Source organism: Paraburkholderia sp. GAS33, assembly GCF_050436645.1.
Taxonomy (GTDB): Bacteria; Pseudomonadota; Gammaproteobacteria; order Burkholderiales; family Burkholderiaceae; genus Paraburkholderia; species Paraburkholderia phenazinium_B.
Genome location: NZ_JBNDMP010000004.1, coordinates 1 through 57,671, shown reverse-complemented (window position 1 = coordinate 57,671; position 57,671 = coordinate 1). Strand labels below are relative to the sequence as shown.

General features: G+C 62.5%; 48 protein-coding genes and 1 other RNA gene (1 of these 49 running past the window's edge). 34 read left to right on the top strand and 15 right to left on the bottom strand.

What is annotated here, in order from left to right:
* The 4 genes from P3T24_RS13935 to trxA all read right to left on the bottom strand — a co-directional run.
* A protein-coding gene (locus P3T24_RS13935; protein ID WP_429435404.1) for an MFS transporter crosses the window boundary here: on the bottom strand, positions 1-390 show its start. Its footprint begins 1,167 nt before the window's first position; the window shows 390 of its 1,557 coding nt (coding positions 1-390); it begins with the start codon at positions 388-390; its stop codon lies off the left edge, out of view.
* Positions 387-899, bottom strand: a complete 513-nt coding sequence (locus P3T24_RS13930; protein ID WP_429435401.1) for a MerR family transcriptional regulator — start codon at positions 897-899, stop codon at positions 387-389. Before P3T24_RS13930 ends, P3T24_RS13935 begins: the two co-directional genes overlap by 4 nt.
* Before the next feature lie 243 nt (positions 900-1,142).
* Positions 1,143-2,411, bottom strand: coding sequence for a transcription termination factor Rho (gene rho, locus P3T24_RS13925; protein ID WP_429435398.1), 1,269 nt, complete (start codon positions 2,409-2,411; stop codon positions 1,143-1,145).
* 207 nt (positions 2,412-2,618) lie between these two features.
* Complete coding sequence (trxA, locus tag P3T24_RS13920; protein ID WP_074264820.1) at positions 2,619-2,945, bottom strand: thioredoxin TrxA; 327 nt, start codon at positions 2,943-2,945, stop codon at positions 2,619-2,621.
* A 369-nt stretch (positions 2,946-3,314) separates the two neighbouring features.
* On the opposite strand from trxA, the gene ffs reads away from it, so the two are divergent.
* From ffs to P3T24_RS13895, 5 genes are all read left to right on the top strand, one after another.
* Positions 3,315-3,413: signal recognition particle sRNA small type (gene ffs, locus P3T24_RS13915), an RNA gene on the top strand.
* A gap of 302 nt (positions 3,414-3,715) precedes the next feature.
* The gene (locus tag P3T24_RS13910) at positions 3,716-6,358 is read left to right on the top strand and encodes a DNA polymerase III subunit gamma/tau (protein ID WP_429435395.1); all 2,643 of its coding nucleotides are present in this window, start codon (positions 3,716-3,718) and stop codon (positions 6,356-6,358) included.
* A 60-nt stretch (positions 6,359-6,418) separates the two neighbouring features.
* Positions 6,419-6,745 carry a YbaB/EbfC family nucleoid-associated protein gene (locus tag P3T24_RS13905; RefSeq protein WP_074264818.1) on the top strand — a complete coding sequence of 109 codons (327 nt, stop codon included), beginning with the start codon at positions 6,419-6,421 and terminating at the stop codon, positions 6,743-6,745.
* Between the two features lie 33 nt (positions 6,746-6,778).
* Complete coding sequence (recR, locus tag P3T24_RS13900; RefSeq protein ID WP_429407272.1) at positions 6,779-7,375, top strand: recombination mediator RecR; 597 nt, start codon at positions 6,779-6,781, stop codon at positions 7,373-7,375.
* A gap of 32 nt (positions 7,376-7,407) precedes the next feature.
* Complete coding sequence (locus P3T24_RS13895) at positions 7,408-8,631, top strand: CaiB/BaiF CoA transferase family protein (protein ID WP_074264816.1); 1,224 nt, start codon at positions 7,408-7,410, stop codon at positions 8,629-8,631.
* A gap of 96 nt (positions 8,632-8,727) precedes the next feature.
* Here P3T24_RS13895 and P3T24_RS13890 read toward each other — a convergent pair whose 3' ends face one another.
* Entirely contained in the window at positions 8,728-9,702 is a 975-nt protein-coding gene (locus P3T24_RS13890; RefSeq protein WP_429435392.1) for an NADPH:quinone oxidoreductase family protein, read from the bottom strand.
* A 149-nt stretch (positions 9,703-9,851) separates the two neighbouring features.
* On the opposite strand from P3T24_RS13890, the gene surE reads away from it, so the two are divergent.
* The 6 genes from surE to rlmD all read left to right on the top strand — a co-directional run bounded on the left by surE (position 9,852) and on the right by rlmD (position 16,183).
* Complete coding sequence (gene surE / locus P3T24_RS13885; RefSeq protein ID WP_074266093.1) at positions 9,852-10,610, top strand: 5'/3'-nucleotidase SurE; 759 nt, start codon at positions 9,852-9,854, stop codon at positions 10,608-10,610.
* Positions 10,607-11,767, top strand: a complete 1,161-nt coding sequence (locus P3T24_RS13880; RefSeq protein WP_429435389.1) for a protein-L-isoaspartate(D-aspartate) O-methyltransferase — start codon at positions 10,607-10,609, stop codon at positions 11,765-11,767. Before surE ends, P3T24_RS13880 begins: the two co-directional genes overlap by 4 nt.
* A gap of 5 nt (positions 11,768-11,772) precedes the next feature.
* Positions 11,773-12,729, top strand: a complete 957-nt coding sequence (locus P3T24_RS13875) for a peptidoglycan DD-metalloendopeptidase family protein (protein WP_429407268.1) — start codon at positions 11,773-11,775, stop codon at positions 12,727-12,729.
* A gap of 11 nt (positions 12,730-12,740) precedes the next feature.
* On the top strand, positions 12,741-13,835 hold the full coding sequence (rpoS, locus tag P3T24_RS13870) for an RNA polymerase sigma factor RpoS (RefSeq protein ID WP_074264812.1): 1,095 nt from the start codon (positions 12,741-12,743) through the stop codon (positions 13,833-13,835).
* 4 nt (positions 13,836-13,839) lie between these two features.
* Positions 13,840-14,616, top strand: coding sequence for a 3'-5' exonuclease (locus P3T24_RS13865; protein WP_429407266.1), 777 nt, complete (start codon positions 13,840-13,842; stop codon positions 14,614-14,616).
* Positions 14,617-14,827: 211 nt separating this feature from the next.
* Positions 14,828-16,183, top strand: a complete 1,356-nt coding sequence (gene rlmD / locus P3T24_RS13860) for a 23S rRNA (uracil(1939)-C(5))-methyltransferase RlmD (RefSeq protein WP_429288508.1) — start codon at positions 14,828-14,830, stop codon at positions 16,181-16,183.
* 179 nt (positions 16,184-16,362) lie between these two features.
* Here rlmD and P3T24_RS13855 read toward each other — a convergent pair whose 3' ends face one another.
* Positions 16,363-17,259, bottom strand: coding sequence for an outer membrane protein assembly factor BamD (locus tag P3T24_RS13855; RefSeq protein ID WP_074264809.1), 897 nt, complete (start codon positions 17,257-17,259; stop codon positions 16,363-16,365).
* Positions 17,260-17,297: 38 nt separating this feature from the next.
* Here P3T24_RS13855 and P3T24_RS13850 point away from each other — a divergent pair, with 38 nt between their 5' ends.
* The 12 genes from P3T24_RS13850 to P3T24_RS13795 all read left to right on the top strand — a co-directional run bounded on the left by P3T24_RS13850 (position 17,298) and on the right by P3T24_RS13795 (position 31,703).
* Complete coding sequence (locus P3T24_RS13850; RefSeq protein WP_429435386.1) at positions 17,298-18,587, top strand: RluA family pseudouridine synthase; 1,290 nt, start codon at positions 17,298-17,300, stop codon at positions 18,585-18,587.
* The gene (gene pgeF / locus P3T24_RS13845) at positions 18,584-19,450 is read left to right on the top strand and encodes a peptidoglycan editing factor PgeF (RefSeq protein WP_429435383.1); all 867 of its coding nucleotides are present in this window, start codon (positions 18,584-18,586) and stop codon (positions 19,448-19,450) included. Before P3T24_RS13850 ends, pgeF begins: the two co-directional genes overlap by 4 nt.
* Before the next feature lie 536 nt (positions 19,451-19,986).
* Entirely contained in the window at positions 19,987-21,732 is a 1,746-nt protein-coding gene (gene phaC / locus P3T24_RS13840) for a class I poly(R)-hydroxyalkanoic acid synthase (protein ID WP_429436152.1), read from the top strand.
* A gap of 116 nt (positions 21,733-21,848) precedes the next feature.
* Positions 21,849-23,030 carry an acetyl-CoA C-acetyltransferase gene (locus tag P3T24_RS13835; protein ID WP_429435380.1) on the top strand — a complete coding sequence of 394 codons (1,182 nt, stop codon included), beginning with the start codon at positions 21,849-21,851 and terminating at the stop codon, positions 23,028-23,030.
* 181 nt (positions 23,031-23,211) lie between these two features.
* On the top strand, positions 23,212-23,952 hold the full coding sequence (locus P3T24_RS13830) for a 3-ketoacyl-ACP reductase (RefSeq protein ID WP_074264804.1): 741 nt from the start codon (positions 23,212-23,214) through the stop codon (positions 23,950-23,952).
* Between the two features lie 137 nt (positions 23,953-24,089).
* Positions 24,090-24,668 (top strand): polyhydroxyalkanoate synthesis repressor PhaR, encoded by a 579-nt coding sequence (gene phaR / locus P3T24_RS13825; RefSeq protein ID WP_074264803.1) that lies wholly within the window; start codon positions 24,090-24,092, stop codon positions 24,666-24,668.
* Between the two features lie 349 nt (positions 24,669-25,017).
* Positions 25,018-25,962, top strand: coding sequence for a DUF3800 domain-containing protein (locus tag P3T24_RS13820; RefSeq protein ID WP_429407258.1), 945 nt, complete (start codon positions 25,018-25,020; stop codon positions 25,960-25,962).
* Between the two features lie 213 nt (positions 25,963-26,175).
* Positions 26,176-27,513, top strand: a complete 1,338-nt coding sequence (gene rimO / locus P3T24_RS13815; RefSeq protein WP_217272822.1) for a 30S ribosomal protein S12 methylthiotransferase RimO — start codon at positions 26,176-26,178, stop codon at positions 27,511-27,513.
* A gap of 3 nt (positions 27,514-27,516) precedes the next feature.
* Entirely contained in the window at positions 27,517-28,452 is a 936-nt protein-coding gene (locus P3T24_RS13810; RefSeq protein ID WP_429435377.1) for a sugar kinase, read from the top strand.
* A gap of 142 nt (positions 28,453-28,594) precedes the next feature.
* Positions 28,595-29,779 carry a beta-ketothiolase BktB gene (gene bktB, locus P3T24_RS13805; RefSeq protein WP_429435374.1) on the top strand — a complete coding sequence of 395 codons (1,185 nt, stop codon included), beginning with the start codon at positions 28,595-28,597 and terminating at the stop codon, positions 29,777-29,779.
* Between the two features lie 42 nt (positions 29,780-29,821).
* Positions 29,822-30,463: a hypothetical protein gene (locus tag P3T24_RS13800; protein ID WP_429435372.1), complete on the top strand. Its 642-nt coding sequence runs from the start codon at positions 29,822-29,824 to the stop codon at positions 30,461-30,463.
* A 55-nt stretch (positions 30,464-30,518) separates the two neighbouring features.
* Positions 30,519-31,703, top strand: coding sequence for a cystathionine beta-lyase (locus P3T24_RS13795; RefSeq protein ID WP_429435370.1), 1,185 nt, complete (start codon positions 30,519-30,521; stop codon positions 31,701-31,703).
* Between the two features lie 73 nt (positions 31,704-31,776).
* Here P3T24_RS13795 and serB read toward each other — a convergent pair whose 3' ends face one another.
* Positions 31,777-32,616, bottom strand: a complete 840-nt coding sequence (serB, locus tag P3T24_RS13790) for a phosphoserine phosphatase SerB (protein ID WP_429435367.1) — start codon at positions 32,614-32,616, stop codon at positions 31,777-31,779.
* A gap of 234 nt (positions 32,617-32,850) precedes the next feature.
* Here serB and P3T24_RS13785 point away from each other — a divergent pair, with 234 nt between their 5' ends.
* From P3T24_RS13785 to P3T24_RS13775, 3 genes are read left to right on the top strand one after another with little or no spacing between them, the layout of a single operon-like run.
* A complete protein-coding gene (locus P3T24_RS13785) occupies positions 32,851-33,813 on the top strand; it encodes a Ku protein (protein WP_429435364.1) in 963 nt (320 codons plus the stop codon).
* A gap of 21 nt (positions 33,814-33,834) precedes the next feature.
* Entirely contained in the window at positions 33,835-36,834 is a 3,000-nt protein-coding gene (gene ligD, locus P3T24_RS13780; RefSeq protein ID WP_429435362.1) for a DNA ligase D, read from the top strand.
* A gap of 56 nt (positions 36,835-36,890) precedes the next feature.
* Positions 36,891-37,214, top strand: a complete 324-nt coding sequence (locus tag P3T24_RS13775; RefSeq protein WP_429288466.1) for a hypothetical protein — start codon at positions 36,891-36,893, stop codon at positions 37,212-37,214.
* Positions 37,215-37,321: 107 nt separating this feature from the next.
* Here the strand turns inward: P3T24_RS13775 and P3T24_RS13770 are convergent, their stop codons facing one another.
* Positions 37,322-38,290, bottom strand: a complete 969-nt coding sequence (locus P3T24_RS13770) for a LysR family transcriptional regulator (protein WP_429407244.1) — start codon at positions 38,288-38,290, stop codon at positions 37,322-37,324.
* Between the two features lie 161 nt (positions 38,291-38,451).
* Between P3T24_RS13770 and P3T24_RS13765 the strand changes: the two genes are divergently transcribed.
* Together P3T24_RS13765 and P3T24_RS13760 are read left to right on the top strand one after the other, a co-directional pair.
* Complete coding sequence (locus P3T24_RS13765) at positions 38,452-39,468, top strand: zinc-binding alcohol dehydrogenase family protein (protein WP_429435359.1); 1,017 nt, start codon at positions 38,452-38,454, stop codon at positions 39,466-39,468.
* 161 nt (positions 39,469-39,629) lie between these two features.
* On the top strand, positions 39,630-40,178 hold the full coding sequence (locus tag P3T24_RS13760) for a DUF6013 family protein (RefSeq protein WP_074264791.1): 549 nt from the start codon (positions 39,630-39,632) through the stop codon (positions 40,176-40,178).
* A gap of 102 nt (positions 40,179-40,280) precedes the next feature.
* Here the strand turns inward: P3T24_RS13760 and P3T24_RS13755 are convergent, their stop codons facing one another.
* Both P3T24_RS13755 and P3T24_RS13750 read right to left on the bottom strand, forming a co-directional pair.
* The gene (locus P3T24_RS13755) at positions 40,281-41,090 is read right to left on the bottom strand and encodes an ABC transporter permease (protein WP_429435356.1); all 810 of its coding nucleotides are present in this window, start codon (positions 41,088-41,090) and stop codon (positions 40,281-40,283) included.
* Entirely contained in the window at positions 41,087-41,800 is a 714-nt protein-coding gene (locus P3T24_RS13750) for an ABC transporter ATP-binding protein (protein ID WP_429435353.1), read from the bottom strand. The genes P3T24_RS13755 and P3T24_RS13750 overlap by 4 nt, the downstream gene beginning before the upstream one ends.
* Positions 41,801-41,908: 108 nt before the next feature.
* On the opposite strand from P3T24_RS13750, the gene P3T24_RS13745 reads away from it, so the two are divergent.
* Positions 41,909-44,380, top strand: a complete 2,472-nt coding sequence (locus tag P3T24_RS13745; protein WP_074264788.1) for an AsmA family protein — start codon at positions 41,909-41,911, stop codon at positions 44,378-44,380.
* A gap of 110 nt (positions 44,381-44,490) precedes the next feature.
* Here P3T24_RS13745 and P3T24_RS13740 read toward each other — a convergent pair whose 3' ends face one another.
* Positions 44,491-44,991, bottom strand: a complete 501-nt coding sequence (locus P3T24_RS13740) for a hypothetical protein (protein WP_074264787.1) — start codon at positions 44,989-44,991, stop codon at positions 44,491-44,493.
* Between the two features lie 390 nt (positions 44,992-45,381).
* On the opposite strand from P3T24_RS13740, the gene P3T24_RS13735 reads away from it, so the two are divergent.
* The 3 genes from P3T24_RS13735 to P3T24_RS13725 all read left to right on the top strand — a co-directional run bounded on the left by P3T24_RS13735 (position 45,382) and on the right by P3T24_RS13725 (position 49,671).
* The gene (locus P3T24_RS13735) at positions 45,382-46,992 is read left to right on the top strand and encodes a sensor histidine kinase (protein WP_429288462.1); all 1,611 of its coding nucleotides are present in this window, start codon (positions 45,382-45,384) and stop codon (positions 46,990-46,992) included.
* Between the two features lie 144 nt (positions 46,993-47,136).
* A complete protein-coding gene (locus tag P3T24_RS13730; RefSeq protein ID WP_074264785.1) occupies positions 47,137-47,616 on the top strand; it encodes a response regulator in 480 nt (159 codons plus the stop codon).
* A 66-nt stretch (positions 47,617-47,682) separates the two neighbouring features.
* Positions 47,683-49,671 (top strand): hybrid sensor histidine kinase/response regulator, encoded by a 1,989-nt coding sequence (locus tag P3T24_RS13725; protein WP_074264784.1) that lies wholly within the window; start codon positions 47,683-47,685, stop codon positions 49,669-49,671.
* A gap of 28 nt (positions 49,672-49,699) precedes the next feature.
* Here the strand turns inward: P3T24_RS13725 and mscL are convergent, their stop codons facing one another.
* The 4 genes from mscL to mfd form a co-directional block, all read right to left on the bottom strand.
* A complete protein-coding gene (gene mscL / locus P3T24_RS13720) occupies positions 49,700-50,158 on the bottom strand; it encodes a large conductance mechanosensitive channel protein MscL (RefSeq protein ID WP_074264783.1) in 459 nt (152 codons plus the stop codon).
* A gap of 91 nt (positions 50,159-50,249) precedes the next feature.
* On the bottom strand, positions 50,250-51,272 hold the full coding sequence (locus P3T24_RS13715; protein WP_074264782.1) for a threonine/serine dehydratase: 1,023 nt from the start codon (positions 51,270-51,272) through the stop codon (positions 50,250-50,252).
* A gap of 56 nt (positions 51,273-51,328) precedes the next feature.
* On the bottom strand, positions 51,329-52,576 hold the full coding sequence (argE, locus tag P3T24_RS13710; protein ID WP_429288460.1) for an acetylornithine deacetylase: 1,248 nt from the start codon (positions 52,574-52,576) through the stop codon (positions 51,329-51,331).
* Positions 52,577-52,714: 138 nt separating this feature from the next.
* Positions 52,715-56,194 carry a transcription-repair coupling factor gene (gene mfd / locus P3T24_RS13705; protein WP_429435349.1) on the bottom strand — a complete coding sequence of 1,160 codons (3,480 nt, stop codon included), beginning with the start codon at positions 56,192-56,194 and terminating at the stop codon, positions 52,715-52,717.
* A gap of 120 nt (positions 56,195-56,314) precedes the next feature.
* On the opposite strand from mfd, the gene ispD reads away from it, so the two are divergent.
* Positions 56,315-57,025, top strand: a complete 711-nt coding sequence (gene ispD, locus P3T24_RS13700) for a 2-C-methyl-D-erythritol 4-phosphate cytidylyltransferase (protein WP_074266091.1) — start codon at positions 56,315-56,317, stop codon at positions 57,023-57,025.
* A gap of 33 nt (positions 57,026-57,058) precedes the next feature.
* The gene (gene ispF, locus P3T24_RS13695) at positions 57,059-57,538 is read left to right on the top strand and encodes a 2-C-methyl-D-erythritol 2,4-cyclodiphosphate synthase (RefSeq protein WP_429435345.1); all 480 of its coding nucleotides are present in this window, start codon (positions 57,059-57,061) and stop codon (positions 57,536-57,538) included.
* Positions 57,539-57,671: the final 133 nt, after the last annotated feature.

Sequence of the window (57,671 nt, the reverse complement as noted above, 5' to 3'; positions counted from 1 at the left end):
GCGGCAGGTGCCCATCATCGGGCCGATGAAGTAGCCCTGGAAGCCGCGCGCGAAGGCAAGTTCGAAGGAGGTTTCGCACAGCGCCGCGGCGACGGCGCCCGCCGAATACAGCAGCATGCAGCCGGCTACGTAGCGACGGTAGCCGAAGCGCTCAACCCACCATTGCTGTTGCAGGATGCCGAGCACGGCGGCCACGGCATAGGCGCTCGAGGACCACACGAGTTCGTCGGGCGACGCATTGACGCCGCCGGCGATGTAGCTCGTGAAGAACGAGAAGATGGCGTTGTCGAAATAGTCGAGCCCGGTGACGACGGCCAGCACCCAGGGGAAGAAGTCGCCGCGCAGTTTTTCGACGCTGAACAGCGGCACGCGGGTCGACACGGTACTCATGCCGGTTCGTCCGGCGTTTTGGGTTTCTTCAGCGAACGCTTTGCGTGTGCTTCCCGGCGCTGTTTGAGCAGTGCATCGGCGTTTTCACCGGCGAGGCGCCGCTCGACGTAGTCGAGGTCATGGCCGAGTTCGCCCTTCAGCGTTTGCGCTTCTTTCAATTCACGGCGCATGGCTTCAACGCGTGCGTCGAGCGCATTGATCTGTTGCGCGAGTGCGTCCCGAATCTCTTGCAGCGAGTCGGTGGAAAAGCGGTTGCTGCCGCTTTCATCCGGTTCGAGCGGGCGCTTGAGCATCTCGGTGATGCCGTGCAGGGAAAAACCTAGCGAACGCAGTCGCAGGATGCGGGCGAAACGCTCGAGGTCATCTTCGTCGTAGAGGCGGTAGCGCCCCTCGCTGCGCGTGGGCGAAACGAGCCCGCGTTCCTCGTAGTACTTGAGCGTACGCGGCGTGACGTTCAGTCGCTCGGCGGCGTCGCGCACGGTGAGCAGGATGGGGCGGTCCTCTGACATGAGGGAGGGCGGTTCGGAGGCAGTGTGCTTATTATAGTGTAACGTGCACGTTCACGTACAGGTTGAGGAGGCACTCTGCCGTGCCCGGCAGTGCATCCCACGCCAGGCAATCTGAGTCCGAAGTGGGAAATTCGACGAGGGTGAGGGCGAGGGCGAAAAAAAACCGCCTGCGAAAAGACAGGCGGTTTTTGGGGGCGCGACGCGTTACGTACTACAACGTGCCGGCGACGTGCAGGCCGGCTATCAGCTGCCGCCGCCTCGACGCATCATGTCGAAGAACTCGGAATTGCTCTTCGTCTGACGGATCTTGTCGAGCAGGAATTCCATCGACTCGATTTCGTCCATGTCGTGAATGAACTTGCGCAGCACCCAGATCTTTTGCAGAACTTCCGGCTTGATCAGCAGCTCTTCGCGACGCGTACCGGACTTGTTCAGGTTGATCGAAGGGTACACGCGCTTTTCAGCCAGACGGCGCTCGAGGTGCACTTCCATGTTGCCGGTGCCCTTGAATTCTTCGTAGATCACGTCGTCCATGCGGCTACCCGTCTCGATCAGCGCCGTACCGATGATGGTGAGCGAGCCACCTTCCTCGATGTTACGGGCCGCGCCGAAGAAGCGCTTCGGACGTTGCAGCGCGTTGGCGTCCACACCACCCGTGAGCACCTTGCCCGAAGCCGGCACCACGGTGTTGTAGGCACGAGCGAGACGCGTGATCGAGTCCAGCAGAATCACCACGTCGTTTTTCATTTCGACGAGGCGCTTGGCCTTTTCGATCACCATTTCGGCGACCTGGACGTGACGCGCAGCCGGTTCGTCGAATGTGGAGGCGATCACTTCGCCGGCCACCGAACGCTGCATTTCGGTCACTTCTTCCGGGCGCTCGTCGATCAGCAGCACGAACAGGATGACATCCGGATGGTTCTGCTTGATCGCGTGTGCGATGTGCTGAAGCATCACGGTTTTACCGGACTTCGGCGATGCCACCAGCAGACCGCGCTGGCCCTTGCCGATCGGCGCGATCATGTCGATGATGCGGCCGGTTACGTTTTCTTCGCCGCGCATCTCACGCTCGAGCAGCAGGACCTTGTTCGGGTGCAGCGGCGTCAAGTTCTCGAACATGATCTTGTGCTTCGAGGCTTCCGGCGGCTGGCCGTTGACCTTGTCGACCTTCACCAGCGCGAAATAACGCTCGCCGTCTTTCGGCGTGCGGACTTCACCTTCGATCGTGTCGCCGGTATGCAGGTTGAAGCGGCGGATTTGCGACGGGCTGATATAAATATCGTCCGTACTCGCCAGATAGGAGGTTTCCGGCGAGCGCAGGAAGCCGAAGCCGTCAGGCAGCACCTCGAGCGTGCCGTCGCCGAAAATCGTTTCGCCAGTTTTGGCGCGCTTTTTAAGAATGGCGAACATCAATTCCTGCTTGCGCAGGCGGTTCGCACTTTCGATCTCGAGGCCATTGGCCATCTCGATCAATTCGGACACGTGCAGAGTCTTAAGCTCGGATAAATGCATACGGAGAACCCGCAGGAGAAGGTGCGACCTGAAATGAAATCTGGGAGGAGAGTGAGCGGAACCGCTCAGGGACTTAAGCGTCTTTTCGACGTTTTGCGGATTCTAGCATAGCACACGCCAATTTCAGCCGGCGCGGCACAAACGTATCTTCTCACGGTTCGTGTTGTCGTGCGACAACACGAACCGCGGTGTTTCAATTAAAACAGATTACAGGTTGCCGTCGAGGAACGCGGTGAGTTGCGACTTCGACAGGGCGCCGACCTTCTGGGCCGCGACGGCGCCGTTCTTGAAGAGGATCAGCGTGGGGATGCCGCGCACGCCGAACTTCACCGGCGTCGACTGGTGTTCGTCCACATTGATCTTGGCGATCTGCAGGCGGTCGCCGTAGTCCTTGGCGACTTCGTCGAGGATCGGCGCAATCATCTTGCACGGACCGCACCATTCAGCCCAGAAATCGAGCAGCACGGGTTTGTCGGATTTAACGACGTCCTGTTCGAACGATGCGTCGCTGATATGCTTGATTTGTTCGCTCATGTATACCTCTCTCGGATCGAGGCCCGCCTGGATTGCTCGCCACGATACATCAAACTAAGAAAACTTCTGTTCGCGTTGCCGCAAAGGGAGCCGTGCTGAACATTCGCGGGCGATTCTCTCGAAGTGCTCCGGAATGGGCAGAATGCTCGGCTTTACGGGACATTCGTACGTCAGTTTAGCCTAAATTGCTATGCGTTGCCGGTGGTGATAGTACTCATGCGGCCAGTAGGGCTAAGGCCTGCCGGTAGCGTGGCCACCTCTGTAACACACACTATCTGGTGGTGGCGCAGGCGAACACAAGTGGCCTCGCAGCTAACTTTGTTGGGATTTGCTTCGCCTCGCGGGCCGACCGATGGTAGAATCTTTCGTGACGGGCCTCCTCGCATGGAGGGGCGGTCAACCTGGTCAGGTCGGGAACGAAGCAGCCACAGCCGTTTTCCACCAGTGCCGAGGGTCGGGCTCGTCACCTTCCTTTTTCTTTCTGTAGTTTGCCCCGCTATTGGCCTGAAATTCCTGTTTCGGGTCTGCGCGTATCTGATCCCTGCGGTGTCCGGTTTTCTTCAGCGATTCTCGCGTTGTATTCGCGGTGCCTCTGGGCGGTTCTTCGCGTGCAGGCTACTCGTGGTGTGTTCGTCGTTCGACGGTTCGCTACTCTCGCTTCCCACTATTTTTTTCTATCGGTCCGGTTGCTCTTTTCAATGAGGCGATGACGCGTGCCCGTACGCGGTCGAATCGCCTTTGCGCGCTATCGTTACTGATACAATTTCCCGATGACCTATCAAGTTCTCGCACGCAAATGGCGACCGAAGGATTTCGCTTCGCTCGTCGGACAGGAGCACGTGGTGCGCGCGCTCACGCATGCGCTCGACGGCGGGCGTCTGCACCATGCCTATCTGTTCACCGGAACCCGCGGCGTCGGCAAGACGACGCTCTCGCGCATCTTCGCGAAGGCGCTCAATTGCGAAACCGGCGTGACCTCGACGCCGTGCGGCGTCTGTCGCGCCTGCCGGGAGATCGACGAAGGGCGCTTTGTCGATTATGTGGAGATGGATGCCGCGAGTAACCGCGGCGTCGACGAAATGGCCGCACTGCTCGAGCGAGCGGTTTATGCGCCGGTCGATGCGCGCTTCAAGGTCTATATGATCGACGAAGTGCACATGCTCACGAATCACGCCTTCAACGCCATGTTGAAGACGCTGGAAGAACCGCCGCCGCACGTCAAGTTCATTCTTGCGACCACCGATCCGCAAAAGATTCCGGTCACCGTCCTGTCACGCTGTCTGCAATTCAATCTGAAGCAGATGCCGGCTGGGCACATCGTGTCGCATCTGGAGCATATCCTCGGCGAGGAACACGTGCCGTTCGAGGTGCAGGCGTTGCGCCTGCTGGCGCGCGCAGCGGACGGCTCGATGCGCGATGCGCTTTCGCTGACCGACCAGGCCATCGCCTATTCGGCCAATCAGGTGACCGACGAAGCGGTGCGCGGGATGCTCGGCGCGCTGGACCAGAGTTATCTGATTCGTCTGCTCGACGCGCTCGCTGATGGCGACGGTCCGGCTGTGTTGGCCGTGGCCGATGAAATGTCGCTGCGCAGCCTGTCGTTTTCGACCGCGTTGCAGGATCTGGCCAGCTTGCTGCACCGGATTGCGTGGGCGCAGTTTGCGCCGTCGTCGGTGCTTGATGAGTGGCCCGAGGCGATGGATTTGCGCCGTTTCGCCGAGGCGTTGAGTGCGGAGCAGGTGCAGTTGTTCTATCAGATTGCCACGATCGGCCGGAGCGAACTCGGCCTCGCGCCGGACGAATACGCTGGCTTCACGATGACGCTGCTGCGGATGCTGGCCTTTGAGCCGGCTCCGACCGGCGGCGGTGGCGGCGGTCCGAGCACGACCCGTCCGGCGGGAGCGTCGGGTACGGGGGGCGCGAAGCGCAGTGGCTCGCCGGCTGTGGCTGCGTCGCAAGGGCAAGCGGCGCGTGCCGCCGCGGTAACGCCGGCGGCAGCGTCGACAACTCAGGGCGTTGCTGATCGTGCTGACGCCACCGGTCATGAAACGGTCGTGGCTCGGGGTGCAGAGTCTCAAACGGCTAACGTGCAAGAAAGCGCATTGGTGCAGCCCTCAGCCGAATCCGCGTCTCCTCGGGAATCTGGTCAGGCCGCACGGCAAGGGGTCCCTGAAGCAGCCGGTCCGGCCGAAGACAACCTGCAACCAGCCATTGAGCCAACACAAGAGGCCGCACTACGCGAGGCGAGTGCCGCCACGACTTCGGCGGTAGAGGCAGAAACTCCCGTCGCGGATGCCGAGGCGTTTGCCGAAGATCAAGAAGCGCTTCCAGTGCGGGGTGAAAGTGCATCGGAGCCAGCCGTGTTGCACAGTGAACCGGCTGTGTCCACTGCGACTTCAACCGTACCGCTGCCGGCATCTCCTGCACCCGCCGTTCGCACGGAGGCTCCGCTTGCCGACGCCGCGCCGCGCCGCGCGGGCGGCGCCAGTGCCGCGCTCGACGTTTTACGCAGCGCAGGCCTGAAAGTGTCTTCGGACCGCGGTCGCGGGAGTGCCGCAACAGCGGTCGCAGCGGCCAAAACTTCACCGGTTGTTCCAGCGAAGCCCGCTGCTCCGCGCGTGAACGTACCCGTGCCGACACCCGGTGCGCCGCGCAACACCCAGGAAGCCGCTCCCGCTCGTGGCTCGTCGGCGACGTCAACGTCGGCGGCTCCGCGTAGCAACGGCAATGGCAACGGCAACGGCAACGGCAACGGCAACGGCAACGGCAACGGCAACGGCGGCGCCCAGGGCGCACCATCCGTCGCGCCGTGGGACGACATGCCGCCCGACGACTACGTGCCGCTCTCAGCCGAGGACGACTATTTCGGCCCGCCCGACGACGGCTACGTGCCGGTATTCGACGTAGGTCCCGACGACGTGCGTGTCCCAGCGGCTGCCGTAGCCCCCGCACCAGTGCCGCTCGACACACGCCCGTTACCGCCCGCCATCCCGCTTGACCTCATCGGTTTCAACGGCGACTGGCCGGCACTTGCCGTAGGCCTCGCGCTCAAGGGCATTTCCTATCAGCTCGCCTTCAACAGCGAACTGATGGCGCTCGAAGGCAGCACGCTCAAACTGAGTGTGCCGGTCCCGCAGTATGCTGAAGCCTCCCAGGTCGCCAAGCTGAAAACAGCGCTTGCTGAGCGCCTGGGCAAAGAACTCGACGTTGTGGTGGAAGTCGGTCCGGCGCGCCGCACGGCTGCGGCATTCGACGCCGCCGCCCGCGCGCAGCGCCAGAAAGAGGCTGAACGCGAGATCGGCTCCGACCCGTTCGTACAATCGCTGATCCGCGAGTTCGGCGCGAGCATCGTGCCGGGATCCATCCGGCCTATCGCGCCGGATGCTGCGGGCAACGCCCCGTCAACGCATTGATTTGCGGCGCATCATAGCGCCATACCCCCAGATTTCACGCTATCAAGAAGGAGCACGTCCATGATGAAAGGCCAACTCGCCGGGCTGATGAAGCAGGCTCAGCAGATGCAGGAAAACATGAAGAAGATGCAGGACCAGCTCGCGCAGATCGAGGTGGAAGGGCAGTCGGGCGCAGGTCTCGTCAAGGTGACGATGACGTGCAAGAACGAGGTGCGCCGCGTCACGATCGATCCGAGCCTGCTCGCCGACGACAAGGACATGCTGGAAGACCTCGTCGCCGCAGCCTTCAACGACGCCGTGCGCAAGGCCGAAGCCACCGCCCAGGAAAAAATGGGTGGCATGACCGCTGGCTTGCCGCTGCCGCCGGGCTTCAAGCTGCCGTTCTGATATAACACCGCATTTCGACGCCGCCGGTTCCGCATGAAACAACCTTCCGCCTTGTCGGCGCTCGTCGAAGCGCTGCGCGCGCTGCCTGGTGTCGGGCCGAAATCCGCGCAGCGCATGGCTTATCACCTGATGCAGCATGACCGCGAGGGCGCGGAAAAGCTCGGCCAGTCGCTGCTGTTTGCGACCGAGCATCTGCAGCACTGCGAGAAGTGCAATACCTTCACCGAGGCGCAGATCTGCGAGGTTTGCAGTGACGAAGAGCGCGATCCGGCGCTGCTATGCGTGGTCGAGACACCGGCCGACCAGATCATGCTCGAACAGACCATGACCTACCGCGGTTTGTATTTCGTGCTGATGGGGCGCCTGAGTCCGCTCGACGGCATCGGACCGAAGGAGATCCATTTCGACCGGCTCGTTAAGCGCGCATCGGATGGCATCGTCAAGGAAGTCGTGCTCGCGACCAATTTTACCAACGAAGGCGAAGCGACCGCGCATTACCTCGGGCAGACGCTCAAGGCGCGCGGACTAGCCGTTACGCGCCTCGCGCGCGGCGTGCCGGTGGGTGGCGAGCTCGAATATGTCGACGCCGGCACGATCGCCCGCGCAATGCTCGACCGGCGCTCGCTGTAGCGCGGCCAGGCCCGGCGTTATTCAGGAGACCCATGAGCGCAACCCTTGACGCGACACGTCCCGCCGGCCCGCTGGCCGGCGTGAAAGTGCTCGAACTCGGCACACTGATCGCGGGGCCGTTCGCGGCGCGTTTTCTTGGCGAGTTCGGCGCCGACGTGATCAAGATCGAAGATCCGAAGGGCGGCGATCCGCTGCGCAAATGGCGCAAGCTTTATCCGGAAGTCGGCGGCACGTCGCTGTGGTGGGCTGTGCAGGCCCGCAACAAGAAATCCGTGACGATCAATCTGAAGGCCGAGGAGGGCAAGGAGATCGTGCGGCGGCTGGCGAAGGAAGCGGACATCGTCGTCGAGAATTTCCGCCCTGGGCTGCTCGAGAAGCTCGGGCTCGGCTATGACGTGCTGTCGGCCGAAAACCCTGGCCTCGTGATGGTGCGTCTATCCGGCTATGGACAGACCGGACCGTATCGGGACCGGCCAGGATTCGGCGCGATTGCCGAATCCATGGGCGGCCTGCGTCATATCACCGGTTATCCGGAATTGCCGCCGCCGCGCATCGGTATCTCGATCGGCGATTCGATCGCGGCGCTGCATGGCGTAATCGGCGCGCTGATGGCGCTGCATCATCGTCAGGCGAATGGCGGCAAAGGGCAGGTGGTCGACGTCGCGCTTTACGAAGCGGTCTTCAACATGATGGAGAGCGTGGTGCCCGAGTACGGCGTCTACGGCATGGTGCGCGAGCGCACCGGCGCGTCGCTGCCGGGCATCGTGCCTTCGAACACGTATCCGTGCCGCGACGGCAGCATCGTGATCGGCGGCAACAGCGATCCGATTTTCAGACGCCTGATGCTCGCCATCGAACGCGAAGATCTCGCCAACGATCCCGCGCTCGCGCACAACGACGGGCGCGTGCCACGCACTCAGGAGATCGATCAGGCGATTGCCACGTGGCTTGCCACCCGCACGATCGACGAAGCGCTCGAGGTGCTGAACGCCGCGGATGTGCCGGTGGGCCGTATCTATAGCGTCGCCGATATGTTCACCGATCCGCAATTCATGGCGCGTCAGATGATCCAGCGCTTCAAGTGGCAGGACGGCAAGGAAATCACCTTGCCCGCGGTGACGCCAAAGCTCTCCGGGACGCCCGGCGAAACACGCTGGCTGGGGCCGGAACTAGGCGAACATACGGATGAGGTTTTGCGCTCGCTCGGCTACGATGCCGAGCATATTGCGCGGCTGCACGCGCAGCAGGTCGTGTGAGCCTGGGTGAAGAAAAACGGCGTGCGATCGGTTGACCTTGAACGCCGTTTTTTCGAGCCGTCGTTGATGTTCGACGAGCAAACGCTGCACCAACACCTACGGCGTAATCACAATCTTCCCGACCACCCGGCGTTCGGCCATTTCACGCAGCGCCCGCCCGGTTTCCTCCAGCGGATAGTGCGCCGACACATACGGGCGCAGTTTGCCTTCACCGATCCAGCCAGTCATTTCCTTGAACGCCGCCGCGTTGCGCTGCGGCTCGCGCTTCGCGAAATCGCCCCAGAACACGCCGACGACGCTCGCGCCCTTCAGCAGAGTCAGGTTGAGCGGCAGCTTTGGAATTTCGCCGTTGGCAAATCCCACGACGAGATAACGGCCGCGCCAGCCGATACTGCGAAACGCCGGTTCGGCGTAGATCCCGCCGACCGGATCGTAGATCACGTCCGGCCCTTTGCCGTCGGTCAGCGCCTTGATGCGCTCGCGCAGGTCCTCGGTGCTGTAGTTGATGGTCGCATCGGCGCCGTGCTTGACGCAGATGGCGAGTTTCTCGTCGGAAGAGGCCGCCGCGATCACGCGTGCGCCGAGCGCCTTGCCGATCTCCACGGCCGCTAGCCCCACGCCGCCCGCCGCTCCTAGCACCAGCATCGTTTCGCCGGCCTTTAACGCGCCACGATCGACCACCGCGTGGTGCGACGTCCCATAGGCGAGCGTGAAAGCCGCCGCGACCGAAAAGTCGATGCCCGCGGCAAGCGGCACGCAAGCCGCTGCGGGCGCCACGGCCTGCTCAGCGAAACCGCCCTGGCCCGTGAACGCCACCACCCGCGCACCCGGCTGGAACTGGGTTACTCCGGCGCCGACCGCGCGCACGATACCGGCGACTTCCGAGCCCGGAGTGAACGGCAGCGGCGGCTTGAACTGGTATTTGTTCTCGATGATCAACACGTCGGGAAAATTGACGCTGGCCGCCTTGACGTCGATCACCACCTCGCCAGCCTGAGGCTCGAGGTCGGGCAGGTCGACTACCGCAAGGCTCTCCGGCGGCCCGTACTGAATACAGCGAATCGCGCGCATTGTGTCTCCATTTCGATCGGGGTTCACCCGGGTATTCTGAAGTGTAAATCAAGCCGAACGATCGTGCGTTTTTACCTTGTGTGACATACCTGATGCGCGATGCCTGGAGTGTCGTTCGCGCGTCTTCTTTCCTCGGTTACAATCGCCGCATGCGAATCCTACTCAGCAACGACGACGGTTATCTGGCGCCCGGCCTTGCTGCGCTTTACGAGGCGTTGAAGGCATTTGCCGATGTCACTGTAATGGCGCCGGAGCAGAACTGCAGCGGCGCGTCGAACTCGTTGACGCTGTCGCGGCCGCTGTCCGTGCTGCGCTCGTCGACGGGGTTCTACTACGTGAACGGCACGCCGACCGACTCCGTGCATATCGCGCTGACCGGCATGCTGGACCATCGGCCCGATCTGGTCGTCTCCGGTATCAACAACGGCCAGAACATGGGTGAGGACACGCTGTACTCCGGAACGGTTGCTGCGGCCACCGAAGGCATCATGTTCGGCGTACCGGCGATCGCATTTTCGCTGGTCGACAAGGATTGGGGACATCTCGACGCCGCGACCCGTGTCGCCGCGGAAATCGTCGCCCATTATCTCGAGCATCCGCTGCCCGGGAACCCGTTGCTCAACGTCAACATTCCCAATCTGCCGTACGAGCAGATCGGCGAGTGGCAGGTCACCCGTCTCGGCAAGCGGCATCCGTCGCAGCCGGTAATACCGCAGACCAACCCACGCGGCGAACCGATCTACTGGATCGGGCCGTCGGGCAGCGCGCGCGATGCCAGCGAAGGTACCGACTTCCACGCCGTCGCCAACGGCCATGTGTCGATCACGCCGCTGCAACTCGATCTGACTCATACCGCCATGTTGCCCGCGACGCGCGAGTGGCTACGCGCCGGGAGCGGCGCTTCATGACCCAGGAGCGCGCAAAGCGCTTTCCGCTTGGCCTCGAGGATCTCGTGCGCGAGCCGCGTCGGCCCGAAGGGCGCCCCGGCGAAGTGCGCGCGGCGAATCTCGCCGCCGCGACCGACCGTGCAAACGGTGCGCGGGCGAAGACGCCGGCGCGCGGTGAGGCGGCGGGCAATCGTGCTCCGGGTCAGCCGGCCAAGGCGGCGGCCGCCGTCGTCGTTAAACCTGTCGTGAAGCCGGTCGCCAAAGCGGCGCCAGCGGTGGCCAAGCCGATCGTAGCCAAGCAGGTTGTAGCCAAACCCATTGCGAAACCGGCCGTCAAAGCTGCGCCAGCGGCGCCCAAGCCGGTCGTAGCCAAACCCGTCGCCAAGGCAGCGCCATCGGCCGGCAGCAAATCTGGCGCCGTGCTCGCCGCTTCGACGCTCGCCAACCGTGCCGCGCCGCCGAAGCCCGTCACACTGCGACCTTTGGAACGAAGCGCCGGCGCACCCAATGTGGCCTTGAACGGTGCACTCGCGCTGACTTCGGAACGGGTTCGCGAACGCATGGTCGAACGCCTGCGGGCAAACGGAATTACCGATCAGCGCGTGGTGCATGCGATGTCGGTGGTGCCGCGCCATATGTTCGTAGACCCGGGCCTCGCGCCCCAGGCTTATGAGGATGCGGCTTTGCCGATCGGTCACCATCAGACCATCTCCAAGCCGTCCGTGGTCGCCCGGATGATCGAACTGGCCGCCGCCGGCCGCACGCTTAACAACGTGCTCGAGATCGGCACGGGCTGCGGTTACCAGGCGGCTGTGCTGAGCCAGGTCGCACGCGATGTTTATTCGATTGAACGCATCAAACCGCTCTACGAGCGCGCCAAGACAAATCTGCGTCCGCTGCGCATTCCGAATATCCGGCTGCACTACGGGGACGGACGTATCGGACTGCCGGCTGCCGCGCCCTTCGATGCGATCGTGATCGCAGCGGCCGGGCTCGACGTGCCGCAGGCGTTGCTCGAGCAGCTTGCTATCGGCGGGCGCCTCGTCGCGCCGGTCGGTACGCAGGATGGGCAGACGCAGCAGGTGCTTACGCTCGTCGAGCGCACCGGACCCGCGCAGTGGCGCGAGTCGAGGCTTGATCGCGTTTTCTTTGTACCCTTAAAATCCGGAGTGATCTGAAACCGATGAGTATGTTGCGCGCGATGCAAATAAAAAGCCTGAATGTCCACCTGACCGTAGCCCAGCGTAGCGTGTGCGTGGTCGCGCTCTCCCTGTTGACGGCCTGTGCGACTCGGCTCGATAACGCGCCGGTTGTCGATAAATCCGGCGACCTCGGTACCCAGTCCGCGCAGCAGCCTGCGGCGCCGGTGCCGCTGGGGCCGCCGCCTCCGGGCTATTACCGGGTGAAGCCGGGCGATACGCTTTACCGGATCGCTCTCGAGAACGGTCAGAATTATCGCGATATCGCGACGTGGAACAACCTGACCAACCCGAACCAGATCGAGGTCGATCAGTTGCTGCGGGTCGCGCCTCCGGGCGCGAACGTCGCCGCGCTGACGCCGGGCGTGGCTACCGCGCCGATCGTGGGTGGCGGCGTGCAGACCGCGCCGCTCGGCGGCTCGCCTGCGCCTGGACCGAACCCGGCTCCCGGCCAAGGCGGTCCGGCTGGTATCGCGCCGCCGCCGCCGACCTACGGCGCTGGTCCGAACGCGCCGTCGGTCCCGCCGCAGAACGGCGCGAGCGACACCGGCGACGCGAGCGCAGCGCCCGCGAGCAGTCTCGCGTTTGCCTGGCCGGTGCGCGGTCCGATCCTCGGCACGTTCGACGATTCGACCAACAAGGGCCTCAATATCGGCGGGGCTGCCGGCGATCCGGTGAAAGCGGCTGCGGATGGGCGCGTCGTTTATGCTGGAAATGGGCTGCGCGGTTACGGCAATCTCATTATCATCAAGCATGATGCAACTTATCTGACGGCGTATGCACATAACCGCGCTTTGATGGTAAAAGAGGGAGACGCGGTAACCAAGGGGCAGAAGATCGCCGAAATGGGCAATAGCGATTCGGACCGTGTGATGTTGCATTTCGAAGTTCGCCGGCAGGGCAAACCTGTCGACCCACTGAAGTATTTGCCGCCGCAATAAGCGATACGACCATGCCGAAATCGAAGCGCCGCCCGCCGCAAGCCGAGTCTGAGAATATCAGCCGCGCCACGCATGTCACGGTGGAGGACGGCGTCGCTTCGGAGGTCGAAGACGATAGCGTTGACGACCTCGATAACGCGCGCGATCAGGACGAGCGCCAGGCCGGTGCGGACGAGCCCGGCGAAACGCGCGAGGGCGCCAGCGACGCGGCGCCCGACGCCGACGATTTCCGTGCGCTGCTGCAAGCCGAACTCACGGCTGACACGATTCAGCATTACCTGAACCGGATCAGTGTAAAGCCGCTGCTGACGGTGGAAGAGGAGCAACGCTACTCGCGTCTGGCCAAAGCGGGCGAGTTCGAGGCACGCCAGGTGATGATCGAGCGCAATCTGCGACTCGTCGTCAGTATCGCGAAAGGTTATCTGAACCGCGGGGTGCCGCTGCTCGATCTAATCGAGGAGGGCAATCTCGGCCTGATGCACGCCATCGAGAAGTTCGATCCTACGCGTGGCTTCCGGTTTTCTACTTATGCTACCTGGTGGATCCGTCAGAGCATCGAGCGCGCCATCATGAATCAGGCTCGCACCGTGCGCCTGCCGGTGCACGTGATTCGCGAACTCAACCAGGTGCTGCGCGCCAAGCGCCATCTGGAGAAGAACTCGATGAACTCCGGCGACGCAGCCGACCGCCGCGACGCCAGCATCGACGACATCGCGTATCTGACCGGCAAGACCACCGACGAAGTCACCGATATCCTCGCGCTGAACGAACACACCGCTTCGCTCGACGCACCGCTCGATCTCGATCCGGCCAGCAGCCTGCTCGATTTGCTGTCCGACGATCAGAGCCAGTCGCCGGACGCCGAGGTACAGCACCGCGAACTGGAAACCCTGACGCGCGCGTGGCTGGCCCGTTTGTCCGACAAGCACCGTCACGTAATCGAGCGCCGCTTCGGCCTCAATCATATCGAGCCGGCCACGCTCGAAGAGCTGGCCGACGAAATGGGCCTCACGCGCGAGCGTGTGCGCCAGATCCAGCAGGAAGCCCTGGTTCGCCTGAAGCGCTTCTTTGCCTCTAACGGTGTGCGTAAGGACGCCGTTTTATAAACTGATGACACCGATTCTTGTTTTCGACATCGAGACGATTCCCGATGTTGCCGGCATTCGCCGCCTCGACGATTTGCCCGCCACGCTGACCGATGCCGAAGTCGCCGAGCACGCCTTTGCCGCGCGCCGCGAAAAAACCGGCAGCGATTTCCTGCCGCACCATCTGCAACGGATCGCGGCCATTTCCTGTGTGTTTCGCGACAACAACGGTTTTCGGGTGCGCTCGCTCGGTACGCTGGAAGACGGCGAAGCGGCGCTGGTGCAGTCGTTCTACCGCGTGATCGAGAAGTACACGCCGCAACTCGTTTCGTGGAACGGCGGCGGCTTCGATTTGCCGGTGCTGAACTATCGCGCGCTGGTCAACGGGATTCCTGCGAACCGTTTCTGGGACCTTGGCGAGGACGATCGCGAGTTCAAGTGGAACAACTACATCAGCCGCTATCATGCGCGCCACACGGACCTGATGGACGTGCTGGCGATGTACCAGACACGCGCCAACGCACCGCTCGATGCGCTCGCAAAAATGTGCGGTTTTCCCGGCAAGCTCGGCATGGACGGCAGCCAGGTCTGGCACGCGTTTCAGGATGGACGGATCGAAGAAATCCGCAATTACTGCGAGACGGACGTCGTCAACACCTATCTGCTGTACTGCCGCTTCCAGTTGATGCGTGGCGGTTTCTCCGCTGAGGAATACGCGGACGAAATCGCTCTCGTGAAAAGCTCGCTCGCACTGGAACCGGCGTCGCACTGGGCCGAGTATCTGGCGGCGTTCGATCAATAGCAGCGTGCGCCAGCCAGCGGCGGCGTGGCGTCCTAGGCGGGCGTTGCGTTGATCGTCCGCAACGTCGAATCGGCGTCGCCGGTTGCGGTTCGTCTACAATCTCGCCTTCCCCCAATAGTCTGTCAGGAAGCCGCAGGTGTCTCAGAGTGCCCCCCATCGTGCCTCGAACCGTTCGTCCAGAGGCAAGAAGAAAGCGTCCGCCGAGGCGGGTGTGTCCGTTGTGCCTGTTATCGCCCCGATTCTCGAAGTCGAATCGCTCGACATGGAAGCGCGTGGCGTAGGCCGGACCGTCAACGAAGACGGTACGCCGGGCAAGGTGATTTTCGTCGAGGGCGCATTGCCTGGCGAACGCGTCACTTATTTGAGCTATCGCAGGAAGCCGAGCTTCGAACAGGCCGAAGTGATCGACGTGCTGCGCGAGAGCGTGCTTCGCACCAAACCGCAGTGTCAGTTTTTCGGCACCTGCGGAGGCTGTTCCATGCAGCACCTCGATGTACGCGCGCAGATCGCCGTGAAGCAGCGCGTGCTCGAAGACAATCTCGCGCATCTGGCGAAGCTGCGGCCCGAAACGGTGTACCGGCCGATTCACGGTCCGTCGTGGGGATATCGCTATCGGGCGCGTCTTACCGTGCGGCACGTGGCGAAGAAGGGCGGTGTGCTGGTTGGGTTTCACGAACGCAAGAGCAGCTTTATCGCCGACATGACTTCTTGCGAGGTGCTGCCGCCGCATGTTTCGGCGATGTTGGTGCCGTTGCGCCGGCTGGTCGAAGGGCTGTCGATTCGAGAGCGTATGCCGCAGATCGAACTGGCAGTTGGTTCAACCGTGACGGCGCTGGTCCTGCGCATTCTGGAGCCAATCAACGCGGCCGACGAACAACTGCTGCGAGAGTTTGCCGATGCCCACAACGTGCAGTTCTGGCTGCAACCGCAGGGGCCGGACTCAGTGGTGCCGTTCTATCCGCTCGACGCCCGGCTCGACTATACGCTGCCGGAGTACGACATCCGCATGCCGTTCAAGCCGACTGATTTCACGCAGGTCAATCACCAGATCAACCGCGTGCTGGTGGGGCGTGCGCTACGTCTGCTGGCGCCCTCGCGTACCGATCGCGTGCTCGATCTGTTCTGCGGTATCGGCAATTTCACGTTGCCACTTGCGCGGATTTCGAAGGAAGTCGTGGGGATCGAGGGCAGTGAAGTGCTCACCACACGAGCACTGGCGAATGCCGGGGAAAACGGCGTGGCAGGGCACACGTCGTTCGCCTGCCGCAACCTGTTCGAAGTCACCGCCGACGATATGCGCGCGCTCGGTCATTTCGATAAATTTCTGATCGATCCGCCGCGTGAAGGCGCGTTGGCGGTATCGAAAGCACTGGCTGAAATTGCGCAGAGCGGTCATGGTCCGCTGCCGAAGCGCATCGTCTACGTATCCTGCAATCCGTCGACGCTCGCTCGCGATGCGGGTCTGCTCGTGCACGAGGCAGGCTACCGGCTCAAGGGAGCGGGCGTGGTCAACATGTTCCCGCATACCTCGCATGTGGAGTCGATTGCGCTGTTCGAGCGCGACTGACCTGATGACCGGCTGGCCTTGCGTTGCACCGGCGCAAACGCGCTCCGGACGCCAGCATAATCCAGCTGTACGAACCAAACGAAAAGCACAAACAAAAACGCCATGACCTTAAAGTCATGGCGTTTTTTCATCACGCGTGGATCTGGATCAGATCCGGCGCCGCTCGCAAGGCATGCGGCTTAGAACTGCCACCACGATTTTTCCGTGCCAGGCCGCGCATGGCCGGTGATGTACGGGCTGTCCGGGAACGTGCCCGCCAGAATGCGCTTCGTGTCGTCGGCCAGTTGCGGCTGGTTCAGCTTTTCATACGACAGCATCATGATGTGCAGTGCGTCTTCGATCGCGGGCGCATTGCGGTAATCCTTGATGGCAAGCTGCGCACGGTTGATTGCCGCGACATACGCACCACGACGGTAGTAGTAATCCGCTGCATGGACTTCGTGCGACGCCAGCGCGTTCACGATGTAGCGCATGCGTTGTGCAGCATCCGGTGCGTACTTGCTGTTCGGATACTTGTCCACCACCACCTTGAACGCGTCATACGACTCGCGCAGCGACTTCGGATCGCGCTCGCTCATGTCCTGGCCGGAGAAACGGCCGAACAGACCGAGGTCGTCGTTGAAGTTGATCATGCCCTTGAGGTAATACGCGTAGGCGATATCCGGATGATCCGGGTGCAACTGGATGAAGCGGTCGATAGCCTGATTGGCTGCGTCGTTCTCGCTGTCTTTCCAGTTACAGTAGGCCACGTTGATCTGCGCCTGCTGGGCGAAGTGACCGAACGGATCGCGACCCTCAAGCATTTCGAAGTATTTCGCACACTTGCCCCAGTCCTTGTTGGACAGGGAGTCCTGTGCCTCCGTATATAATTTGGCGTTCGGCCAGGTAGCCGTTTCATCGGTCTTTTCCGGCAGGCCATGGCAGGCCGCCACAATCGCAATGGCCGCGGCGCACGCAAAATACCGTGCCACCCGGGAGGCCATGCGTCGGACAGTCGTCCAGACTGTCGTCTGGGCTGCCGTCTTGTAGGCCGCCGTCTTTTGGGCCGATTCAGTAATGGTGTTCAAGGCTCGCATTTTCCAGTCTAGCTTTACGTCCAGGTGACCCAGACTCAATGACCCGATCAAATAATCCGGATCCCTCTGCAGGGGCCCGGAATAGCAACAAAGATTATAGCCCAAGCGCTGACCCCTCCGACGCGTTGGGTAGTGATTCGTTAGATGACGATCTTGACGGCGACGCGCTCGTGCCCCATCAGGCCGGGAGCGAGGTGCCGACGGTGGCCAGCAAAGCCGTGGACAACACGCCTCGCGTAGTGACCGTGCCCGACGAACTGGCCGGCGAGCGGCTCGACAAGGTGCTCGCCAAGGTATTTCCGGAGTTTTCGCGCAACCGTCTGCAAAGCTGGATCGAGGCGGAGCGCGTGCTGGTGGATGGCGAGCCCGCGAAGATCCGCAAACCGGTGCCGCTCGGCGCGCAGATCGAGCTCGTGCCCGACCTGCTGCCTGAGCAACTTGCGTTCACGCCCGAGCCCGTACCGCTCGACGTGGTCTATGAGGACGACACCCTGGTCGTCATCAACAAGCCCGCCGGCATGGTCGTGCACCCGGCTGCCGGCAACTGGAGTGGCACCATCCTGAACGGCTTGCTGCACCGCTACGGCGAGGCGGCGTCCGGTTTGCCGCGCGCCGGCATCGTGCACCGTCTCGACAAGGAAACCTCGGGCTTGATGGTGGTGGCGCGCACGCTCGAAGCGCAGACCGACCTCGTACGGCAACTGCAGGCGCGTACCGTCAAGCGCCGCTATCTCGCGCTCGTGTGGGGCAACATGCCTGATGAGGGCACCATCGATGCGCCGATCGGCCGCGATCCGCGCGAGCGCACCCGCATGGCGGTGGTCACGAGTGCTGCGGGCAAACCCGCACGCACCCATTTCCGGCGTGTCGACACAGCTATCTGGCAGCGGCAGCCCGTGTCGGCGATCCACTGCGATCTCGAAACCGGGCGGACCCACCAGATTCGTGTGCATTGCGCGCACATTGGTCATCCGTTGCTCGGCGACCCGGTTTATGGTCGCGCGCGCGGCAAGCGTTCGGTCACGCCTTTGCCGGACGGCTTTGCGCGCCAGGCGCTGCATGCGTGGCGCCTCGGGCTGATTCATCCGCGGACAGGACGTGACATGCAGTGGCGCGCCGAGGTGCCGGAAGACATGGCGGCGCTGTCCGCAGCGCTTGGACTTGGCCGTGACGAGGCGGGCGAGTTCGACGAGTCATATTACGAAGACGAGGAAGCGGAAGGTTACGAAGCATTTCTCGACGACGAGGACGAAGCTGACGAAGACGACGAAGCTGACGACCATGAGCACGGTGACGACGATGGCAACGATGAGGACGACCGCGCATGAACCAGCCTGAATCGACACCGTCTGCATCCGCTTTCCCGGAGCTGACCCGGGCCGACGTGTTTCAACCCGGCTGGCAGGCGCCGCCGCGCGTGCGCGCGCTGGTGACCACGCGCAACGGCGGCGTCAGCTTGCCGCCATATGGCCGCTGGAGCGACGGCGTCGATCGGCCGGGTGGCCTGAATCTCGGCCGGCTGGCTGGCGACGATCCGTTATGCGTCGTCGAGAACCGTGCCCGTCTGCGGGTGTTGACCGACGGTGCCGAGCCGGCTTGGCTCGAACAGATCCACGGCGCGGAAGTGGTCGACGCGCACGAAGTGCTCGAGCAGGCCCGCGCAGGCGCGCCGCTCGTCCGCGCCGACGCCAGCGTGACGAACCGGCCGGGCACGATCTGCGTCGTGATGATCGCCGATTGCATGCCCGTCCTGTTATGCGATGCCGAAGGCCGCGCGGTGGGCGCCGCGCACGCGGGATGGCGCGGCCTCGCTGCGGGCGTGGTCGAAAAGACCGCCCAGCGTGTGGCCGGGTTGGCGGGTGCGCAATCCGGCTCACTACACGCATATCTGGGCCCGTCGATCGGGCCAGCCGCATTCGAGGTCGGGGCAGACGTGCGTGACGCCTTCATGAACGATGTCGACGGTTCGCAACGCGAAGCCACCGCTCAGGCATTTGTGCCGCGTCCCGATTCACCCGGTAAATATCTCGCCGATCTTCCCGCGTTGGCACGTTTGCGCCTGCAACGTTTCGGCGTGACGCAGATTAGCGGCGGCGATCTCTGCACGGTGACCGAACGCGAGCGTTTTTATTCATACCGGCGCGATCGCATAACAGGCCGTATGGCCGCGATGATCTGGCTTGCCGACTGACGATACCGGCTTATTCATGCCCGTGGCAGCCGCGGCGAGCGGTATACATCAGGGTTTGTTCGGGGGGCAGGGCATGATTATTTGTTGCGTCGCCGGAAGTGCATGCGCCGGTTAACCTGCGTGCAATCGAGCCGGCTGAAAATCGTTGTCACGTCCAGCGTTAAATGCATAAAAAGGCCCTGTAATACGGGCCTTTTACATTTCCTGTCGATTCGTTCAAGGGCATTCCATTAGTGCAATGAAATACATGGGGAAAACGATAATTAAAAAAATATCGCACTGCGGCAAAATCGGGAACAAGCATTGACATGCCTTGCGATGGGGAGCAAGAATGTCCCCCACACACGGGACAGGGCGTGACGAGGTCGCGAGCAATCGCCCACGTGCGCTAGAAACCTGCCTCTCAACCGTCCGCGAGGACTCACCGGTCAAAAGCAGGTATGGCAGCATCACAATCCTCGACTTCCTCAAGCACGGACTCCACAGCGGAGCGTACCCAGCAGCAAGCCGGTGCGCAGCAGTTACTCGATGCGTGGATGAATGCATGGCGCTCGCTCGGTGTGCCTGGCGCGGGTCAGGCTGCGGCCTTTCAGATGCCGCAGATGCCTGCTATGCCGGCCATGCCCGACTTCAGCAACGCGGCCGCAGCCATGGGCCAGTTTGCCGGTCTGAAGTTGCCTACTGCGGCGATTCCTGCGGAGCGTCTGCAGAAACTGCAAGCCGACTATTCGCGTGAAGCGATGCAGTTGCTTCAGCAATCGGCGGACTCGAAGTCGAAAGCCCCCGAACTCAAAGACCGCCGTTTTAGTTCAGATGCGTGGAGTGCCGCGCCGGCCTACGCATTCACGGCCGCATGGTATCTCCTTAACGCGCGTTATCTGCAGGAACTGGTCGAAGCGCTCGACACCGAACCGAAGGTGCGCGAGCGCATCCGCTTCGCGGTTCAGCAATGGACTGCAGCCACCTCGCCGAGCAACTTCTTCGCATTGAATCCGGAAGCGCAGAAGACGTTGCTCGAGAGTCGAGGTGAAAGCTTGCGTCAAGGCGTCAGCAATCTGTTGAGCGATCTGAAACGCGGCAAGATCTCGCAGACCGACGAATCGAGTTTCGTGGTCGGCAGGAATCTCGCGAACACTGAAGGATCGGTCGTGTTCGAGAACGACCTGATCCAGTTGATCCAGTACAAGCCGCGCACGGCGAGCGTGCGCGAGCGGCCGTTGCTGATCGTGCCGCCTTGCATCAACAAGTTCTACATCCTCGATCTGCAACCGGAGAATTCGTTGGTCGCTCACGGGCTTGAGTCGGGGCACCAGGTGTTCCTGATTTCGTGGCGCAATGCGGATGCATCGATTGCGCATAAGACGTGGGACGATTACACCGACGAAGGTGTGCTCACCGCCATCGAGACCGTGCGTCAGATCAGTGGACGCGAGCAGATCAACACGCTCGGCTTTTGTGTCGGCGGCACGATGCTTGCCACGGCGCTCGCGGTCGCCGCGGCACGCGGCGAACATCCCGCTGCCTCGATGACGCTGCTCACCGCGATGCTCGATTTCTCCGACACGGGTGTGCTCGATGTGTTCGTCGACGAAGCGCATGTGCAGATGCGCGAGCAGACTATCGGCGGCAAGAACGGCACGCAACCGGGTCTGATGCGCGGCATCGAGTTCGCCAACGCGTTCTCGTTCCTGCGCCCGAACGATCTGGTGTGGAACTACGTCGTCGACAATTATCTAAAGGGCCGCACGCCGATGCCGTTCGACCTGCTGTACTGGAACAGCGACTCGACCAGCTTGCCCGGGCCGATGTACGTCTGGTACCTGCGCAACACGTATCTCGAGAATCGTCTGCGCGAACCGAATGCATTGACTGTCTGCGGCGAGAAGGTGGACCTGTCGCTGATCGATGTGCCGACCTTCATCTACGGCTCACGGGAAGACCATATCGTGCCGTGGCGCACGGCCTATGCTTCGGTGCCGTTGCTGAGCGGGCCGCTCGAGTTCGTGCTCGGTGCCTCGGGACATATCGCGGGTGTGATCAACCCGCCGGCCAAGAACAAGCGCAATTACTGGGTGCTCAAGGCAGAAGACAAGAGCTTGCCGGAGAGTCCGGACGACTGGTTCGATCAGGCCGAGGAAGTACCGGGCAGCTGGTGGCCCGAGTGGACCCGCTGGCTCGATCAGTATGGCGGCAAGAAGGTCAAGGCGCGCGCTACAGCGGGCTCGGCCGAGCATCCGGTGATCGAGGCAGCGCCCGGGCGCTATGTGATGCAAAAAGAGTGACACGCGGGGTTCGGTTAGTGAGTCGGTATGGGACGCGAGCGGCGTTGAGCAGTTGAATGGATTTTTAACTTGACGGGCGGCGGAGCAACTGGCCGTAGCGTCCGGAGGAAATTGAAATGACTGATGTAGTGATCGTATCGGCCGCGCGTACGGCAGTGGGTAAATTCGGTGGGTCGCTGGCGAAAACCGCTGCACCCGATCTCGGCGCCATCGTGATTCGCGCTGCACTCGAGCGCGCGGGCGTGAAGCCCGAGCAGGTCAGCGAAGTCATCATGGGGCAGGTTCTCGCGGCCGGTTCCGGCCAGAACCCGGCGCGTCAGTCGCTGATCAAGGCGGGGCTACCGTTGGCGGTGCCCGGCATGACGATCAACAAGGTCTGCGGCTCGGGTCTGAAGGCTGTGATGCTGGCGGCCAACGCCATCATCGCGGGCGACGCCGACATCGTGGTGGCCGGCGGCCAGGAAAACATGAGCGCCGCACCGCACGTACTGCCGGGCTCGCGTGATGGCTTCCGCATGGGCGATGCCAAGCTGATCGACAGCATGATCGTCGACGGCCTTTGGGACGTGTACAACCAGTACCACATGGGTGTCACGGCAGAGAACGTCGCGAAGGAATACGGCATCACTCGCGAGCAGCAGGACGCGTTTGCGGCGCTGTCGCAGAACAAGGCGGAAGCCGCGCAGAAGTCGGGCCGTTTCGACGACGAAATCGTGCCGGTCGAGATTCCCCAACGCAAGGGCGAGCCGCTGCGTTTTGCCACCGACGAATTCGTGCGCCACGGCGTGACCGCCGAGTCGCTCGCCAGTCTGAAGCCTGCTTTCTCGAAGGAAGGCACGGTGACGGCAGCTAACGCGTCGGGCCTGAACGACGGCGCCGCCGCGGTGCTCGTGATGTCGGCCAAGAAAGCCGAAGCGCTCGGCCTCACGCCGCTGGCACGCATCAAGGCCTACGCCAACGCCGGCGTCGATCCGAAGGTGATGGGTATGGGCCCGGTGCCGGCGTCGCGCCGTTGCCTCGAACGCGCGGGCTGGACTCCGGCCGATCTCGATCTGATGGAGATCAACGAAGCGTTTGCTGCGCAGGCGCTCGCCGTGCATCAGCAAATGGGCTGGGACACCTCGAAGATCAACGTGAACGGTGGCGCGATTGCGATCGGCCATCCGATCGGCGCGTCCGGTTGCCGGATTCTCGTCACGCTGCTGCACGAAATGCAGAAGCGGGATGCGAAGAAGGGTCTGGCGTCGCTGTGTATCGGCGGCGGCATGGGCGTGGCGCTGGCAGTCGAGCGGTTCTGAGCGCGCCTGCCCGGAGCAGGATTGCCGCGCGGGCGCTTCATCCGCGGTGAGGGGTGAAGCGGCGCGCGGTGTATGACGGCCTCGCCGGCCGGTCGCCCGGCGGCAACGGAGATGATGCAGTAAAGGCGAGGAAAGAGGCTGCCGGTCGGCGCCTCGGAAAAACGATAATGGAGTGTGGTTTATGGCACAGCGAATTGCGTATGTAACGGGCGGGATGGGCGGCATCGGCACGAGCATTTGCCAACGTCTTCATAAGGAAGGCTTCAAGGTCGTCGCAGGCTGTGGCCCGAACTCGCCCCGCCGGGTCAAATGGCTCGAAGAGCAGAAGGCACTCGGTTTCGACTTCATCGCCTCGGAAGGCAATGTGGGCGACTGGGAGTCGACGCGGGCGGCGTTTGACAAGGTGAAGGCCGAAGTCGGCGAAATCGACGTGCTGGTCAACAACGCGGGCATCACGCGCGACGTCGTGTTCCGCAAGATGACGCATGAAGACTGGACTGCGGTGATCGACACCAACCTGACGAGTCTGTTCAACGTCACCAAGCAGGTGATCGATGGTATGGTCGAGCGCGGCTTTGGGCGCGTGATCAACATCTCGTCGGTGAACGGGCAGAAGGGCCAGTTCGGGCAAACAAACTACTCGACGGCAAAGGCCGGCATTCACGGTTTCACGATGTCGCTGGCTCAGGAAGTCGCCACCAAGGGTGTGACGGTCAATACCGTTTCGCCTGGCTACATCGGCACGGATATGGTCAAGTCGATCCGTCCCGATGTGCTGGAAAAGATCGTTGCGACGATTCCGGTGCGCCGTCTTGGCCAGCCGGATGAGATCGGTTCGATCGTAGCGTGGCTCGCGTCGGACGAATCGGGTTTTTCTACGGGAGCCGATTTCTCGCTGAATGGCGGTCTGCACATGGGCTGATCCGTGAGGTGCTCTGTCGCAAGACGGGGCGCCACATGGTTCAGGTTTTTCCGGCGGCGTCTCGCATCTGCAATCATGGCCCGATTGCGGATGCGACAGCGCCGTTTCTGCGCTTCAATGGCGCTCAAAGGCGTTAAATGACCACTACTACAAAGAAAACTGCCGAACGACTCATCAAGAAATATCCGAACCGTCGGCTCTACGATACCGAGACAAGCACGTACATCACGCTGACGGACGTCAAGCAGCTCGTGCTGGACCAGGAGGATTTCAAGGTCATCGATGCCAAGAGCAACGAGGATCTGACGCGCGCCATTCTGTTGCAGATCATTCTGGAAGAAGAGAGCGGCGGTTTGCCGATGTTCTCGTCGTCGATGCTCTCACAGATCATCCGTTTCTACGGACACGCGATGCAGGGGATGATGGGCACGTATCTCGAGAAGAACATTCAGGCGTTCATCGACATTCAGGCCAAGCTCGCCGACCAGTCGAAGAACCTGTATGAAGGCAAGGCGATGAACCCCGAGGTGTGGTCGCAGTTTATGAACATGCAGGCGCCGATGATGCAGGGCATGATGACCAGCTATATCGAGCAGTCGAAGAACATGTTCGTGCAGATGCAGGAGCAGATGCAGAACCAGGCCAAGTCGATGTTCAGCACGTTCCCGTTTACGCCGGCCAATCCGCAGACGGATCCGGAGCCGGAGAAGAAGTAGGGGGCGAGGCGCCTGGATTAGCGTAGCGCTGGCGATAGCTGCTGGTTGAGCGGCAAAGCTGGTTGACTGCGCCGGCGATGTGACGAGCGAGACAATGCATGATCCGGTGTTTGTTTCGGCGTGCGCTCGCGCGGTCACGCCAAAGAATAAAACTGCGGGATTCGTGGAGCAAACGTAGAGGCGGTTGGCCAATCGGAGGGATTGACGCCGCTGCGTCGAGGGCTTACCATTTTCCAAATGATTGGGCCGTAGCTCAATCAATCGTCGAACGGGGCAACCTGGCGACAAATACGGCGATACGCCGCCAAACAGCCGCTCAAAGCGGCTGTTTTCATTTCCGGGGGCAAAAGTGTCGTATATCTGTTACATCGACGAGGCAGGATGCAGTGCGCCTTTGCCCGCGAGGAAAACGGATATTCAGCCTTTGCTTGTAGTCGCAGGACTGGTCGTTCATCAAGAGGCGCTCCCGCTCCTCACGCGTGAGTTTCTCACGTTGAAGCGCACGTACTTCCCGGGGTCGTTCACTTCGCCTCATCTACTCGACGACGTGCGAGAAGAGGTCAAGGGCTCTGATCTTCGAAGTGCGATCCGGAAGAAAGGCCATAAAGCCCGAACGCAATTGCGGTTTATCGACGATACGTTGGGACTGCTTGAGCGCTACAGCTGTCGGGTTCTCGCGTCGGTCTGGATAAAGGGTGTAGCCATGCCGTTCAAGTCGCGCGAGACCTATACTCAATCGGTGCAGTATGCATGCAAGGCCTTCCAGTCGTTCCTGAAGCACAAGGACTCGCAAGGTTTTGTGATTGCCGACTTCAGGACTACGCAACTGAACGACCAGGTTGCGCATTCGATTTTTACTCAAAAGTACCGGGCGAAAGGCGATCCATTTGACCGTGTGATCGAGTTGCCGACGTTCGGTGTGAGTAACAACCACGTCGGTCTCCAGCTCACAGATGTCTTGTGCAGCGCGCTTATCTTCCCGATCGCGTCATCGGTTTACTGTTTTGGCCACGTCTCGGGAGTCCATGTGAATGGGCGCGATCTTGTCGCTCGTCGCCGCTACAGCAAGCGTCTGAAAAAGCTTCAATTTAAGGTCGACGCAGGTTGGAGCGTCTGGGTGTCCGACAAACACCAGAAGCGTTCGTCGGCCGATCTCTTTGTGGTGCCGCCAGTTCAGACTCCGGTCCATGTGCCGCTGCACGGCCTGGGTGTCGAATGGCATGCGGCGGTGGACGCAGACCGAGTTGAGAAAGGCGACGACGAGGCAACGGCCAGCACGGCCGCATTAGCTTAGGCATCGCCGCGGCGGCCCGGCTTTACCGGGTGTTGCATTTCACGACCCGCTTCAGCGTCGCGGTCATATTCCGACGAGGGGACGTCGAGGGCACATGGCACGGTAGAATAGTGCCTTCGCGGCGCGGTGCGCCACGACCCCCACAAGTACGGTGTATCAGTGAAAAACCATTTGGAATCAAAGGCGAAGGCGGGATCTGCTCCTAAAATCGGCATGGTCTCCCTCGGCTGCCCGAAAGCGCTCGTCGACTCCGAGCAGATCATCACGCAACTGCGCGCCGAAGGTTACGAGATCTCGGGGACCTATGACGGCGCCGATCTGGTCGTCGTCAACACCTGCGGCTTCATCGACGAAGCGGTCCAGGAAAGCCTCGACGCCATCGGCGAGGCGCTGTCCGAAAACGGCAAGGTGATTGTCACCGGTTGCCTCGGCGCGAAGAAGAGCGCGAGCGGCTCGGGCCTGATCGAAGAGGTGCATCCGAAGGTGCTGGCCGTCACCGGTCCGCATGCGCTGGGCGAAGTGATGCAGGCGGTCCATAACCACCTGCCGAAGCCGCACGACCCGTTCGTGGATCTCGTGCCTGCTGCGGGCGTGAAACTCACGCCGCGCCACTACGCCTATCTGAAGATTTCCGAAGGCTGCAACCATCGCTGCACGTTCTGCATCATCCCGTCCATGCGCGGCGACCTCGTGTCGCGTCCGGTCGCTGACGTGATGCTCGAAGCTGAAAACCTGTTCAAGTCCGGTGTGAAGGAACTGCTGGTGATTTCGCAGGACACGAGTGCATATGGCGTGGACGTGAAGTACCGCACCGGTTTCTGGAACGGCAAGCCGATCAAGACGCGCATGACCGATCTGGTCGGCGCACTCGGCGAACTGGCTGCGCAATACGGCGCCTGGGTGCGCCTGCACTATGTGTATCCGTACCCAAGCGTCGACGAAGTGATCCCGATGATGGCCGAAGGCCCGTTCAAAGGCCACGTGCTGCCGTACCTCGATGTACCGTTCCAGCACGCCCATCCCGAGGTGCTCAAGCGTATGAAGCGCCCGGCCAATGCCGAAAAAGTGCTTGAGCGCGTGCGCGCATGGCGCGAGATGTGTCCGGACCTGACCATCCGCAGCACGTTCATCGCCGGCTTTCCTGGTGAGACCGAAGAGCATTTCCAGACGCTGCTCGATTTCATCCGCGAAGCAGAGCTGGATCGGGTTGGCTGCTTTGCTTACTCGCCGGTTGAGGGCGCCACGGCCAACGAACTGGACGGTGCGTTGCCCGACGAAGTGCGTGAAGAACGCCGCGCGCGTTTCATGGAAGTCGCCGAGGAAGTGTCGGCGAAGCGCATCGCCCGCAAGGTCGGCAAGACGCTGAAGGTGCTGGTCGACGAGATCAATACCGATGGCGGCATCGGCCGCACGGCAGCGGATGCGCCGGAGATCGACGGGGTCGTGTATATCGCGCCCACCACCAAGGCCTCGAAGCGCTACAAGGTCGGCGATTTTGTCTCGGTGAAGATCAGCGGTGCGGATGGCCACGATCTGTGGGGCGAGGTGTAAGCCATGCCTACGTCCGCGAGCCCGGCAGTCCTCGCGCTCGGCGAGGCAATGGTCGAATTCAACCAGGCGTCGAAGGACGAGCCGAATTATCTGCAGGGGTTTGGCGGCGACACCTCGAACTTCTGCGTCGCGGCTGCTCGTCAAGGTGCGACAACGGGCTTTGTGTCGGCAGTTGGCGACGATCATTTCGGGCGTCTGCTGCTCGATCTGTGGCAGTGCGAGTCGGTCGCTACGTCGATGGTGAAGGTCGATAGCCACGCGCCCACCGGCGTCTATTTTGTCTCGCACGGCCCGGACGGGCATCAGTTCGATTATCTGCGTGCCGGTTCGGCCGCGAGTCGTTACGCCCCACGGGATTTGCCGCTTGACGCGATTGCCGCGGCCCAGGTGGTGCATCTGTCCGGCATCAGTCTCGCCATCAGCGTAAGTGCCTGCGATGCCGCTCTCGCGGCAATCGGCCACGCTCGCGCGAACGGTGTGCGTGTCAGTTTCGATACCAACCTGCGTCTCAAGCTGTGGCCGCTCGCGCGAGCGCGTGCGGTGATGGCCGAAGCGATTCGCTACACGGATATCTGTCTCCCAAGCTGGGACGATGTCACTGAGCTGACGGGGCTCACTGGCCGCGACGAGATCGTCGATTATCTGCTGGCGCTCGGGCCCCGCGTGGTAGCGCTCAAGCTCGGCAAGCAGGGCGCTTATGTGGCCACGCCGGATGAGCGCCGCCTCGTGCCGGGTCACGTCGTGAACGCCGTCGATGCGACCGGTGCTGGCGATTGTTTCGGCGGTGCGTTTATCGCCCGCATCGTCGCGGGTGACGATCCGTTTGCCGCGGCGCGCTATGCCAACGTGGCGGCGGCATTGTCCACGCAAGGCTACGGCGCGGTGGCGCCGATTCCCCATCGTGCGATGGTCGAGCAGGCGTTGGCCGAGGCGGTTTAAGGCGTCTCTCTCGCACGTATGCGCGTGATCTGCACGAGAGCACCTGGACGCGTCGACAACGAACCAGGCGGTCCGCGACCGTCGTTGAAATAGTGGCAATCCAGATCACCATCAGTGAATCAGAGAGTAGGAGGAGCGAGCAATGCAACGGGACGTCGTAGTGGTAAGCGGGGTACGGACGGCAATTGGCGACTTCGGTGGCAGCCTCAAAGACTTCTCGCCGACCGATCTCGGCGCACGCGTGGTGCGTGAGGTGTTGTCGCGTGCGAAGGTGTCGGGCGACGAAGTGGGCCACGTCGTGTTCGGCAACGTGGTTCACACCGAACCGAAGGATATGTATCTGGCCCGCGTCGCGGCGCTGAACGGCGGCGTCGCGCAGCATACGCCTGCGTTGACGGTGAACCGCTTGTGCGGTTCCGGTCTGCAGGCGATCGTCTCCGCCGCGCAGAGCGTGCTGCTCGGCGATGCGGATATCGCCATCGGCGGCGGTGCTGAAAACATGAGCCGCGCGCCGTACGTGATGCCCGCTGCGCGCTTCGGCCAGCGCATGGGCGATGCGCGTCTCGTCGACATGATGCTGGGCGCGCTCAACGATCCGTTCCAGGGCATCCACATGGGCGTGACGGCTGAGAACGTCGCGCAAAAATACGGCATCACGCGTGAAGCCCAGGATGCGCTCGCGCTCGAATCGCATCGTCGTGCCGCCCACGCTATCGCGAACGGGTATTTCAAGGAACAGATTCTGCCGGTCACGATTGCATCGAAGAAGGGTGACGTCGTGTTCGAGCAGGATGAACACGTTCGCGTGAATCCGTCGGCGGAAGACTTTGCGAAGTTGAAGCCGGTGTTTGCGAAGGAAAACGGCTCGGTCACTGCCGGCAGCGCGTCCGGTATCAACGACGCGGCCGCTGCGGTTGTCCTGATGGAGCGCAGCGTCGCGGAGCAGCGCGGTGTGCAGCCGTTGGCACGTCTGGTCGCGTACGCGCACGCGGGCGTCGATCCGGCCTATATGGGTATCGGCCCGGTGCCGGCTACCCGCAAGGTGCTCGAACGGGCCGGCCTGACGGTCGCCGATCTTGATGTCATCGAAGCCAACGAAGCATTTGCCGCACAGGCGTGTGCGGTCAGCAAGGAACTTGGACTCGATCCCGCGAAGGTCAATCCGAACGGCTCCGGCATTTCGCTCGGCCACCCGATCGGCGCGACCGGCGCACTGATTACCGTGAAGGCGCTCTACGAACTGCAGCGCATTGGCGGGCGTTACGCGCTCGTGACGATGTGCATCGGCGGCGGCCAGGGCATCGCGGCGATCTTCGAGCGGATTTGACGCGAGGCGTAGCGCCTCGCCTCGAGCAACAGGAAAGGAACGATGCTGGAATCGAAAGCAATGAAGAACGCCGCCTCTTTGCGCGGCTGGGTCTCCGGTACTGCGGCGGTGCTGCTGCTGGCTGGTGCGAGCGTCTTGATGCCTGCCCAGGTCTGGGCACAAAGCGATGCGGTCAAGGAACTCGCCGCGCCGCCGCCGATCCAGTTGCCGCTCAGGCCGAGCCCGGAGTTTGCAAAGTTTCCGCGCCTGGTGGGCACGCTTGGCTCGCGCCAGATCGTGCTACGCCTTGGACCGAAGACCGACGATCCGTCGGGCGTGCATGGTGAATATCAGTACACCGACACGGGCGAAGTGATCCTGATCGCGGGGGATCGCGACGGCGATACCCTCGAAGTGGAAGAGTCGAACGACGGTACCCATATCACCGGCAACTGGGTTGGCAAGTTTGCTGCCGACGGTTCGGTGGCGGGCGACCGGATGAATGTCGACGATTCGGATCCGCAGCCGTTCGACTTGCGTCCGCTGGCTGCGGGACAACCTGTTCCTGCTGCAGCTGCGCAAACGGCGCCGCCGGCCGCTGGCGGTGCTGCTGCCACCCCGGCCGCACCCGCCGCTCCGGCTGCCGCAGCCCCGAATGGCGCGCATACGGTGAACGGGGTGAACAACCTGTCGACAGGCGACTAGGCGCTGTGCTGCGGCACGCGCTATCCGTTCTGTTTTGCCTCTACGCGAAATCACCATGACTCAATCCAAACCAAAGCGCAGCCTGCAAACCCGCATCGTGCGCGCTGAAGACCAGGTCACACCGGGCTTCGAATCGCTCACGGTGCCGGTGGCGCGCGCATCGACGGTCGTGTTTCCCGATCTCGCCGCGATGCGCGCGTGCGACTGGCGCAACGACGGCCAGTGGCGCTACGGCCTGCATGCGACGCCGACCTCCCTCGTGCTGGCGCAGCGGCTCGCCGCGATCGAAGGCGGCAATCATGCGCTGTTGCAGCCGTCGGGACTGTCGGCGATCTCCAACGTCTACTTTGGCCTCGTCAAGGCGGGCGACGACGTCCTGATCCCCGACAACGTGTATTCGCCGAACCGCGAGCACGGCGATTGGCTGGCGCGCGATTTCGGCATTACGGCACGTTATTACGACCCGTTGATCGGCGCGGGGATTGCGGACCTGATCCAGCCCAATACGCGCCTGATCTGGCTCGAAGCGCCGGGTTCGGTGACGATGGAAGTGCCCGACGTCCGGGCGATCACTGCGGCAGCGCGTGCCCGCAACGTCATCACGGCAATCGACAATACCTGGTCCGCTGGACTGGCGTTCCGTCCGTTCGATCATGGTGTCGATATCTCGCTTCAGGCGCTGACCAAGTATCAGTCGGGTGGTGGCGACGTGCTGATGGGCGCGACCATCACGGTGGATCGTGACGTGCATCTGAAGCTGAAAGCGGCGCGCATGCGCATGGGCATCGGCGTCTCCGCGGACGACTGCTCGCTGATTCTGCGCAGCCTGCCCAGCATGCGGGTGCGTTTCGAGCAGCATGACCGCAGCGCGCTCGCCCTGGCGAAGTGGCTGAAGACACGTCCCGAGATTGCGGCGGTGCTGCATCCGGCATTTGCCGATTGTCCGGGACACGAGTTCTACGAACGCGATTTCACCGGCGCGGGCGGACTGTTTTCGGTCGTGTTCGACGGCCGCTACACGCCGGCGCAAATCGACACGTTCTGCGAGTCGCTCGAGCTGTTTTCGATCGGCTGGAGCTGGGGTGGGGCGCACAGCCTCGTGGTGCCGTACGACATCGCTTCGATGCGGACGGCGGCGCAGTGGCCGCATCAAGGCACGTTAGTGCGCTTCTATATCGGGCTGGAGGAAGAGGCCGATCTGCGCGCGGATATCGAGCAGAGTTTGAGTACGTTGGCCTAGGTATCTCTTGCTGAGAATGAAGCGTTCTTTTTAAGAATCGTCGCACTTACCGCGTTGCGACGTCTTAAGCAGCTCAAAACAACCGCAACACCCCATCCAGCCCAACGTGGTTAAACGCGACGCTGGCCGCTTCGCGCACCACTGGCTTCGCACGAAATGCGACCGATAACCCGGCCTCGGCCATCATTTTCAGGTCGTTCGAACCGTCGCCCATCGCGATCGCCCGGTTCGGATCTATGCCGAGCTGGGCACAGGTCTCACGCAGCGTACGCGCCTTGACGTCGGCGTTCACGATCTCGCCTGTCACGTTGCCGGTCAGTTTGCCGTCGACGATTTCGAGCGTATTCGCGTGCGTAAAATCGAGGCCCAGGCGGGCCTTCAGCCTGTCCGTGAAGAACGTGAAACCGCCCGACACGAGCAACGTTTTCAGACCCGCTGCCTTCGCCCCGGCGAGCATCTGTTCAGCTCCCGGCGAGAGACGCAGCCGTTCGTCGTACACGCGTTCCAGCGCGCTGGCGTCGAGGCCCTTGAGCAGCGCTACCCGGCGCGTGAGGCTTTCGTTGAAGTCCTTGATTTCGCCGCGCATCGACGCCTCGGTGATCGCCGCAACCTCGGCTTTCAGCCCGCAGAAATCGGCGATTTCGTCGATGCATTCGATTGTGATCAGCGTCGAATCCATATCCATCGCCACCAGGCCGAAGTCCCGCAAGTGCCGGTTGGGTTCGACAAACGCGAAGTCTAGCGAGTGCGTGTCGCAGTAAACCTCGAGATCGGCGCGCTGGGCGGGGTTGGCGTCGGCAATGCGGATGGCGTACGCATCGATGACGGTGGCGCGCGAGCCACGCGCAAGCGCGATGAGCGTCTTATGGTGATCGGCGGACAACGGCGCGGGGCTTTGGATGACGAGGTTCATGTCGACGCAGGAAGGAGCGCGCGGCGCGCGCGGAAAATCTGGCTATTGTAACGGGTCGGCGCAGGCCGCCCGCGGCGCCGCCCGACCGTAGCTTTTGCCGATCTTACGCAAGAGTTACAGGGCGCCCAGAGAGGTGCCGCCGGGCCGCACGGGCACTGGCGCGGCCCACCACGGCCGTGCCTCCGTGGCACGCTTGCTGCTTCGTCAAAGATCCCGGCCTTTGTGGAGCGCACGATGTCACACATGATCTGGAAAGGCGCGATCAGCTTCGGCCTCGTGCACGTGCCGGTACAACTGTATCCGGCCACGCAGTCGGAAAAAGTCGGCTTCAATCTGCTCGACAAGCGGTCCATCGATCCCATCGGCTACCGGCAGATCAACAAGCGGACCGGCAAGGAAGTCACGCGCGATAACATCGTCCGCGGCTTCGAGTACGAGAAGGATAAGTACGTTGTCCTGTCCGATGACGAAATCCGCTCGGCGAATCCGGAGTCGACGCAAACCGTCGATATCCTCGCGTTCGTCGAAGCCCCCGAGATTTCGTTTCTCTATCTCGACACTCCATATTTTCTGGCGCCCGACCGCAAGGGCGAGAAGGTTTATGCGTTGCTGCGCGAGGCACTGAAGGCGTCCGGCAAGATCGGCGTCGCGAACGTGGTATTGCACAACAAGCAGCATCTGGCGGCGCTGATTCCGGTTGGGCCGGTTCTTGCGCTCAACACACTGCGCTGGGCCGACGAAGTGCGCGACTACAATGAATTGAAGTTGCCGTCCGAGGACCCGAAGAAGGCGGGAGTGACCGCGCGCGAACTCGATATGGCGAAAAAGCTGATCGACGACATGAGCGACAGCTGGGACCCGTCGACCTATCACGACACGTTCCGCGACGACATCATGGCGCTCGTCGACCGCAAGGTTCGCGCGGGCAAGACCGAAGAGGTCACCGACGTAGAAACTCCCAAGGAATCGCGTCAGTCCGCCGAGATTCTCGATCTGTCGGACCTGCTCAAGCGCAGCCTCGGACGTGGCAAGGGCAAGACGCGAGGGCGAGCGTCTGCGGCGCAGGACGATGATGCGGAGGAGGCGGCCGAGCCGCCACGCCGCAAGACTGGCACGACGCGCCGCGCGGCTAGCACCGGCGCGCGCGCGGCGGCTTCGCGCAAAGAAGCTGCGTCGCGCAAGCGTAGCGCTGCGTAAGCCTGTCTTTAAAGCACTGCTATGGCCGACCGCCTTGATCCCTATCACCGCAAGCGCCGCTTCGACGAGACACCCGAGCCGTCAGGCAAGGGCGCCCCGAAGGTTGCGCGCCGCAAGGCGTCGTCGGCTGGACAGGCGCACGCGCTGTCCTATGTGATTCAGGAGCATGACGCGCGCCGCCTTCACTACGACTTTCGCCTGGAACTCGATGGCACGCTGAAGTCCTGGGCGGTGCCTAAAGGACCGAGCCTGGACCCGACGGTAAAGCGGCTGGCCGTGCATGTGGAAGATCACCCATTGGAATACGGGTCGTTCGAAGGGGAGATACCGCCCGGCAATTACGGTGCAGGTTCTGTAATCGTATGGGATCGCGGCACGTGGGAACCGGACGGGGGCCTCAAGCATGCGCACGAGGCCTATCGGGCAGGCAAGCTCAAGTTCACGTTGGCTGGCGACAAGCTCCAGGGCGGCTGGATGCTGGTACGCAGCCATATGCGTGGAAGTGGGGACAAGGAGCAGTGGCTGCTGATCAAGGAACGCGACGACGCGGCCCGCAGCGAGGCGGATTTCGATGTGCTCGCCGAGCGTCCTGGCAGTGTGCTCGATGTTCCGGCGGCGTCTCGCTCACGCAACGGCGTGGCGCGCAAAGCCGCGGCTGGAAAAACGGGCGGGAAGACGGCAGTGGGAAAGACGGCAGAGAAGCATGCCGTAGACACGCACACCTCAGCCAAACGAGCCACTCGCTCCAGCAAAACAACTACCGCGGGGCGGAAATCCACCTCGCAAGCGCATGCGGCCGACCCGACGAAAACCGATATCGTCGCCAACCGCAGCGCGGAGTCGCTCCGCACGCTAGCGGCATCGCCGGCAATCAAGGGCGCGGCGAAAGCCAGCTTGCCCGCCACGCTCAAGCCGCAACTGGCGACGCTGGTCGATGCCGCCCCGCCTGGCGACGAATGGTCGTACGAGATCAAGTTCGACGGTTACCGGGTACTGGTGCGCATCGATCATCGCGCCTCGAAGCATCCTGTACGCATCGACACGCGCGCCGGCAACGACTGGAGCGCGAAATTCAGCAAACAGGTCGACGCGCTGGCGCAACTCGAACTCGAGAGCGCATGGCTCGATGGCGAAGCAGTCGTGCTCGATCACAACGATGTGCCGAACTTCCAGGCACTCCAGAATGCATTCGATGCAAACCGGCCGCAAGATATTGTGATCTATCTGTTCGACGTCCCGTATCTGAACGGTTACGACCTGCGTGCCGTGCCACTGGTACAACGCCGCGCCATTCTGCACGCGCTGCTGGAGGGCACGGACGAGCGGGTTCTGCGCTTTTCCGAGGACTTCGCTTTCAGCGCGGAGGAACTGCTGAAAAGCGCCTGCGACATGGCGCTCGAGGGGATCATCGGCAAACGGCGCGACAGCCATTACGCGTCGGGCCGCACGTCGACCTGGATCAAGCTCAAGTGCCGGCGTCGTCAGGAATTCGTGATTGGTGGCTACACGGAGCCTGCGGGCAGCCGGTCGGCGTTTGGCGCGTTGCTGCTCGGCGTGCACGACAGCAGAGGCAAACTGCAGTACGCGGGACGGGTCGGCACGGGCTTCGATGCGGCGCTGCTACGCTCGGTGAAGAAGGAACTCGATGTGCTCGAGACCTCACGCATGCCGTTCGCCAGTGTGCCTAGCGAACGCAGTCGCACGCCCGTTCACTGGGTCAAACCGTCGCTCGTGTGCGAGTGCAATTTCGCGGAGTGGACCGACGAGCGCATCGTGCGGCAGGCGTCGTTCGTCAGCTTACGAAACGATAAACCGGCGCGGCAGATCGTCAGGGAAACGCCGCGCGAAGGAGCTGATGTGCAACCGAATCCAACCGAGCGTTCTGCCGATACAACCGCGAAACCGGGTGCAGCGCGAAAACGCACCGTGAAGCAGGACGCGGCGGGGAACAGCGCAACGTCTAAAGTCGCAGCGTCCAAGGCTGAAACGTCAGAGGCTGCAACATCCAAAGCTGCCGCGTCGAAGGCTGAAACGTCCAGGACGGCAACGCCCAAAGCCGCGGCGTCCAAGACCGCACCGGCCCGCGCATCTCGCGGCAAGAAGACCACTGCAGCCGACGAGCCGTCATCGATCGCCGGCGTGCGGATCTCTCACCCAGACCGCGTCATCGACAAACAGACCGGCGCCCGCAAGATCGATCTCGTGCAGTACTACGAATCGGTTGCTGACTGGATGTTGCCGCATCTGAAGGATCGGCCGGTCTCGCTGGTGCGCGCCCCGGAGGACATCGGCGGCGAGCTGTTCTTCCAGAAGCATAGCCAGAAGCTGGCGATTCCGAACGTCACCCAGCATCCGGGCCTCGATCCTGGCCATCCACCGCTGATCTCGGTCGACACGATAAAGGCGCTAATCGGCGCGGCGCAGATGGGCACAGTCGAGCTGCATACGTGGAACGCGCTCGCTTCGAACATCGAAAAGCCTGACCGGATGGTGTTCGATCTCGATCCGGACCCGGCGCTCGGCTGGGACAAGATGATCGAAGCCGCTCAACTGACCCGCACGCTGCTTGATGAACTCGGTCTCGAATCGTTCTGCAAAACAAGTGGCGGCAAAGGCTTGCATGTCGTCGTGCCGCTCGCGAAGCAGGCTGGCTGGGACGAGGTGAAGGCGTTTTCGCAGGCCGTCGCACAACACATGGCGGCCACGCTGCCCAAACATTTCGCCGCGAAGATGGGTCCGCAGAACCGCAAGCGCAAGATCTTCGTCGATTACCTGCGCAACAACCGCGGCTCGAGCACCGTGGCCGCTTTTTCCGCACGCGCACGACCTGGCCTTGGCGTCTCTGTACCGCTCGCGTGGGACGAGGTTGCCGGCACCACAGCCGGCGATCAATGGACCATTGCCAACCTGCACGAACGGCTTGAGTCGCTGCGGCAAGACCCTTGGGCGGATTACGCGAAGACGCGGCAACGCATCACTGCCGCAATGAAGAAGCGCCTCGATGGCGCGAAATCCGATTGAGCCGGCGGACGCTTATGCGCCGGCGCAGTCAAAACCAACTGGAACGGGAGGACACGATGAAGACATCACCCCAAGTGTCGCAAGCGGGCGGCAAGCAACAAAAACACGGCAAGAGCGCTGACCCGCACGCGAGTCAGGACGCCCGTTCGTTGCAGGATGAGGCCGCTCCGTTGCCGCACGAAACCGATCAAACTTCGGAGTCGCAACACGAGGACGATCCGCGTCGTGTCGGCAAGCAGGCCCATAGCGATCTGCAGCGCGGCCTGAAGGACACGGACCGGCGCGGTGGCGACGAGTATCAGCAGAAGACGCAGAACGATGCGCACAGCAATGCGAATTCCAGCGGCAAAGTTAAGTCTGGCGCGGGCAACAAGCACTAAGCGTGGGTATTGAATGAAGGGAATGAAGGCCGGTTCTGCGCCAGTGCACGCCGCCGGTATGCGTATTGGAGGCGAGCGTTGCTGCGCGGTGCAACGCTTTCCGGGTCTCAGGACCCAGCGTCTGCCTCACGCGGCTCGAGATCCCAATACGGCGGATCGCCGAAGTGCTCTGCCAGAAAGTCGATAAACGCCAACGTCTTGGGCGGCACGAATGCGCGGCTCGGATAGACGCCCCAGATCGCCACCGTCTCGGCGAGCGGATAGCTGTCGAGAATCGTCACCAGTTTGCCGCTGCGCAGGTAAGGCGCGACATCCCATGTCGATTTCAACGCAATGCCGAAGCCGGCCAGCAAGGCGTCGCGGATGACCTCGCCGTTATCGGTGGCGAGGCGCCCGTTGACGCGCACATCGATCGGCCCTGCCGGCGTCTCGAAAGCCCATGTATGCTGGTCCGACAGAATCACGCATTCGTGTTGCACGAGATCGGCCGGATGATGCGGCGTGCCGTGCTCCGCCAGATAAGCGGGTGCGCAGCAGATGACGCGCCGGTTCACCGCCAGACGTTTAGCCACCAGCGTCGAATCCTTCAACGCGCCAAGCCGGATTGCCAGATCGACCCCGGCGTCGACGAGATCGACGATATGGTCGGAGAGGCGCAGATCGACGCTCACACCCGGATAGCGGCGCAGAAATTCGGGGATCACTGGCGAAACATGCTGGCGTCCAAACGACGATGTCATCGACACCCGCAGACGCCCCTGCGGCTCGGTTTGCGCCCGGCCAACCGAGGCGCGGGCGGCGGCCGCGGCATCGAGCAGCGTCTGGGCGCGCATCATGAAAACCTCGCCGTCCTGCGTCAGGCTGATACGGCGGGTGGTCCGATGCAGCAGACGCGCGCCGAGCAGCCTTTCGAGCTGCGCGAGCCGGGCGCTTGCCACCGCCGCCGACAAACCGAACTCGCGCCCGGCCGCCGATACATTAGCCAGCAGCGCAGCCCGCACGAACAGCGCGACGTCGAGCAGATCGAGCCGTTCGCGCTCATTGACGGCAGATGGCGGAGAGGCAGCAGACTTCATTATTCCGAATTTCAAGAAAATGTTTAAGCCATTATGCCTGTTCTGAAAGAGGAAGGATCGTCCTAAGATAGCAACCAGTCGATCGATGCCGGCCGCCCACGGCACCCGCGTCGAAGCGAATGTTTAACCCCGCCTAATTGATCAACGAATCAGGAGTTGCCATGAAAGCTGTCGGTCTTTATCGCTATTTGCCCGTCGATCATCCCGAAGCGCTGCTCGACGTCGAGCTTCCCAAGCCGGAAGCCACCGGCCGTGACCTGCTCGTGAAGGTCGAAGCGATCTCCGTGAACCCGGTCGATTACAAGGTGCGCTCGCCGAAAGACTCGGTCGAGAAGGCGCCACGCGTGCTCGGCTGGGACGCGGCGGGAACGGTGGCGGCAGTCGGCCCCGAAGTGACGCTCTTCAAGGTCGGCGATCCGGTGTTCTATGCAGGGAGCATTACCGGGCCGGGCGCGAACAGCGAGTATCACCTCGTCGACGAACGCATCGTCGGCCACAAACCGGCTTCGCTCGACTTCAGCCACGCCGCGGCGTTGCCGTTGACCGCGATTACCGCGTGGGAGGCGCTGTTCGACCGGCTCGGCGTGTCGCCGCAAGGCGCGGATAAGGGGCGCTCGGTGCTGATCATCGGTGGCGCGGGCGGGGTGGGTTCGATCGGTATTCAACTGGCGAAGCAGCTCGCCGGACTGACGGTCATTGCGACAGCCTCGCGTCCGGCGTCGGCAAAGTGGGCGACCGAACTGGGCGCGGATCACATCGTCGATCATTTCGGCGACATGCCGGCGCAGTTGAAGGAGATCGGTTTCGAGCAGGTGGACTACGTGTTGATTTTCAACGACACGGACAAGCACTTCCCGGCGGCAGCCGCGGTGATCAAACCGCAGGGCGGTATTTGTACGATCGTTGAAAACAGCAATCCGGTTGCGGTCGAGTTGCTGAAGGCGAAGAGCGCCGCGTTCCATTGGGAATTCATGTTCACGCGTTCGATGTTCGGTACGCCCGACATGATCGAACAGCACAAGCTGCTGACCGAAGTAGGCCGTCTCGTCGACGCGGGCACGCTGCGCACGACGGTCGGCGAGGACCTCGGCAAGATCAATGCGCAGAACGTGCGGCGCGCGCATCAATTGCTGGAAGAAGGCCGGGCAATCGGCAAGCTCGTGTTGACCGGCTTCTAGGCATAGCTAAGCCAAGGGACGCGCTTAACGCAAGCGGGTTAACACCCAATCCGCGCGAAGCGTTTTTGGGTCCGCTTGGCGGTAGACTGGCAGGGCTCCATGCAAAGTCGCTGCGCGTCTCGCGACGCGAGCGTGCAGCGGCACAACGACGAGGTGACCGTATGAGCCCCTGCTTCAGACTCTCCGCCGTGTCTATGGTCGCATCTCTTGCCTGCGCCCTGGTGCCGGCAGCCCATGCCGTCACGCCGATCACGGTGACTTCGCAAGCCGCGACGGATGGACCGATCCGCTACACCGTCAAGGTCACTTCGAAGGAATTCGGCAACGTGCAGGAAACCCGCACGATCCGCTCCGGCGAATCCGATGACTTCACGTGGAAGACCGTGCCGCCTGGCGGCGCGGTCGCGGCGACGGACCAGTGTCCCGACTACACGTCGTATCCCCTTGATAGCAACGGCGCGGTGCTGCGGCAAACGCAGATCCGCTTTGCGCCGGTGGTCGCCAATGACGGTACGGCAACCGTGCAACTGAGCTTCCAGGCATTGGCGCCGCACGGCACCAAAAACGTGACCAACGCCGGCAAGACGCTCAAGTGTCCGAACGATGTCAGGCTCAGTCAGATCGTGCGTTTTAGCATGCCCACCAACGGCAGTGCGAAGACGCTGACCTTGAGCGATGGAACCCAGGTCGTGGTGTCGGCGAAGCGCTGAGCGGTTGAGTGATCAGCGCTTCGGTGGCATATATGATGCGCTGTGCATGCACCGCCTATGTGCGCTGCATGCAGTGGATCTAACGCCACGGCAAGGCAAGCATCAGCGCCGGCTGGTCGCCGCTCGTTCCATCAATCGAGATGCCAAAAACCGGTGATCCGCTGAAAACAGCCGCCGATAAGTCAGCAGCACGGCCAGCACAGTACCGAGCGCCGACGCCGCCGCGATCAGAAACATGATCACGATCTGATAGCGGACAGCCTGCAGCGGCGACTGACCGGCGAGCACCTGACCGGTCATCATGCCGGGCAGGCTGACGATGCCTACCACTGCCATCTGGTTGAGCGTCGGAATCATCCCTGCACGCACCGCCTGCCGCGCCGGCGCCTGGGCAGCTTCCCAACGGGTGGCGCCAAGCGCGAGCGCCATGTCCACGCGATCGCGCCGCGCAGTCAGCTCTTCGGTCATCCGTTCGATGCCAAGCGACACCCCCGTGAGCGTATTGCCGAGGATCATGCCGAGAATCGGAATCGCATATTGAGGCTCGTACCACGGGCGAATGCGGATCACGACGAACAGACCCACGGCAGCCACCAGCCACGAGCTGACCCAGATCGATACGATGCTGTCGACGCGCTGCCCCGCATAGGTGCGTGCGCCGCGTTGCGCGCCCGCGAATCCGGCGATGAGGGTCATCGCCACCATCAACGGCAGCACCACAAACCAGCGGTCGAACTGGAACACCCAGCCGAGCACATAACCGATCGCCAGCAACTGAACCACGGTGCGCACCGCGGCCCAGGCGAGCTTGCGTTCGAGGTCCAGCTTGAGCGCCACCGACACCGCGCCGTTCACCACGATCAGCAGCGCGGCGATCGCCACATCCCACAGGCTGAGGTTTTGCAGGTTCATTGGGCTGGTTCCTCATTGGCATCTCTCGGTGCTGCGGCTTCATCGAGAACGCCGCCGCGCATGGTCAGGTGACGCTCGCTCATGCGTTTTGCCTGGGCCGGATCGTGCGATACCCACACCGATGCGCGCGGCTGCCGGTCGTCGGCGAACCACGCTTTGACGAGACCTTCGATAGCGTGCGACGACTCGGGATCGAGCGAGGCCGTCGGCTCGTCGAGCAGCAAGACCTCCGGGTCGAGCTGCAGCACACGGATCAGCGCCGCGATCTGCGCTTCGCCGCCCGACAGATCGCTCGCGCGTTTGTCGAGAAAGTCGTTGCCTCGACCCGCCTGCGCCGCCAGCGAAGCGGCCCGCGTGCGATCGAACTGCACATCGCGATACGCCTTGAGCGAGAACGGGTAGCGCAGGTTGTCCTCGACCGTGCCGTCGAGAATCGCGGGCCGTTGCCGGATATAGGCGACATTGCGGCGGTAGCGCGGGATCGCCGCGCGTTCGACAGGTTTGCCGTGCCAGGCAATGTGTCCGCTGTCAAGCGGATCGAGCAGCGCGAGCGCGCGCAGAAACACGCTCTTGCCCGAACCCGACGGGCCGGTAATGGCGACCCGGTCGCCTGCGTACAGCGTGAAACGGGTTTGACGCAGGAGTATCTGACCGCTCAGCGGATCGCGTCTGGAGATGTCCACGGCGTCGATGAGAGGAGTGCCGGTCATGTTTGAATTGGGTTCATAGGTACAATGCGCGTCCCCGTGCCTGATGCACAGTGAACCGGGCATGTTAACTGCTGTCCGATAAGCAAATTGAGAAGAATGGAGTGACTCATGGCAGTGTCGAGCACGATCGGCGGACGAATCGGCAAGATCATCGCATGGCTCCTGGCAGTCATCGTTGTCCTGATCGCTGCATTGGCGATTTTTATCCTGACCTTCGACTGGAATCGCGCGCGTCCCTGGGTGGACCAGAAAGTCAGCGACGCGATAGGCAGGCAGTTTGTCATCGAGGGCGATCTGAAAGTCGGCTGGCGCCATCCGGTGGGTGAGACGGGCTGGCGCGGCTGGGTGCCTTGGCCACGATTTTCGGCGGCCAATATCACGATAGCCAATCCCGACTGGACCAAGCAGCCGCACTTCGCCACGCTCGACGAGATCGACTTCGAAGTCGCGGTGCTGCCGTTGCTCGCGCATGACATTGTGATTCCGGCGATCAATCTGGTGAATCCCTCGGTTGACCTCGAACGGGTGCTCGACGGGCGCAATAATTGGACGTTCAAACTGCAGTCATCTGCTGGGCCGTCGGAATGGAAGCTGGAACTGCACGACATTGCATTCGCCAAGGCCAACATTGCCTATTCGGACGAGCAGAAGAAGACCGACATGCAGGTCGTGGTCGATACGCTTGGCCAGCCAATCCCGATCGGCGACGTGATGAAACAACAGGAAGCGGCCTCCCGTAAGGACTCCGCACAGGTGGTTGGCAAGGAGGGGGCGAGCAAGCTGACCGCTCAGGCGAATGCGATCACCGCTTCGGAGGCGACGGCGGCGTCGGCGGCTGCGGAGGCGTCGTCTACGGGCTCGGCCTCGGCTGCTGCGCAAGCCTCTGCCGCGACAGCGGGGAGCGCCGGCTCGAACGCGTCGGCGGCCGGCCGTCCTGGGGCGGGTGAAGCGACCATGACATCGGTCGCGTCTGCGCCGATCAATCCTGCCAGCAGCGTAGGCATCGGCGCCAAGCCTCCGGTTCCGCCGTACGCCCTGGGCTGGACCGCCAAGGGGTCGTACAACCACACGCCCGTATCAGGCACCGGCAAGTTAGGCGGCCTGCTGGCGCTGCAGGACGTGAACCGGCCGTTCCCGCTACAGGCCGACGTCAAGGCCGGCGACCTGCATGTGGCGCTGGTCGGCACGATCACGGATCCGGCCCATCTCGCTGCGGTCGATTTACGTCTGTGGCTGCAGGGCACCAGCATGGCGCATCTGTATTCGCTGACGGGCGTGACATTGCCGGACACGCCGCCTTATGCCACGGAAGGGCGCCTCGTAGGCAATTTCAAGCAGGACGGCAACGTCTTCAAGTATGAAAATTTTACAGGCCGGGTGGGCGGCAGCGACCTGAACGGCTCGCTGACCTACACGGCTCGCGAGCCACGACCGCTGCTGCAGGGTGAGCTTGTATCGAACCTGCTGCAATTCTCCGATCTCGCCCCGGTGATCGGCGCCGATTCGAATGCCAGCAAAGCCAAGCGAGGCGATGCGACCAAACAGCCGTCCAACAAGGCCCTGCCGGTTGAGGAGTTCCGCACGGACCGTTGGAAAGCGATCGACGCCGACGTCAAATTCACCGGCCGGCGGCTCATCAAGAATCCGGATCTGCCGATTACCAACCTGTACACCCACGTCGTGATGACGGACGGCGTGCTCTCGCTGGTACCGCTCTCGTTCGGCGTGGCGGGCGGCACGCTCTCATCGGACATTCATCTGGACGGCAGCACGACGCCGTTGAAGGGCCGTTTCTCGACCGCGGCGCGCCACCTGAAACTCAAGCAACTGTTCCCGAACTTCAAGACGATGCAAAGCGCACTCGGCGAAGTGAACGGCGATGCCGCGCTTTCGGCAACCGGCAATTCGCCGGCGGCGCTCGCCGGAACGGCGAACGGCGAAGTGAAAGCGCTGGTCACCGACGGCACGGTGAGCCGCTTGCTGATGGAGGCCGCTGGCCTGAACGTGGCCAACGTGGTCTACGAAAAGCTGTTCGGCACGGCTGACGTCAAGATCAACTGCGCCGCCGCGGACTTCGTGGCGACCGACGGCGTGCTCAATCCGCGTGTCTTCGCGCTGGATACGGACGACGCGGTGATCGACATCGACGGCAACGTCAATATGCGCGACGAGACAATGGACCTGGGCGTGCATCCGCACACGAAGGGCTTTCGGGTATTTTCGCTGCGCTCGCCGCTATACGTGAAAGGCACCTTCAAGGATCCTCACGTCGGCGTGAATGCGACGGCATTGGCGCTGCGCGGTGGCGCAATGGTCGGCCTCGGCCTGATCAACCCGTTTGCCGCGCTGATCCCGCTGATTGCGCCGAGCAATAACAAGCCGCTGCCCTGCAATCAATTGCTGGCGGCCGAGCGCGCGCAGCCTACTGCGCCGGCACCGGGGCAGAAGGAAAAGGCGCGTGCGCCGATCTCGCTGGATGGGAATGCTTCGGCTCCGGCCGCGGCAAGCAGCGCAAGCAAGGCTGCCAGGCCGGCGGCCGCGTCACCGGCGAATGGCGGTGCCTTGTACAAGGGGAGCTAGGCAGGAGACAGGTGCGCCGGGAAGGGCAGCATCAGCGCAGAAGGAAAGCGGGCGGGCTCATGACAGCATGAGCCCGCCGCTTATCGCCGCATAACAGAATCAGAAGAGACTCAGCGCAATGAGCGCGGCGTCGCATCGCCAGCGGCATCCTGGCGCCGTACACCGCGACGTGGACCGCCTACCGCCGCACGGGTGGCGCCGAACTCCGGGAGAATCCGGCCGCGGGCGCGGCTGGCAAATACGAGGAAGCCGAAGCCGTCCGCTTCGTACCAGTAACCACCGTTTTCCAACCCGTCGAGCGGCTGTTCCAGGGCATTGGCGATTGATTCAATGCAACGCCGGCGCAGTTCGGCAGGCGCCGGGTAGGGCGGCTGTGCACCGCGCACGCTGCATAGGAGGACGTCGAGACCTGGCAGCACATGGGCGTACAGCACTGGCTCATCTTGTGCGCGAGCCCGCGCGATCTTGGTGTCGAGCTGGCCGAACGGTTTGAAGTGCCGTAGCACGGCGAGGAACGACTCATCGCCGTCCACCTTCGCGCGCCGACGCTTTTTCGGGAAGGACATAAAAATTCGCCTGAAAAAGAATTGCAAGAAACGCAGCGTCCTCATGCGACCACTCCCGGCTTCGCGCCGCCGCACGTCGATCTTTTATAGCATACGAAAATGCCAGATTCACGGTGATTCGACGATCAGTCTGCCTCACACCCATCCGCACGAATCGTGCCGAATCGCCTTGCCGCGCGCTTTCGCATCCCCAGCATCAGTCTCTAACTTCTGTCTCAATGATAGACGCAGGTGCCCTGTAAGGGAGAGCCTCGCCATTAAAAAAACACATTTTTATGTTGTCCAGCGCTTCCATGGCGGCAGATTGAAATATCTCGGGTTCGCGTCGATAATGACCCGGTTCCGCTACGGCGGTTCGGCGGCCTGCGCCGCTTGGGGGCAAAGCGCAGCCCGCCGCCTGGACCGTGCGGCGTCCGGATAGACTACCAGGCGCACATGAAACTATTTACCAAGGGTCTCCTGCTGATCGCGATGCCGAGCGTCGTCGAGCTGGCATTGCTCGGCGTCGTCTTCGAGACGCAACAGCGGGCGGCGCAGGCCGCGCTGTGGGTCGCCAATAGCAAGCAGATCCTGTATCAGTCGTCTTCGCTCATCGACCCGCTGCTGCGTCAGGCCGCGCGGGTTCGCACGGGTATGGTGGTGGGCGACCCCACGTTCGTCGACCGTCATGTGGCATGGGTCGACCTGGGTGACCGGCTGACCCATCTCGAACAACTGGTCGTCGACACACCGCAGCAGGCCACGCGCGTGCAGCAGATGCGCGCTACCGTCGATGCTTACCGGGCCCAGGCCGAGACCATCGCCAAGGGCCTGCGTGAGGGTCGCAGCATGAGCGCATTCACCGCGCTCGAAGCCGGTGAGGTGCCGACCCAGGTGGCGCTGTTTCGCGACCAGCTCGATGCTTTCGTCGCGGAAGAGTCGCGCCTCGATGCCGAGCGCAGCGCTTCGCTCGCTCAGACCAAGGCTCGCCAGCAATATGCGCTGATCGCGGCCGTGCTTGGCTCCATGCTGATCTGGGGTTTCACCGCGCTGGTATTCGCCCGCAGTATCGGCCGCCGTCTCGAGGTGCTGAGCGGGAACGCCGAGCGCCTCGGCCATGGCCGGCCATTGAGTGCACCTCTTTCAGGCAACGACGAGATCGCTGCGCTCGACGCCGTACTGCACCAGACCGGCGCACGGTTGCGCGCGGCCGAGCAGTCCCAGACCGTCCTGAAGGCAAAGCTCGAGGCGCGTGCCAAGGAACTGGCAGGGGTCAACGAGGAGTTGCGCCAGGAGACCCAGGACAACGAGATGTTCATCTACAGCGTGTCGCACGACTTGCGCTCGCCGCTCGTGAACCTGCAGGGCTTCTCCAAGGAGCTGCAGGTTTCCTGCGACGAACTGCGCGCCACAATCGATGCGGCGCAGTTACCGAAAGCCGAAGAACGCCGCCTCACCGATGTCCTCGACGGCGACGTGCGCGAATCGCTGCAGTTTTTGCGGACCGCCGTGACGCGGGCAGCCGCGATCATCGAGGCGTTGCTGCGAATCTCGCGGGCCGGGCGCCTCGAATATCAGTGGCAGCGCGTGAGTATCGGGCGGGTGGTGGCGCACGTGGTCGACGGGTTAGCCGGCACGATCGAAGCGCGCGGCGTGTCCGTCACCGTGCGCGAGTTGCCGCCGGCGTGGGGCGACCCGGGCGCGATCGAGCAGATCTTCAGCAATCTGATCGGCAATGCGCTCAACTTTCTCGATCCGGACCGCATGGGCCGTATTGAGGTGGGCGCGTGCGAGCCAGATCCTGTGGACGAGAGCGAGCCGCCCGTCTTGCGCACGCGAACTTACTATGTGCGCGACAATGGGCTTGGCATTCCGGCGGCTTATATGTCCAAAGTGTTTCGTGCCTTTCAGCGGCTGCACGGCGAAGTGGCGAAAGGCGACGGCATTGGACTTGCACTGGTGCGGCGCATGGCCGAGCGGCACGGCGGACGCGTCTGGGTGGAATCGGCAGAGGGCGCGGGGTCGACGTTTTTCGTCGTGCTGCCCGAGCAGCCGGCCCGGCTGTAAAGCGGGCGTCGAATCGCAGCAAGTCATGCAGCAAGGCGGTTCTCGTGTGCAGTCCTTGGGCTGCCCCGCGGATCGCTTAAATTGAAAAGTATGAAACACGAATAAACTGATCACGCACCGGCGATTCGCAGGCACGGAGGCAGGATGAAACATGGGGAAACGGTCAGCATCGTCCTGATCGAAGACGACGACGGCCACGCTACGCTCGTCGAGCGCAATTTGCGCCGGGCCGGCATCTCGAACGGTTTTCTGCGGTTTTCCGATGGGCAGCAGGCGCTCGATTATTTTTTCGGCGATCCGCCCAGTGGGGACGTAGCCGGCAAATATCCGCCGCGCCAGGATCTGATGAACTTCGTCGTGCTGCTCGATCTCAAGATGCCGCGGGTGGACGGCTTCGAGGTGCTGCGCCGTCTGAAGGACTCTCCGTCTACGGCTGCGGTGCCGGTGATCGTCCTGACTACAACCGACGATCCGCGTGAAATCGAGCGCTGCTATGAACTTGGCTGCAATGTGTACATCACGAAGCCGGTCGAATATGACGCATTCATCGAGGCGGTGCGCCGCCTCGGCTTCTTCCTGCAGGTGGTGAAGCTGCCGCCGGGCCAGCGTTTAATGGCATCCTGAGGGACCTATCGTTACGGTACAGGCCTCAAATCCGCCAGCGTAAATCCAGCCATAGAAAGAACCAGCATGACCGAAGACGTATCCTCGCCACCCGCGGATTATGTGCTTGTCGTCGATGACGACGAAGGCATCTTGCGTCTTGCACGCAAGTCGCTGCAGCGGGCCGGTTGTCGCGTGGCGCTCTGTTCCGACGTCGAAAGTGCCCGCGAGCGGATCGCGGCCGGCGAGCCGGACCTGCTCGTACTCGACTATCAGCTCAACGGGCCGGAGACTGGCCTCGACTTCTTCCGCCGGCTGCGCGCCGAAGGCGTGCGCAGTCCTGCCATCCTCGTTACCGGGTTCACGGACGAATCGCGCGTGATCGAGGCGTTGCGCGCCGGCGTCTCGGACGTGGTACCGAAATCCGGCGACTACCTCGACTATCTGCCGGAAGCTGTGGAGCGGGCGCTCTCACAGGTCCGACTACAGCGGGCTTCGGCCGAAGCAGTGCTGCTGCGCGACCGCGAGCAGCATTACCGTACCTTGTCGGAAGCGCTGCCGCATCTCGTGCTGACCTGCGACGCCAATGGCGATTGCGATTTTCTGTCGAAGCAGTGGTTCGAATACACGGGTCTCGACGAAAGCCATTCGCACGGCCTCGCGTGGCTCGAAGCCGTTCATGCCGACGATCGCGAGGAAATCCGCCAGAGCTGGCTGAAAACGGTCAGGAGCGGGGCCGAGGACTATCGCCATGAGCTGCGCATTCGCGGCCATGACGGCGCATACCGCTGGTTCGACGCGCGTATCGTTGCGATGCGCGATTCCGACGGCGTGGTCACCAAGTGGTTTGGCAGTTGTACGGACATTCATTCGCAGCGCGAAGCGATTGAGGAGCATGAACGGCTGCTGGCTTCCGAGCAGGCTGCGCGGCACGCCGCCGAAGAAGCCAATCGTGCGAAAGACCGCTTTCTGGCAATGCTCTCGCACGAGTTGCGTACGCCACTCACGCCTGTGCTGGCGGGCTCGCGAGTGCTCGAAATGATACCGGACCTGCCGGACCAGGCGCGCTCGTGCGTGCTGATGATCCGCCGCAACGTCGAACTCGAAGCGCGCCTCATCGACGATTTGCTCGATCTCACGCGGGTGGCGAACGGCAAGCTGCGTCTCTCGCTGGAGACCGTGAACGTGCATGAAGTGATCGACAGCGTGCTTGAACTGTTTCGCAGCGAGATTCAGGTCAAGCAGCAGGACGTGCATGTCGACAAGGCCGCGCAGCACCACTACGTGCTTGCTGACCGCGCGCGATTGCAGCAGATGCTCTGGAACCTGATCCGCAACGCCGCCAAATTCACACCGGACGGCGGTCATATCTATGTGCGCACGCGCGACGAGCGGATGCATGTGCAGATCTCGATCGAGGATACGGGGATCGGCATTGAACCCGAGCAGATCGGCAAGCTCTTCAACGCGTTTGAACAGGGCAATCAGAACATGACCCGCCAGTTCGGCGGTCTGGGATTAGGTCTCGCTATCACCAAGGCGCTGACCGATGTGCACGGCGGCACGGTAACGGCACAGAGTCCAGGAGCGCACTGCGGCGCGACCTTCACGATTACCTTGCCGACGGCCGCGAAGCCTGTTGAAGAAGCGGTCGTCCCGGCACCCGCTGCGACCTACCCGGGTGGCGTCATGACGATCCTGCTGATCGAGGATCATGTGGACACCGCCGAGGTGATGGCGCAGCTGATTCGCAGCCTCGGCCATGAGGTGACGGTGGTGGGCCGCGTGGCCGACGCGCTGGCGGCCACACAGTCGGTGACGTTCGATCTGATTGTGAGCGACGTCGGATTGCCGGACGGCACCGGCCTCGATTTCATCAAGGCGTTTCGCGAACATTCGGACGTGCCGGCGATCGCCTTGACCGGCTTCGGCACCGACGAGGATGTGCGTCGCTGCCTGGGCGCCGGTTTCACATCGCATCTGACCAAGCCTGTGAATTTCGGTCAGCTCGAACAGTTGATCGAGAGCGCGGCGAATGTGAAGGCCGAAAAAACCGCGGCCTCCGATTCCACGTAGTGCGAAGTTTTGGCGAATGATGCCTTACCTACGCCTGGGGCAGGCGCGGCGAGTTTTTCAGTGAATCGCGGATTTCACGCAGCAGCAGCACGTCTTCCGGCGTCGGAGCGGGCGGCGGCGCTTCGGCAGGGGCCGGCTTGCGCAGGTTGTTGATGAACTTCACCATCAGGAAAATGATAAAGGCGAGGATGATGAAGTTGATCAGCACGGTGATGAACGAGCCATAGCCGAATACGGCCACACCCGCTGTTTGCAGGTCTTTATACGACTCGGGGCTGCCCTTGAAGCTTGCCGGAATCTCGCCCAGGCGGATGAACTTGTTGGAAAAATCGAGGCCGCCGGTGGCGAGTCCGACGACCGGCATGATCAGGTCTTTGACAATTGAATTAACAATGGTGGAAAACGCGCCGCCGATAATCACACCGACTGCAAGATCCATCACGTTGCCTTTGAGGGCAAATTCCTTGAACTCCTTGACCATGCTCATTGGGATTTCCTCCTTGAAGTCGATGGCGCCATGATAGCCAACGTGGGGAGGATAGGGTAGTGCTTTTGAGGATGCGCCTGCGCTACGGAAACTATGACTCAAGCGCGTGAGCCCGCTCGACGTGCGCTGCAAAACTGACCGTATCGATGTTGGCCCCGCATAGCAGCACCCCAACGCGTTTGCCCTGCAACGTCTCGCGCAGCGGACCGAGCAGGGCCGCTGTAGCCGCCGCGCAGGCGGGTTCGACGGCGAGCTTGAGTTGCGTGAACAGCGTCAGCATGGCCGAGCGCAACTGGTTGTCTGTGACCGTGACGAGGCGGTCGATATGGCGTCTGCACAGTTCGTAGCTGTATTGCTCGGTGTGCGGTGCCATCAGCGAATCCGCAATGCTGTACATGTGGCCCATCTTGATCGTATGGTTGGCCGCGAAGCTCTTGCTCATCGCATCGGAACCGTCCGGTTCGACCCCGAACACATGGATGCGCGGATTCGCCAGCCGTAATGCTGTCGACACACCCGCCGCAAGGCCGCCGCCGCCGATTGGTACGATCACTGCGTCCAGATCCGGCGTTTGCGTGGCCCATTCGTAGCCGAGTGTCGAGGTGCCGAGCACCGTGCGGTAACCGTTGAACGGATGCACGAAATAGCGGCCTTCCTCGGCTTCGACGCGGCGCACGATCTCGAACGCTTCGGCGCCGTTCTCCGCCAGCACCATCTCTGCGCCGAACTGCCGGCACAGCGCGACGCGCGCCGGGTTGGCGGAACGAAACAGCACGACCTTGGCGCTGATGCCGAGGCGCATCGCCGCATAGGCGACCGCGACCGCATGATTGCCGCCCGATACGCAAGTCACTCCGGCACTGCGTTGCGCTTCGTCGAGCGCGAGCAGATGGGTGAACGCACCGCGTGTCTTGAAGCTGCCGCCCGCCTGCAGCAGTTCGAACTTGAAGTTCACCATCGTGCCTTCCAGCGATGGCAAATCGAGCTTGTCGAACACCGGCGTGCGCGCGACCCACGGCGTCAACGCAAAATGCTGCGAGGCGATGTCGTCGAGCGTCGGGATCGGCTCGCCGTCGATCGTATGGTCGGTGTGCTGAGGCGTAGCGGTGGACATGGCGTGGGGTGAAGTCGTCCGTTCTTAGTCTTTGGAGTCGCGCGGCCTGCTTCAGTTCAAGTCAGAGCCTCCACCGACATGCTGTGAATGAACTTTGCGAGGAAGCGTTCGCAATCCACCAGCTGTTCCAGCGCCACGAACTCGTTGGCCTTGTGCGCCTGCTGGATGTCGCCGGGGCCGCATACGATGGCCGGAATGCCCGCCAGCGAGAACAGTCCCGCTTCGGTGCCGTAAGCGACCTTGCGTTTGTCCTGATCCCCGGTCAACGCGCGTACCAGTTCAGTGATCGCTGCCTGTTCCGACGAGTCGAGCCCAGGGGCGGCCGCGATCTTCGAGATCTCGATGGCTGCGGACGGATGTTCGCGCAACATCTTCGGCAACAGCGTTTCGCGTGCGTACTGATCGATGCGCGCGAAAATCGACTGCGGATCGAGCGTAGGCAGATTGCGGAATTCGAACTGAAAGCGGCATTCCGCAGGCACGGTGTTGATCGCGTTGCCGCCTACGATGGTGCTCGTCTGCGCGGTGCTGAAGGGCACGTCGAACAGTTCGTCGAACGGGCCTTGCTCGCGAAACTGATCGGCCATATCGCGGATGTAGCAGATCAGCCGCGCGGCGTATTCGATTGCGTTCAGTCCCTTCGGTGTCAGCGACGAATGCGCCGCCTGTCCCCGCACGCAGCACTGGTACGTGTTGATGCCTTTGTGCGCGATGATCGGGCGCATGCTGGTCGGCTCGCCGACGATGCAACCGTCCGGTTTGATGCCGCGTTTCATCAGGTCTGCGATCAATAGCGGCGCGCCGACGCAGCCGACTTCCTCGTCGAACGAGAGCGCGAAGTGAATCGGCTTGGCGAGTTTCGTGCGCTGCATTTCGGGCACGAGCGTGAGCGCGGCGCCGATGAAGCCTTTCATGTCGCAGGTGCCGCGGCCGTAGAGTTTGGCGTCGCGTACTTCCGGTTTGAACGGATCGCTGTCCCATTGTTGACCGTCGACCGGCACCACGTCCGTGTGACCCGATAGCACGATGCCGCCATTGGTCTCGCCGTCATGGGCGGGGATCGTGGCGAACAGATTGGCCCATTTGCCGCTGGGGTCGTGCGTGAGCGTGCTTTCGACGCCGGCTGCGCGCAATTCGTCGCGCACGGTTTCGATCAGGCCGAGATTCGGATTGCGGCTGACCGTATCCATTGATACTAGGCGCGTGATCCAGGGAAGCGAAGCAGGGGACGTGGAAGACGAGGCGGCGGGTGCGGACGATGCGGCTGTGTGCGCGGAACGCGCTGATTCAGCGACGTGGGACATGACGAAGCTCCGACTTTTAAGTCTTTCGATCATACCCAAAAAACGCTGCCCCGGCTCGCGCAATAGCAGGCTGCGGCGCGTCTTGCGCGCCGCAGCATACAGGGCGGAGGTGGGTTGCCTGACCCCGCGGAGCTAGCTTCAGCGTACCGCTGCGGTGGCCGTACCCCGCGTCGGCGAGCCGAGTGCGCGCAGCGTTTCTTTCACGGTTGCCACTCGCACGGCCAGATCGGGGCTGCGCGTTTCGATGCGCAGTTTGTCCTGACCCGCGAGCTTGATGTGCTTGTGTTTCTGCACCATTTCGATGATCCGCATCGCGTCGATCGGCGGATTTGGGATGAATTGCAGGCCGATGACCGATTCTCCCGCATCGATCTTCGAAATCCCCAGCGGTTTCGCCGCGAGTCGCAAGCGATGCGTTTCCACCAGCGCGTGCGCTTGCGGCGGTAGCTTGCCGAACCGGTCGATCAATTCCTCCTGGATGCCATCGATCGCGTCGTTATGTTCGCAATTTGCGAGGCGCTTGTAGAGCGACAGACGTTCCTGCACATCGCCGCAATAATCGGCCGGCAGAATTGCAGGCGCGTGAAGATTGATCTCGGTGGTGGCCGCGAGCGGCGCGGTGAGATCGGGTTCCTTGCCTTCCTTGAGTGCCTTCACGGCGTCGTTCAGCATGTCGGTATAAAGCTGGAAACCGATCTCCTGAATCTCGCCCGATTGTTTGTCGCCCAGCACTTCGCCCGTGCCGCGAATTTCGAGGTCGTGCATGGCCAGATAAAAGCCTGAGCCGAGTTCTTCCATCTGCTGGATGGCTTCGAGACGGCGCTGCGCCTGTTTGGTGAGCCCCTGCGGGTCGTGCACCAGCAGATACGAATACGCCTGGTGATGCGAGCGTCCGACGCGTCCGCGCAACTGGTGCAACTGCGCGAGGCCGAATTTGTCGGAACGGTGAATCAGGATCGTGTTGGCGCTCGGCACGTCGATGCCGGTTTCGATAATGGTCGTACACAGCAGCACGTTGGCGCGCTGGGCGACGAAGTCGCGCATCACGCGTTCGAGTTCGCGCTCGTGCATCTGGCCGTGTGCGACTGCGATGCGAGCTTCGGGCACCAGCGCTTCGAGCATCTGCCGGCGGTTCTCGATCGTTTCGACTTCGTTGTGCAGGAAGTAGACCTGGCCGCCGCGCTTCAGCTCGCGCAGCATGGCCTCGCGGATCACGCCATCTTCTTCGCGACGCACGAAGGTCTTGATGGCGAGCCGCTTTTGCGGCGCGGTTGCGATCACGGAGAAGTCACGCAGGCCTTCGAGGGCCATGCCGAGTGTGCGCGGAATCGGCGTGGCGGTGAGCGTCAGTACGTCGACTTCGGCGCGCAACGCTTTCAGGGCCTCTTTCTGACGCACGCCGAAGCGATGCTCCTCGTCGATGATCACCAGACCCAGGCGTTTGAACTGCACATCCGAGGACAGCAGTTTGTGCGTGCCGATGACAATATCGACGCTGCCGTCGTTGATCTGCTGGATCGCTGCGTTGACTTCCTTGGTCGACTTGAAGCGCGACAATTCAGCGATGCGCACTGGCCAGTCGGAGAAACGGTCGGAGAAGGTTTGCGTGTGCTGTTCTGCCAGCAGCGTAGTTGGCGATAGCAGTGCGACCTGTTTGCCGCCCATCACCGCGATGAAGGCCGCGCGCAGCGCGACCTCGGTCTTGCCGAAACCGACGTCGCCGCAGACGAGACGGTCCATCGGCTTGCCGCTTGTCATATCGCCGATTACAGCGGCAATCGCCGCGGCCTGGTCGGGCGTTTCTTCGAAGCCGAAGCTTTCCGCGAATTTCACGTAGTCGCGCGGTTCGAGCGCGAACGCATGACCTTCGCGCGCCGCGCGGCGCGCATACAGGTTGAGCAATTCAGCGGCGGTATCGCGAATCTGCTGGGCGGCGCGGCGCTTGGCTTTTTCCCACTGGCCGGAGCCCAGCGAGTGAAGCGGGGCGCTTTCCGGATCCGCGCCGCTGTAGCGCGAGATCACGTGCAACTGCGCGACCGGCACATAGAGTTTGCTTTCGCCGGCGTATTCGAGGTGCAGGAACTCGGTTTCGCCTTCGCCGAGATCCATCGTCACCAGACCCATATAGCGGCCGATACCGTGCTGCGAATGCACGACCGGGTCGCCCACCTTCAGCTCGGACAGGTCGCGCACCATCGAATCGACGTTGCTCGCCTGTTCCTGGCGGCGCCGCCCGGAGCGGCGTACGAGCGGGCCGTACAGTTCGGTTTCCGTGATGACAGCGATGCCTTCGGCGGGCACCGCGAAGCCGGTGGACAGCGGAGCAACGCCGAGCGAGAAGCGCTCGTCGCCGGTTAACCAGTCGTTGAAGCTGTCGCTCGAGGACGGCCGTAGATGGTTGTCAGCCAGCAATTGCAGCAGCGTTTCGCGCCGGCCCGCCGATTCCGCCGCGAACAGCACGCGGTTCTGGGTCGTATCGAGGTAGCTGCGCAATGCCGCGACCGGATCGTCCGCGTGGCGGTCGATCGCGAGATCCGGCAGCGGCGTGGACCAGCCGCCGCCGGCGTTGGCCGGCAGCACAAGACGCGCGAACGGTTTGGCGAACGTGAAGAAGTCCGCGTCCGAGAGGAACAGGCGCTGCGGCTCGAGAATCGGCCGGTCGCGGTCATGCGACAGGAAGCTGTGACGCTGCTTGGTGTCGTTGGTAAAACGCTTGATGGCCGCTTCCAGATCGCCGACGAACGCGAGTTGCGCACCCGCCGGCAGATAGTGGAACAGCGTGGCGGTCTCTTCGAAGAAGAGCGGCAGGTAGTATTCGATGCCCGCGGACGGTACGCCATTGCCGATGTCTTTATAGATCGAGGCGCGGCTCGGGTCGCCCTCGAAGACCTCGCGCCAACGGCTGCGGAAGGCGGTGCGGGCGGCTTCGTCGAAGGGGAATTCGCGGCCGGGCAGCAGGCGCACGTCTTTCACCGGATAGAGGCTGCGCTGCGTGTCGGGGTCGAACGCGCGGATCGAGTCGACCTGATCGTCGAACAGGTCGATCCGGTACGGCAGCGGCGAGCCCATCGGAAACAGGTCGAGCAGCGAACCACGCACGCAGTACTCGCCGGGGCGCACAACCTGGCTGACGTGCTCGTAGCCTGCCAGCGTCAACTGGGCCTTCAGCTTGGCCTCGTCGAGACGCTCGCCTTGCGAGAACGAGAACGTGTAGCCCGCCATGAACGAGGCGGGCGGCATGCGGTACAGGGCCGTGGTGGCGGGCACCAGCAGGATGTCGCAGCGGCCTTCGCCGAGGTCGTGGAGCGTGGCGAGACGCTCGGAGACGAGATCCTGGTGCGGCGAGAAGGTATCGTAAGGCAGCGTTTCCCAGTCGGGCAGGAGGCGCACACGCGCCTCAGGAGCGAAGAAAGCGATTTCTTGGGTGAGGCGCTGGGCGTCGACGGCGCTCGAGCAGACGACGGCGAGCAGCGGCACCTGTTCGCGATAGGCGAGGTGATAGCGGGCGATCAGCAGGGCATCGGATGAGCCGTGCGTACCGTCGAAGGCGAAACGCTGGCCGGCCTTGACGAGCGCGACGGGCGAGGAGTACTGCGATGATGCGGCAATGTCTGGCATAGAGGAGAAGGCGGCCGGTGGGTCACACGTGAGCGGCAAGTTTACGCGTGTCATGGCGTGGATGCGAAGGACCTATTATAAAATCCGTCCTTTACTTTGACTTTCGCGGCGTCCGCACCAGTGACTTCACGTCTTTTTGCTCTGATTCCGTGCGCAGGCACCGGCAGCCGGTCCGGCGCCGCGATGCCCAAACAATATCGCACTGTAGCTGGTCGCGACCTGTTGCATTACTCATTGGCGGCTTTCGACGCCTGCAGCGAGTTCGCGCAGACGCTGGTAGTGATCGCCCCCGAGGACCAGCATTTCGACGCCCGCCGCTTTTCCGGCTTGCGTTTCGCGGTACGGCGCTGCGGCGGCGCTTCACGCCAGGCCTCGGTCCTGAACGGCCTGCACGCGCTGGCCGAGTTCGGAGCGCACGACGACGACTGGGTGCTGGTGCACGATGCGGCACGCCCGGGCATCACGGCTCTCCTGATCCGCACGCTGGTTAATGCGCTCAAGGACGACGCGGTGGGCGGGATCATGGCGCTGCCGGTGGCGGATACGCTCAAGCGCATTGCGCCGGACAGCGGTGGACGGATTGCCCGGACCGAGTCGCGCGACGGCTTGTGGCAGGCGCAGACACCGCAGATGTTCCGCGTGGGGATGTTGCGCGAGGCGATCTTGCGGGCGCAGCAGGACGGACATGATCTGACGGACGAGGCGAGCGCGATTGAGTGGCTGGGCCACGCGCCGCTCCTGGTGCAGGGCAGCTTGCGCAATTTCAAGGTTACGTATCCGGAAGATTTCGATCTGGCCGAGGCGATTTTGAGCCGGCCTGCGGCTTCCTGAAGAGTTTCATCGTTGATAACCGGACTTCGAGCTATGGATTTGAGAATTGGACAGGGGTATGACGTGCACGCGCTCGTACCGGGGCGGCCGCTCATTATTGGCGGCGTGACGGTGCCTTATGACCGGGGGTTGCTGGGGCATTCGGATGCGGATGTGTTGTTGCATGCTATTACGGATGCTTTGTTTGGCGCAGCCGCGTTGGGGGATATTGGGCGGCATTTTTCTGATACCGATGCGAAGTTTGCTGGAGCGGATTCACGTGTCCTGTTGAGGGAATGCGCTGCGCGGATTGCTCAGGCTGGGTTCTCTATTGGGAATGTGGATAGTACGGTTATTGCTCAGGCGCCCAAGCTTGCGCCTCATATCGAGGCTATGCGGGTTAATATTGCCGAGGATTTGAAGCTGGCGCTTGATCGGGTTAATGTCAAGGCTAAGACTAATGAGAAGCTTGGCTATCTGGGCAGGGCTGAGGGGATTGAGGCTCAGGCTGTGGTTTTGTTAATTAAGGGGTGAGTGGGGGGTTTTGCCTGCGGGGCGGCGGTGTTGGCCTGGGGGGTGTCCCGAATTTTGTGTAAACGGGTTGGTGTTTAACGCTGCACCAGCCGTTCTTCGAACTGGATGGTGAAGCGGTTCAGAGCTGCTTTCC

Coding starts and splice junctions, on each gene's coding strand:
- P3T24_RS13830 (WP_074264804.1), top strand. CDS start 23,212: ATGGCACAGCGAATTGCGTATGTAACGGGCGGGATGGGCGGCATCGGC.
- mfd (WP_429435349.1), bottom strand. CDS start 56,194: ATGCCAGACATTGCCGCATCATCGCAGTACTCCTCGCCCGTCGCGCTC.
- rpoS (WP_074264812.1), top strand. CDS start 12,741: ATGCCGAAATCGAAGCGCCGCCCGCCGCAAGCCGAGTCTGAGAATATC.
- P3T24_RS13745 (WP_074264788.1), top strand. CDS start 41,909: ATGGCAGTGTCGAGCACGATCGGCGGACGAATCGGCAAGATCATCGCA.
- P3T24_RS13880 (WP_429435389.1), top strand. CDS start 10,607: ATGACCCAGGAGCGCGCAAAGCGCTTTCCGCTTGGCCTCGAGGATCTC.
- rho (WP_429435398.1), bottom strand. CDS start 2,411: ATGCATTTATCCGAGCTTAAGACTCTGCACGTGTCCGAATTGATCGAG.
- rimO (WP_217272822.1), top strand. CDS start 26,176: ATGGTCTCCCTCGGCTGCCCGAAAGCGCTCGTCGACTCCGAGCAGATC.
- bktB (WP_429435374.1), top strand. CDS start 28,595: ATGCAACGGGACGTCGTAGTGGTAAGCGGGGTACGGACGGCAATTGGC.
- ligD (WP_429435362.1), top strand. CDS start 33,835: ATGGCCGACCGCCTTGATCCCTATCACCGCAAGCGCCGCTTCGACGAG.
- P3T24_RS13850 (WP_429435386.1), top strand. CDS start 17,298: ATGACCCGATCAAATAATCCGGATCCCTCTGCAGGGGCCCGGAATAGC.
- P3T24_RS13895 (WP_074264816.1), top strand. CDS start 7,408: ATGAGCGCAACCCTTGACGCGACACGTCCCGCCGGCCCGCTGGCCGGC.
- P3T24_RS13810 (WP_429435377.1), top strand. CDS start 27,517: ATGCCTACGTCCGCGAGCCCGGCAGTCCTCGCGCTCGGCGAGGCAATG.
- P3T24_RS13800 (WP_429435372.1), top strand. CDS start 29,822: ATGCTGGAATCGAAAGCAATGAAGAACGCCGCCTCTTTGCGCGGCTGG.
- pgeF (WP_429435383.1), top strand. CDS start 18,584: ATGAACCAGCCTGAATCGACACCGTCTGCATCCGCTTTCCCGGAGCTG.
- P3T24_RS13750 (WP_429435353.1), bottom strand. CDS start 41,800: ATGACCGGCACTCCTCTCATCGACGCCGTGGACATCTCCAGACGCGAT.
- P3T24_RS13785 (WP_429435364.1), top strand. CDS start 32,851: ATGTCACACATGATCTGGAAAGGCGCGATCAGCTTCGGCCTCGTGCAC.
- P3T24_RS13910 (WP_429435395.1), top strand. CDS start 3,716: ATGACCTATCAAGTTCTCGCACGCAAATGGCGACCGAAGGATTTCGCT.
- phaR (WP_074264803.1), top strand. CDS start 24,090: ATGACCACTACTACAAAGAAAACTGCCGAACGACTCATCAAGAAATAT.
- P3T24_RS13890 (WP_429435392.1), bottom strand. CDS start 9,702: ATGCGCGCGATTCGCTGTATTCAGTACGGGCCGCCGGAGAGCCTTGCG.
- phaC (WP_429436152.1), top strand. CDS start 19,987: ATGAATGCATGGCGCTCGCTCGGTGTGCCTGGCGCGGGTCAGGCTGCG.
- argE (WP_429288460.1), bottom strand. CDS start 52,576: ATGTCCCACGTCGCTGAATCAGCGCGTTCCGCGCACACAGCCGCATCG.
- P3T24_RS13715 (WP_074264782.1), bottom strand. CDS start 51,272: ATGTCCACCGCTACGCCTCAGCACACCGACCATACGATCGACGGCGAG.
- P3T24_RS13875 (WP_429407268.1), top strand. CDS start 11,773: ATGAGTATGTTGCGCGCGATGCAAATAAAAAGCCTGAATGTCCACCTG.
- P3T24_RS13905 (WP_074264818.1), top strand. CDS start 6,419: ATGATGAAAGGCCAACTCGCCGGGCTGATGAAGCAGGCTCAGCAGATG.
- P3T24_RS13740 (WP_074264787.1), bottom strand. CDS start 44,991: ATGAGGACGCTGCGTTTCTTGCAATTCTTTTTCAGGCGAATTTTTATG.
- P3T24_RS13755 (WP_429435356.1), bottom strand. CDS start 41,090: ATGAACCTGCAAAACCTCAGCCTGTGGGATGTGGCGATCGCCGCGCTG.
- P3T24_RS13930 (WP_429435401.1), bottom strand. CDS start 899: ATGTCAGAGGACCGCCCCATCCTGCTCACCGTGCGCGACGCCGCCGAG.
- serB (WP_429435367.1), bottom strand. CDS start 32,616: ATGAACCTCGTCATCCAAAGCCCCGCGCCGTTGTCCGCCGATCACCAT.
- P3T24_RS13865 (WP_429407266.1), top strand. CDS start 13,840: ATGACACCGATTCTTGTTTTCGACATCGAGACGATTCCCGATGTTGCC.
- P3T24_RS13835 (WP_429435380.1), top strand. CDS start 21,849: ATGACTGATGTAGTGATCGTATCGGCCGCGCGTACGGCAGTGGGTAAA.
- P3T24_RS13735 (WP_429288462.1), top strand. CDS start 45,382: ATGAAACTATTTACCAAGGGTCTCCTGCTGATCGCGATGCCGAGCGTC.
- P3T24_RS13770 (WP_429407244.1), bottom strand. CDS start 38,290: ATGAAGTCTGCTGCCTCTCCGCCATCTGCCGTCAATGAGCGCGAACGG.
- P3T24_RS13855 (WP_074264809.1), bottom strand. CDS start 17,259: ATGCGAGCCTTGAACACCATTACTGAATCGGCCCAAAAGACGGCGGCC.
- P3T24_RS13730 (WP_074264785.1), top strand. CDS start 47,137: ATGAAACATGGGGAAACGGTCAGCATCGTCCTGATCGAAGACGACGAC.
- trxA (WP_074264820.1), bottom strand. CDS start 2,945: ATGAGCGAACAAATCAAGCATATCAGCGACGCATCGTTCGAACAGGAC.
- mscL (WP_074264783.1), bottom strand. CDS start 50,158: ATGAGCATGGTCAAGGAGTTCAAGGAATTTGCCCTCAAAGGCAACGTG.
- P3T24_RS13725 (WP_074264784.1), top strand. CDS start 47,683: ATGACCGAAGACGTATCCTCGCCACCCGCGGATTATGTGCTTGTCGTC.
- ispF (WP_429435345.1), top strand. CDS start 57,059: ATGGATTTGAGAATTGGACAGGGGTATGACGTGCACGCGCTCGTACCG.
- P3T24_RS13765 (WP_429435359.1), top strand. CDS start 38,452: ATGAAAGCTGTCGGTCTTTATCGCTATTTGCCCGTCGATCATCCCGAA.
- P3T24_RS13760 (WP_074264791.1), top strand. CDS start 39,630: ATGAGCCCCTGCTTCAGACTCTCCGCCGTGTCTATGGTCGCATCTCTT.
- P3T24_RS13795 (WP_429435370.1), top strand. CDS start 30,519: ATGACTCAATCCAAACCAAAGCGCAGCCTGCAAACCCGCATCGTGCGC.
- recR (WP_429407272.1), top strand. CDS start 6,779: ATGAAACAACCTTCCGCCTTGTCGGCGCTCGTCGAAGCGCTGCGCGCG.
- P3T24_RS13775 (WP_429288466.1), top strand. CDS start 36,891: ATGAAGACATCACCCCAAGTGTCGCAAGCGGGCGGCAAGCAACAAAAA.
- surE (WP_074266093.1), top strand. CDS start 9,852: ATGCGAATCCTACTCAGCAACGACGACGGTTATCTGGCGCCCGGCCTT.